The sequence below is a fragment of the Gordonia sp. DT219 genome (genome assembly GCF_049847065.1).
GTDB lineage: Bacteria > Actinomycetota > Actinomycetes > Mycobacteriales > Mycobacteriaceae > Gordonia.
In genome coordinates this window covers 113,245-169,581 of record NZ_JBNCNR010000008.1, presented here as the reverse complement: position 1 = coordinate 169,581, position 56,337 = coordinate 113,245, and the positions used below count along the sequence as shown (strand labels likewise).

Genomic DNA, 56,337 nt, shown 5'->3' with positions numbered 1-56,337 from the left:
CCGCATCGGCGTAATACAGCACGTCGTCGATGAGCGAGCCGTACCGATTGAGCAGGCGGCGCACCCGGTAGGGGTGCAGCCCGAACCGCTTTCCGAGATGTTCGCACTGGTTGATCAGGGCGAAGTATCCATCGGCGCCGAGCAACGGGACCCGTTCGGTGATCGAGCGGGCCACCCGCGTCGGGATGTAGTCATCACATGCGTCCACGGCGTCGGCCGCCATCACCCGGTACGTCGTGTACTTGCCGCCGGCGATCGACACCAATCCGGGCGCCACCCGCGCCACCGCGTGCTCACGCGAGAGCGTCGAGGTCGATTCGTCCTCACCGGCCAGCAAAGGCCGCAATCCTGCGTAGACGCCCTCGATGTCGTCGTGGGTGAGCTTGGTGACCAGCACCTCGTTGACTCGGCCGAGGATGTAATCGATGTCGGCGCGGGTGGCGGCGGGATGGGCGAGGTCGAGATTCCAGTCGGTGTCGGTGGTACCGATGATCCAGTGCGTCTCCCACGGGATCACGAACAAGACCGACTTCGCGGTGCGCAGGATGATCGCCGTCTCGCTGACGATCCGATCCCGCGGCACCACGATGTGCACCCCCTTGGACGCACGGACCCGGAAGTGTCCGCGCTGATGCGAAAGTGCCTGCACCTCATCGGTCCACACACCGGCCGCATTGATGACGCAGTGCGCTCGGACCTCGGCAGTCTGTCCCGTCTCACTGTCGCGGACCCGCACGCCCATCACGCGGTCGGCTTCCCGGAGGAATCCGACCACCTGGGTGGAGGTGCGGACGACCGCACCGTAGTGGGCCGCGGTCCGCGCGACGGTCAGGCTGTGCCGGGCGTCGTCGACGACGGTGTCGTAGTAGCGGATACCACCGATCAGCGAATCGCGCCGCAAGGCGGGCGCCACCCGCAGCGCCCCGGAACGCGTCACATGGCTTTGTCCCGGAACGGACTTGGCACCACCCATCCGGTCATACAAGAAGAGTCCGGCGGCAACATACGGGCGTTCCCATACCCGTCGCGTCAACGGGTACAGAAACGGCAGCGGCTTCACCAGGTGCGGGGCCAACACGCGCAGCGACAACTCGCGTTCGGCCAACGCCTCGCGGACCAGACCGAAATCGAGCTGCTCCAGATAACGCAGACCGCCATGGAACATCTTCGACGACCGGCTCGAGGTTCCAGACGCGATATCGCGGGCCTCGACGAGCGCCACGCGCAGACCACGCGTGGCCGCGTCGAGCGCAGCGCCCACCCCGACAACACCACCGCCGATCACGACGATGTCGAATTGTTCCGCAGAGAGCCGACGCCACGCCTCGCGGCGGTGCAACGGGCCCATATCGGCAGGTCGATCGGGATTGAACTCGGAGTTCATAATTCGTCAGCGTAATTGATCGCCGGGCCATGCACCGCGTGCGACACTGGCCGCGTGGGTAGCGCTCCGGCATATGTGGCAGCCATCGACCAGGGCACGACGTCGACACGCGCGATGGTCTTCGACCGCCGCGGGCGGGTCGTGTCCGTCGAACAACTCGAACATCGGCAGATCTTTCCGCGTGCGGGGTGGGTGGAACACGATCCCGCCGAGATCTGGCGCAACACGCGTCGCGTGGTCGCCGCCGCGCTGGCGTCGGCGGACCTCAACGTCGGCGACATCGCGGCCTGCGGGCTCACCAATCAGCGCGAGACGACGGTGGCCTGGGACCGTTCGACGGGCGAGCCGCTGCACAACGCCATCGTCTGGCAGGACACCCGGACCGCCGCCCTGTGCGAGGAACTCGGCGGGGATACCGGGGTCGACCGGTATCGCGACCGCACCGGGCTGCCGCTGTCCACCTATTTCGCCGGACCCAAGATGCGGTGGCTGATCGACCACGTCGATGCCGTCGCCGAACGGGCACGAAACGGCGAACTCTGCCTCGGCACAATGGATTCGTGGATCGCATGGAACATGACCGGCGGCGCGTCGGGCGGCCGGCACATCACCGACGTCACCAACGCGTCGCGCACGATGCTGATGGATCTCGATTCATTGAGCTGGGATGAGAAGATCTGCGCCGAGATGGGCATCCCGGTCGAGTCGCTGCCGGAGATCCGGAGCTCCTCGGAGGTGTACGGCGCACTGCGCGAACACGGTTCGCTGCCCGGCGTGCAGTTCGCCGGCATCCTCGGCGACCAGCAGGCCGCGACCTTCGGGCAGGCATGTCTGTCGCCGGGCGAGGCCAAGAACACCTACGGCACCGGAAACTTCTTGCTGCTCAACACCGGAACCGAGGCGGTGTTCTCCGATCACGGTCTGCTCACCACCGTGTGCTACCGGATCGGCGACGCCGCACCGCGATACGCGCTCGAAGGTTCCATCGCCGTCACCGGTTCGCTGGTGCAATGGCTGCGGGACAATCTCGGGCTGTTCAACCATGCGTCGGAGGTCGAAGCGCTGGCCGCACAGGCCGACGACAACGGTGGGGTGTACTTCGTACCGGCCTTCTCCGGGCTGTTCGCACCTCGCTGGCGTCCCGACGCCCGGGGCATCGTCACCGGACTGACCCGCTTCGCCGACAAACGACACATCGCCCGAGCAGCCTTGGAGGCCAGCGCATTCCAGACGCGCGAGGTCATCGAGGCGATGCAAGCCGACTCCGGTGTGCGGTTGTCGACCTTGAAGGTCGACGGCGGGATGGTGGTCAACAATCTGCTCATGCAGTTCCAGGCCGACATTCTCGATGTGCCGGTCATCCGGCCGGTCGTTAACGAGACCACGGCGCTCGGCGCGGCCTACGCGGCGGGTATCGCCGTGGGCTATTGGGCCGGCGAGGACGAGATCCGCGACAACTGGGCCGAACAGACCCGGTGGAATCCCGCGATGGATGCCACCGAACGCGAACGGCTCTATCGCGAGTGGAACCGGGCGGTCGAGCACAGCTACGGGCTGGCGTGATCATGCCGTGAACTCGATCAGCACCGCCACCACACCGGCGGTCCCGCCCATCGCCGCAGCCGCCTCGTAAGCGGCCTCGCCGAGCCTGCGGGCCGGCACTGCCGATGGGTCGACGGCAACCGAAAGGCAGTGCAGCGCGCGGGCTCTGACAAACGAGCGACGCTGGGCTTCGAGGTCGGCCGATCGGTGGGCGAAGGCCGCGTCGACCTCGTGGCGAATGATCACCGCAGCCAGCTGCGCGCGCGTGGCAGGCGACACCCGGCCCTGTTCACGCCACTGCGTCAACACCTCCCGTACGACCGTGTCGCCGCCGGCCTCGACCACGTCGACCACGGTCACCGCGAGCATGCGCAGACACTCGTCGACGTCGGCCACCGGCACCAGGGCCACCAGTTCGGCCACCGCACCGCCACCGAGCCGCTCGACACGACTGCGTGTCCCCATCACGTCCACGGCGTCACCGTTCCGGCGGATCCGATTGCGGTGACCCGGTCTGGCCGTCATCGACTGCGGGTACCGGCTCCCGCCCGCTCGCCGGTACCGCCACTGCTCCGAAGCCGGAATCGTCGACGGTCGTCGGCAGTGCCTGCGGCGACCAGTCACCGATCACCGGTGGACCGACCAACGGCAGGTCGCCGACGATCTCGCGTCCGTTCTCACCGTCCTGCAGATAGTGGGCCGGCCGGTGCCGCGTATCACGCGAGTGCGGGCCGGCACCGCCGGGACCGGGCGCGGGCGCCGGACGGGCCCCGCCGGCCGGCGTTCCCGTCGGCGGCCCGCCCGGCACACCGGGCCCGGGAGAGCTCACGATCGTCGCCGACGGGGCGAAAGTCGTTGGCGGAAGCCCGATCACACCCTCCGGCAGATTTGATCCCGGCGATCCCGGCGATCCCGGCGACCCGGTGCCGTCACCGGCCCCACGTCCGCGGCCGCCCGCCGGTGTCGCCGGTACCGTACCGACCGGCGCGCCCAGTCCGCCGCGGTTCAGCCTCGACGGATCACCGCCGCCGGGGCCCGGTGGCCCCGGGTTCGGACCACCAGTGGTCGGAACCTGCGCGCCCGCCGGGACCGCGGCATTCGGTGCCGGCGCAACCGGAACGTCCCCACCACCACCGGGACCGCCGGGCGGCCCCCCGCCCGGTCCGGTGCCGTCGATGTCGGTCAGGGCCGCAGATTGTGGATGGGCACCCGATGGCGCCGCACCGCCCCCACCCGGGCCGCCGCCACCGAAGCCGCCGGGGGACGCGGCGCCGAACGCATCGTCGCCGACGGGATGCGCCGGCTCGGGCAGCGCCGCCGCGGCCGTGACCATCGGAGTGCCATAGGTGCCCGACATGATGCCCCGGACCTGCGACCGCACCTGCGCCGCATCCTCCGGATGATCTTGCAGCCGTTGCTGATACAGGCGGAGCAGCGGCTCCTGGCCATGTGCGGCACCGAGGATTCCGGCGGCCTCCGACAGCGCCCCCGCACCGGTGCGGGCCTCGCCCGCGCTCTGCGACATCTCTGCGCCGAGTCGCTGCGCCGCGTCGACGGCGCCCTGCGCGGCCCGTCCCATCAGGACCCCGTCGGCCGAGAAGCCCGTCTGCAGCGTCCGCGCGATCGCCTCCACCGAGTCGATCGCGGTGAGCACCGCCTGCGCGTCACCGTGCGCGGAACCCTCGTCCATCGATGCGATGATCCCCAGGATCTCGACGATGCTCATCGTCTCCCAGGGGGTGAGACCCCCGCTGCGTGTCCTTCCCGGCCAGGCATTACGCCGGGCGTCGTCGGTCATGGTGCCTCCCCCTCGTCGCGCGCCACCGGCACGCGTGGCAGCGACATTACCCCCGAGGGCAGCGCCGGGCAGGCCGCAATCGCAGCGTTGTGTATGGCCGCGGCGCCGGATCAGTCCAGGTCGTCGTGCCGCACGAGCTGCCGGGCCGCCTCGGTCACCGACCCCGACAGCGACGGGTACACCGAGAACGTCTGTGCCAGATCGGAAACGGTGAGCTTGTTCTGCACCGCGAGTGCGATCGGCAGGATCAGCTCCGACGCGGTCGGCGCCACCACCACCCCGCCGATCACCACACCGGTGGCCGGCCGGCAGAAGATCTTCACGAAGCCGCGGCGCAGCCCGCTCATCTTGGCACGCGGGTTGGTGGCCAACGGCAGCATGACCGTACGGGCCGGGTACTCGCCGGCGTCGATGGCCTTCTGGGACACGCCGACGGTCGCGATCTCCGGGCGCGTGAAGATCGCCGACGCGACCGTCTTGAGTTTGATGGGGCTCACGCCCTCACCCAACGCGTGGTACATCGCGATGCGCCCCTGCATGGCGGCCACCGACGCGAGCGGAAACAGTCCGGTGCAGTCGCCGGCCGCATAGATTCCCGCGACGGAGGTGCGCGAGACCCGGTCGACGGTGATGTAGCCACCGCGGTGGGTATCGACTCCCGCCCGCTCCAGACCCAGATTGTCGGTGTTGGGCACCGACCCCACCGTCATCAGCGCGTGCGATCCGGTCACCGTACGACCGTCGGCGAGGTAGACGGTGACGGTGTCGCCGGTGCGCACCACCCGGTCGGCGCGGGCATGCTTGACCAGTTGCACACCACGTTCGGCCAAGGCTTCCTCGAGGACCAGCGCGGCGTCCTCGTCCTCATGCGGCAGGACGCGGTCACGACTGGACACCAGGGTCACCTGCACACCCAGTTCGGTGTAGGCGTGCACGAATTCGGCACCGGTGACACCGGATCCGATGACCACCAGATGTTCGGGCAGCGAATCGAGATCGTAGAGCTGGCGCCAGGTGAGGATGCGTTCGCCGTCGGGAGCCGCGTCGGGCAGCACCCGCGGTGAGGCGCCGGTCGCGATCAGCACGACATCACTGTCGAAACGCTGGACGGAGCCGTCGGCGAGGGTCACCGAGACCGCATGGGTGGAGACGCCGACCTGCGGCCCCTCGAGCGCTGCGGCACCGGAGACGAGCCGGACGCCCTCGCTGATGAGGCGCGAGCGGATGTCGGCGGACTGGGCGAACGCGAGATCGCGCACGCGTTGATGGATCTGCGAGAGCGTCACGACGGCGTCGTCGGTGCGGAGCTTGATGCCGAGATCGACAGCACGGCGCACCTCGGTGCGGATGCCGGTGGAGGCGATGAACGTCTTGGAGGGCACACAGTCCCACAGCACGCAGGCACCACCGATGCCGTCGGAGTCGATCACGGTGGTATCGGCACCGTAAGCGGCCGCGGCCAGCGCCGCCTCATACCCCGCCGGGCCTCCCCCGATGATCACAATCCTCGTCACTCGCCAACTCCTGTCACGTGGGAGACACACTTACCGATCCGGTGACCAACCGATCCGGTGACCAACCGATCCGTTGACCAACCTAGGCCATCGGTGTCCATTCTTCTCCCGCGTCGACACAGAATTGCGGGCGGACCCGACCCCGGTGCGGCCACCGCGCGCGTCATGCACCGGCGCCCGGCGTAATACGATCATCGTGGCCACAGGCGGAAAGTGTGGTCGGCACAACGATGAGGCCGGGCCCCGCCCGGGCGGGAAAGTGCAGGTCAGAGGCGACTATGCCCATCTACGCGGCGTACGGTTCGAATATGGATCCCGAGCAGATGGCGCAGCGCGCCCCGCACTCGCCGATGGCCGGAGCCGGGTGGTTGCGCGGGTGGCGCCTCACATTCGGTGGCGGCGACATCGGGTGGGAAGGATCACTGGCCACCGTCACCGAGGATCGCGACGATCCGCAGGCGCAGGTCTTCGTCGTCCTCTACGACGTGCCCCCGGAGGACGAGGCGAACCTCGACCGGTGGGAGGGTTCCGAACTCGGCATCCACCGCAAGATCCGCGCACGCGTCGACACCACCGACGGCGGGGTTCTCGCCTGGATGTATGTCCTCGACGCCTTCGAGGGCGGACTCCCGTCAGCGCGCTACCTCGGGGTGATGGCCGACGCGGCCGAGGTCGCCGGTGCCCCGGCCGATTACGTCCAGGATCTGCGTCTGCGCGAGGCGCGCAACGTCGGTCCGGGCCCGGGCGCCACCGACGCCTGAGCCGCGGCCCCGGACAGCTCAGACCGCCGGCGCGGTACCGAACACGACTCCGGCGAGTGCACGAACGCCCACGTCGAGGGCCCGCTCGTCGATGTCGAAACTCGGCTGATGCAGGTCGAGTTGCGGACCGAGGCCGTTCCACACCCCGAGTCGCCCCATCGCGCCGGGCACCTGTTCGAGATACCACGAGAAGTCCTCGCCGCCCGGCGATTGCGGGGTGTCGGCGACGGCGTTGCGCCCCATGGCCGCGACCGACCGGGTGAGTATCTCCACGGCGACCGCATCGTTGATGACCGGCGGCACGCCCCGGAAGTAGGACAGATCGTAGGACACGCGTAGCGGACCGAGGAGCTCTCCGATGATGCTGCGCACCAACGGTTCCATATCCGCCCACGTGCTGTGTTCGCCGGTGCGTACGGTGCCGCGCAGCAGCCCTTCCTGCGGGATGGCGTTCGGCGCGTTCCCGGCATGCGCGGCGCCCCACACCATCACGGTGCCCGACCGGGGATCGATGCGCCGCGACAGGATGCCCGGCAGTCCGGTGATGACGGTACCCATCGCGTACACGAGATCACCGGTGAGATGCGGACGTGAGGTGTGTCCGCCCGGCGAACGCAGCTGCAGTTCGATGTGATCGGCGGCCGAGGTGAGCGCCCCGTCACGCAATCCGACCGAGCCGACGGGCAGCCGTGGGTCACAGTGCAATGCGAATATCCGGCTCACGCCTTCGGTGACCCCTGCGGCGATCGCGTCGAGCGCCCCGCCCGGCATCACCTCCTCGGCGGGCTGGAAGATCAGCCGCACCCCGACCGGCAATACCGGGGCCGACGCGAGCACCGCTGCGGTGCCGAGCAGGATCGCGGTGTGCGCATCATGTCCGCAGGAGTGCGACACCCCGTCGACGGTGGAGCTGAATGCCAATCCGGTGTGCTCGGTGATGGGCAGGGCATCCATGTCCGCGCGCAGCGCCACGCGTTGACCGTTGCCGGGGCCGAGATCGCAGACCACCCCGGTACCCAACGGCAGACGTCTCGGGGTGAGGCCGAGCGCGGTCAGTTCGGCCATCACCAACTCGGTGGTGACCACCTCCTGCCGGGACAACTCCGGGTGGGCGTGGATGTGGCGGCGCCACCCGACGAGTTGATCGCGATGGGCGGCCAGCCATGCGTCGATCACGCCGCCGGACGGGTCACCGCTGCCGACCTGGGTCACCACAGACTCCTTCCGTCCCTTGCCATCTGCTCCACTGTTGCCGTCTGCCCCGCTGCTTTCATCGATGACGCCCTTGCCACTCGTCATACCGATCCGGCTCAGAGCAACGCCGGCGGTGTCGGTACCGCGAGGTCGGCGAGCAGCGCCTGTCGCAGCCCGCGCTTGATCAGGGTCTGGGTCGGCCCGGCGAGCGGGGTGCGCGCGGTGGCGACCTCGACGGCCCGGTTGAGCAGCTCGTCCACCGCGACGGCCTCGTCGACGATCCCGGCCGCGACGGCCTCGTCACCCCCGTAGCGACGGGAGGTGAGCATCGCCTCGGTGGCGGTGCGGTCGGCCAGCCGGGTGCGCAGCAGTGCGGCCATCCCCCGGGTGAACGGCATGTTCAGCGACGCCTCGGGCAGCGACCAATAGCCGCGATCGGTGCGCATCACGATGTGGTCGGCGCACAGCGCGAGCATGGCGCCGGCCCCGAATGCGTGACCGTTGACGGCGGCGACGGTCGGGACCGGAAGTGTCAGCACCTTCGCGTAGAGCGCGTGGACGGCGTCGAGGTAGGCGGGCAGTTCATCGGCGTGCGCGGCGATGTGGTCGGTGTCGAGACCGTTGGTGAAGAACTTGCCGGTTGCGCTGATGACCAGCGCCTTCGCCCCGCCTGCGACCGCGTCGTCGGCGAGTGCGGCGGTCGTCTCGATCCACGACGGGGCGAACCGGTTCTCCGGGTTGGCCTCGTCGAGTTCGACCCCGGGGGCACCGAGAAACAGCTCCGCGACGTCGGCGGCGGTGGGCGTGGCACTCAGAAATGGCATGAGCAGACCTTATCGCCTCCCATGCGGATCGCCTCCGGTGTGTGCGGCCCGTGGCGCCGGGCGCACCGAGATCCGGGGTTCTACTGTTGTGCGCATGGACCCCACCGGAGACCCCGAGGCCGCCGCGGTGGCCGCAGCCGCCACCATCGCTACCGAAACCGATTGCGCCGCACACGATGTCGCAGTGATCCTGGGATCCGGATGGTCCCCGGCCGCGGACGCGTTCGGCACGCCGATCGCGCAACTGGCGATGTCGGCGGTACCCGGGTTCAGCGCGCCGAAGGCCGCCGGGCACGGCGGCACCATCCGGTCGGTACAGATCGGTGACCGCCGGGTGCTGCTGCTGTCGGGCCGGGTCCACGCCTATGAGGGCCACGACTTGTCGCGCGTCGTCCACCCGGTGCGCACCGCCGCCGCGGCGGGCGCACACACGGTGATCCTGACCAATGCCGCCGGCGGACTGCGCGACGGGATGACCGTCGGCCGGCCGGTACTCATCGCCGATCACCTCAATCTGACCGCGCGGTCCCCGCTGACCGGCGCACAGTTCGTCAACCTCGTCGACGCGTATTCGCCACGCCTACGGCAGTTGGCGCGGGAAATCGACCCGTCGCTCACCGAAGGCGTCTACGCGGGTCTGCCCGGACCGCACTATGAGACGCCCGCCGAGATCCGGATGCTGGCCACGATGGGCGCCGACCTCGTCGGGATGTCGACGGTGCACGAGACCATCGCCGCCCGCGCCGCCGGGCTCGACGTGCTCGGCGTATCGCTGGTCACCAATCTGGCCGCCGGGATCACCGGCGAGCCGCTCGATCACGCCGAGGTCCTGGAGGTCGGACGCACCTCCGCGGTCCGCATGGGCGAATTGCTGGCGGGCATCGTCGCAAAGCTCTGAGCCGGCGACGATCATCCTGACCGATCTACCGGCCGGACTGCGGTAGCGTTCGCATCAACCAGCCGCTCGCCGGACCGCGCCGCACCGGCCAACGCTCGCCCGAGGGGGATCGCATGACCTATCCGCCGGGAGACCCGGGTGGGTATCCGTCCGGCGAGGGGCAGCCGACACCACCGCCGCAGGGCTATGGGCCGCCGGGATATCGGCCGCCACGTTCGCCGTGGTCGTCGCCGCTGGTGATCGCGGCCATCGCGATCGGGGTGATCGTGGTCATCGGCGCTGCCCTGGGCGCGTACTGGTTGACGCGTGGTTCGGGTTCGGAGGACTCCTCGACCACGGCCGGTGCGAGCGCGTCCACGCAGACCGTGACGAGCACCATCACCGGCAGCGGCACGGGATCGGCGGGCCCGGCCGGCACGAGCCCGACCACCCAGCCCACCCCCACCACCTCGCGCCCGACGCCCACGGTGTCGGGAACCGACTGGCAGGGTTTTCTTTCCGGCCCGCGGTGTAATGCCGCCGATGATCCGGCGATCGTCATCGGACGCACCTCCCGCTCGCAGATCGTGATCTGCCAGGTCGGCGCCCAGACGGGACGCTGGTACTACAAGGGCGCCGCGCCGCAGGGCACGATCGAGGTCGGGTACCCGCAGAAGGTCGGCAACAGCTACGTCGCACAGAACGGTTCGGTCACCTACACCGTCTCGCCGACGGCGCTGGTGATCACCGACGGCGGCGACCCCCCGACCACCGAACCGATGCTGGAGTACTGGACCTCGAGCTGACCCCGACGCACCGGCGCACGCTCAGGGCACTACAACTAGACGGGTGCCTCCAGTCCTCGACGCCGCCCACATCGATGTCATCCGCAGTTCCCGCGCCCTGTTGCACGACGTCGACCTCGTCGTCGAACCCGGCGAGCACTGGGCGCTGCTGGGCCCCAACGGCGCGGGCAAGTCGACGCTGATGGCCATTCTCGGCGCACGAGCGCATCCCACGAGCGGTGTCGTCGACGTGCTGGGCAAACGCCTCGGCCGGGTCGACATGCGCGAATTGCGCACCCACATCGGTCATGTCGATCCGCGGTGGCGCGTCGACGTACCGATCAGTGCGCACGACGTCGTGCTGACCGGACTGACCAACACCCCTGAACTCGATCGGCGTCACCTCTACAGCGACGACGAGCACAAACGCGCCGATGACCTGCTGGAGATGCTGGGCATGACCGAGCGCCGTGACTCGATGTGGCCGGTGATGAGCCAGGGCGAACGTGGCCGCACCCTGATCGCGCGTGCACTCATGCCGCGGCCGGCGCTGCTGCTGCTCGACGAACCCGCGACCGGCCTGGACCTCGCCGCGCGCGAACAACTGCTCTCGGCGATCGACCGGCTACGGACCGACGTGCCGGGCCTCGCGAGTGTGCTCGTCACCCATCACCTCGAGGATCTCCCGGCGAGCACCACCCATGCGATGCTGCTGCGCGAGGGCGAGGTCGTCGAATCCGGGCCGGTCGAGCAGACGCTGACCTCGGAGAGCATCAGCATGTGCTTCGACCATCCGGTGACGGTGCGGCGCCACGCGGGCCGATGGTCGGCGGTCGCCGCCTAGAGTTCACGGTTCCTGGTCAGAGTTCACGGTCTGCTCAGCGCGGGCCGAACTGCCGGTCCCCGGCATCGCCGAGTCCGGGGACGATGTAGGCCGCCTCGTCGAGCCCCTCGTCGATCGCGGCCACCACCAGACGCACCGGGTGACCCGAGTTCTCCAGGGCACCAACACCTTCGGGCGCCGCCACGACGCACACCGCAGTGATGTCGCTGGCGTTGCGAGCGACGAGCAGTTCGATGGTGTGCAGCATCGAACCGCCAGTGGCCAGCATCGGGTCGAGAACGAACACCGGCTGCCCGCCCAGATCGGTGGGCAGTGATTCCAGGTACGGCACCGGTTCGGCGGTCGTTTCGTCCCGGGCAATCCCCACGAATCCGACGAGCGCCTCCGGGACCATCGCATGCGCCTGCTCGACCATCCCGAGTCCGGCCCGCAGTACCGGCACCAGCAGCGGCGGCGTGGCGAGTCGCGAACCGACGCAGGCGGTCAGCGGTGTCTGCACCCGCACCTGTTGGCTCGGCGCGCCGACGAGCGCCTCGTAGACGAGCATCTGCGTCAGATCCGAGAGCGCCGCCCGAAAGCCGGCGTTGTCGGTGTCCTTGTCGCGCATCGTGGTCAGTCGTGCGGCGGCCAACGGGTGATCGACGACGTGAACGTGCATGAGGAAACCATAGTGGGCGCCGCGCCGATCGGCCCCGTGCGTGCGGCGCCGGCATGAGCGGTCCCGGCACCGATCTGCCGGAATGGAACCGGACGGCATGGAACCGGAGCGCCCCGCGCCGCGTCCAACCCTTCATGACCGAACAACTCTCCGTCATCCCCGCCGCGGTCGCGTCCTTCGCGGCCGACGAGACGCGCACCGCGAGCCGGGTCCGCGCACACGCCACCACCACCGACGTCACACCGCTGGCCCTGACGTTCGGGCTCATCGGTGCCGACTTCCTCACCGCGCTCGGCCGGGTCCTCGATGACCGCCGGGCCCGGCTGTCGGCCGTCGCCGACCGCCATGCGCTCATGGCCGCCCAAGGCACCGATGCTGCCACGTCCTACGCCGGCACCGACGACGCCTCGGCGCGGATGTTGGGGAACGCAGCGATCACCGGGGCGGGGGTGCGGGCCTGATGGTCGCTGCCGATCTGCTGATCGCGCCGTTGCGAATCCTGTTGACGGCCTTGGGTACCGGCGTGCTGCCCAGTGACGATCCGGTGACCGCCATCGGCATGGTGGCACCCGAGCTGGGAGCGGCCCGCGATGAGGCGCTGGCCGCGGCTGCGACGGTCGGCGGCCAATGGCAGGGCCGCGCCGCCGATTCCGCGCTCGCCGCGGCGCGGCGCACCGCCGGGCAGACCACCACGATCACCGATGACGACGAGACCATCGTGGCGCTGACGCAGACCGCGGCGCAGCGGGTCAACGATGCCGCGCATCGGCTCGCCGCGCTCCTCGATTCCTTCGAGCGCACCGCTCGGGCCCTCGGCGCAGATCTCGGCACGCCGGCCGGTCTGGCGGTGTTGGTGCCGGTGGCCATCGACCATCTCGGCCGGGGCGTCGCCGTGGTCGAACGCACGCGCGCCGAGCTGCGGGCCGACACCACGGCCCTGACCGACCTCGTCCGCCACGAGACGCCCGCCCCGGTCACTCGCGGGGCCACCCCGGATGGCCGGCCCGCCGACGGTGGGGTGGCCATCACCCTGCCGGACGGCTCGGTGGCCTACGCCCCCAACGAACGCGCAGCGACCGCGGTCCGGGCGGCGCTGGGCCAACAGGGCGTGCCCTATGTGTGGGGTGGAACCGATCCGAGCGGGTTCGACTGCAGCGGACTGACCCAGTGGGCCTACCGGCAGGCCGGACTCGAACTCCCACGGCTGGCGCAGGAGCAGGACACCGCGGGATCGCCGGTGTCGCAGTCCGACCTGCAGCCCGGGGACCTGGCCGTCTGGGACGGTCACGTCGCCATGTACGTCGGAAACGATCAACTCGTGGAAGCCGGGGATCCAGTTCAGGTCTCGCCGCTGCGGACAACAAATGCGGGTCAAGGTTTTCAAGGCTTCTACCGGCCGCGATGAGCACACGACCGGAGAATTCATCCGCCCGTCGTGGGGCCGGTACGGCGTTCACAGTCACGATCGCTACGCTGTGACGTCATGGCCGGAGACATCGTCCCCATCGAGCTCGGACTCACCGACGGGAACAGCTTCACACTGTGGGCACCCCGCTGGCGTGAGGGTGATGACGAGTGGGAGGCATTCCTCGGGCTCGACGAGGATCTCTACGTCTTCCCCGGTGTCGCCGAGCTGGTCGCCTTCATCCGTACCGACGACGACAACGACCTCGCCGAGCATCCTGCCTGGGAGACCGTCAAAGAACTCCAGGCCGACGAACTCGTCCCCGACGACCGGCGCTCCTACGATCTGGTCGGGGTGCCCGAACTGGCCGCCGAGGATCCCACTCCCGAGGTCATCGCCGAACTCGAGGACGCACTGGAGATCGTGCGGATCCTCGGCGAGGTGTGTGAACTCACGGTCATCACCAAGTTCTTCAACGGCAACCCGATCCTCGGCGCGGTCACCACCGGCACCCGCAACTTCGAGGGCCGCGACGGTACCGACCTCTGGGTACGCATCGGCCGGCTCATCGCCAAGCACTGGGACGACGTGCTCGACGCCGTCGATGGCGTGATCGCCACGCCCGAGGTCGACAAGGACGCACGCAACACCGCAGAGGCCGAACTCGAGGCTGCCGCCTCGGCCGAGGACGAGGACGAACCCGACGAGGACCTCGATCTGCTCGGCGAGGAGAACGCCGACGCCGAGGAAGACCTCGACGACGAGGACGAGGACTCGGACGACGAGGACCTCGACGACGATGAGGACCTCGACTACGAGATCGACGACGACTTCTGGGCCTCGGTGGGCATCGACCCGATCCGGATCGTGACCGGCACCGGCGAGTACCTGTCATTGCGTTGCTATCTCGGCGACGATCCGGTGTTCCTCGGTGCCAATGGCAAGATCTTCGTGTTCGCCTCGGCGCGCACGCTGTCGAAGTTCCTCGCCGACGACAACTCCCACGATCTCGCGAATGTCTCGACCTTCGACGAGGTGCGCGTCGGGGCGACCGACGGTTCGCTGGAGTTCGATGTCATCGACGACAACGTCTATGTGCTGCCCGGACTCGCCGAGGACATTGCCGACGGCCCACGTCGAATCGATCGCAATCAGCTCGAACTCGCGGTGGAGTTGTTCACCGACGCTGCCGATTACGCCGACGACGACGCTGTCACCGAGGCGCTCGGCTCGACCACCCCGCTGGGCTGGTTCGTCGATTACGCGGTCAATCCCGACCCCAAGCGGATGGCGCCGAGCGCGCCGTTCGACAACGAGGCCGAGGCGTGGCGAGCGCTCGAGCACGAATTCGAGGACCGGCTCGTCCAGAAGCGCTGACGCCCTCACACCCGCCCGGGTAGGTGCCGCGCCATATACGTCGCGACCAGCAGCACCACCACCACCACGCAGTAGCCGGCCCGGACCGCAACCGGCGCGTCCAGATGTGTCATCAATGTGGCCGCAACGGCCGCGCCGACTGCGGCAGACAGCTGCACGGTGACGAACAGCGATGGCGTCGCATACGGAATCCGATCGGCGGGCACGGTCCGGTAGACGCTCGAAAACGATGGCGCCGCAATGGCTCCGAATCCGGTGATGCGCAGCAGCCGCAGATCCAATACTCGGAGCCATCGATCCGCAGCGCGCGACCCACACACGCACAGCAGCGCCACGCCCACGACCGCGGCGACGACCGCCCACCCGGGCGCACCCACACCGCCGACGGCCAGCAACAGACTGACGAAACCAGCGGGGAGAACAAGCGCGCCGAGGAGATCGGGACGTCGGGTTGCCGTCGGCGGCACCGAGTCGATCTCCGACGCGCGAGCCCGGCAGGCAGTGCACGCTGGGGCGGAGACGTTTCTGCGTGCCTACGCCCCCGAGAAGAACCGGTCATAGCTCCCCACCGGCAGCCGACTCAACCCTGCATCAGCACCGCGTAGCCGGGCTTGATCACATCGTCGATGAAGGCCAGGCGCTCGTCGAAGTGGATGAACGCCGACTTCATCGCATTGACGGTGAAGCGCTCGAAGTCGGCCCAGCCGTAACCGAATTGCTCGGCGAGCTTCGCGAATTCGCGGCTCATCGTGGTGTCGCTCATCAGCCGGTTGTCGGTGTTGACGGTAACCCGGAAACGCAGTCGCGCCAGGACATTGAACGGATGCTCGGCGAGTGCGGCGACCGCACCGGTCTGCACGTTCGAGCTCGGACACAACTCCAGCGGAATTCGCTTGTCGCGCACAATATTTGCCACCAAACCCAGCTCGGCACCCGGGAATGCGGCGTCGTCGGGCCGCGCACCGGGGGCCAATACGATGTCGTCGATGACACGCACACCGTGGCCGAGCCGGTCGGTGCCGCAGAAGGCGATCGCCTCATGGATCGACGGCAGGCCGAATGCCTCGCCGGCGTGGATGGTGAAGGGCGCACAGTTGGCGCGCATGTATTCGAAGGCGTCGAGATGCCGGCTCGGCGGGTTCCCGGCCTCGGCGCCGGCGATGTCGAATCCCGCGACCCCGCGGTCGCGGTAGCGCACCGCGAGTTCGGCGATCTCCCGGGATCGGGCGGCGTGGCGCATCGCGGTCACCAGGCAGCGCACGGTGATCGGGCGCCCGTTACCGGCGGCGACCTGCTCACCGTGGCGGAATCCACGCAGAACCGCCTCGACCACCTCGTCGAGTCCCAGACCGCCCTCGAGGTGCTGTTCGGGCGCGTACCGCACCTCCGCGTAGACCACTCCGTCGGCGGCGAGATCCTCGACGCATTCGCGGGCGACCCGCTCGAGCGCGCCGACGGTCTGCATGACGCCGACAGTGTGGGCGAAGGTCTCCAGATATCGCTCCAGCGAGCCGCTGTCGGCGGCCTCCCGAAACCAGATCGCCAGGGCCTCTGCCGTGTCGGCGGGCAGGTCGTCATAACCGGTCTCGCGAGCCAGCTCGAGCACCGTCGACGGCCGCAGTCCGCCGTCGAGATGATCGTGCAACAGCACCTTCGGCGCTAGGGCCAAGGCGGCGGGATCGAGTGGGGAACGCGGCTGCATCGACGTCATCCTCCGAACCTAACGCGTTCGATCACCAGCGGACGCGCATCGCCGGACGTCCCCGCTCCCGGCTCACCGTCCCCTATGTCCGCCCCGATCTCGACCGCCCCACTCAGCGCGGCCCGGGCCGGCGCGAAACGTTCAGGGGTCTCGGTGTGCAACGTGAACAGCGTCGCGCCGGCCTCGATGAGGTCACCGGGCACCGCATGCCAGACGACCCCGGCCTGCGCCTGCACCGCCTCCCCCGGCACCGACCGTCCGGCACCCAGGCGCCACGCGGCGTCGCCCACCGCGCGCGCATCCATTCGACGGAGGCGTCCCGACGATTCGGCGACGACGACGTCGGTGTGCGCGGCCCGCGGAAGCGGCGCGTCGGGGTCGCCACCCTGAGCAGTGACCATCGCGCGCCACGAGTCCATGGCGCGTCCGTTACGCAGGTTCTCGGCGGGGTCGACGCCGGTCACCCCGCCCAGCTCGAGCATTTCGCGGGCCAGCGCCACCGTCAGCTCGACGACGTCGTCCGGCCCGTCGCCGGCGAGCACCTCGAGCGACTCCGCGACCTCGACGGCGTTGCCCGCACTGCGCCCCAACGGGGTGTCCATATTCGTCAGCAGCGCGGAGGTCGCCACCCCGGCCCGCTCGCCCAGATCGACCATCGTCGCGGCGAGTTCGCGGGCCGCCCCGAGGTCGGGCAGGAACGCCCCCGAGCCGACCTTGACGTCGAGCACCAGGGCACCGGTGCCCTCGGCGATCTTCTTGCTCATGATCGAGCTGGCGATCAGCGGGATCGACTCGACGGTGCCGGTGATGTCACGCAGCGCGTAGAGCAGCCGGTCGGCCGGCGCCAGGTCGGGACTCGCGGCGCACACGACCGCGCCGACCCGCTCGAGTTGCGCCGTCATCTCGTCCACCGAGAGCTCCGCACGCCACCCCGGAATGGATTCCAACTTGTCCAGGGTGCCGCCGGTGTGCCCGAGGCCACGGCCCGACAGTTGGGGCACCGCAAGGCCGTACGAGGCGACCAGCGGCGCCAGCGGCAGGGTGATCTTGTCGCCGACGCCGCCCGTCGAATGCTTGTCGACGGTGACCAGCGGCCGCCCGTCCCGACGCAGAGCGCGCCAGTCGGCGCGACGACCGCTGTCGACCATCGCCCGGGTCCAGGTGGCGATCTCGCGCCGGCCCATCCCCCGAAGCACGATGGCCATCAACAGTGCCGACATCTGCTCGGGCGCCATCCGGCCGCGGGTGTAGGCGTCGACCGCCCACTCGATCTGGGCGTCGCCGAGCACTCCACCGTCGCGTTTGGTGGCGATCACCGAGATGGGATCGTGCACATCTGCACTCACCGCGCACGCCCGTCGAGTTCGCCTGCGGTCAGATCGTCGGGGCCGAACGCCTCGGGTAGCAATTCCGACAACCGTCGGGGTCCGTCGGCGTGATCGACGAGCAGCTCGGCTCCACCGAACTCGTAGAGCACCTGCCTGCACCGCCCGCAGGGCATCAACACCGCGCCCCGGGAGTCGCACACACTGACCGCACGCAGCCGCGAACCACCCGAGGCGACCAATGCCGACACCAACGAGACCTCGGCGCAGACTCCGAGTCCGTATGAGACATTCTCCACATTGCATCCGACGACGACTCGACCCTCATGGGTGAGGCCGGCGGCGCCCACCGGAAACCGCGAATACGGCACATGGGCGCGGTCGATCATTCCGTTCGCATTGTGGCGCAACATATTCCAGTCGATTTCGATAGACAGGGCAGACTCCTGGTGAGCAGTGCGGGGCCGGGACACGCGCCGGTGCGCGTCGCCGGCAGAACTGGTAAGGCAAACCTAACTCGGAATCAGTTGTGGCCCAAATCTGTTCGGGCAGTTTTCGACCTCCCTCAGCATAGGTTTAGAGTCTGTTGCATGGGTCCATGGTGGAGCCTGCTGCGAGCAGGTGGCCACCGCGTCCATCGACGATGTTGGAGGCCAATCTCGCAATGAGCACCCCGACCGAAACCGCACCCGACCCGGTGCGCAAGCGATCTCTTTATCGAGGCGACCCCGGCATGTGGTCGTGGGTGCTTCACCGGATCACCGGTGTCACCATCTTCTTCTTCCTGTTCGTACATGTTCTCGACACCGCGGTCATCCGGGTCGATCCGAACAAGTACTCGGAGGTCATCGAGACCTACAAGACGCCGATCATCGGGCTGATGGAGATCGCACTCGTGGCCTGCGTGCTCTACCACGCGCTCAACGGCCTGCGCGTCATCCTCATCGACTTCTGGTCGAAGGGCGCCAAGTACCAGCGGCAGATGCTGTGGACGATCCTCTCGCTGTTCGTGATCGTGTTCGCGGCGGCAGCGGTTCGGCTCCTGCAGATTCTGATCGAGAACTCGTTCTAGGAGAGAGCACCGATGACCGCATCCTCCCCCAACCTCGCCAAGACGCTGGGCACCGAATACGACCGGCCCGCCAGCCTCGACAACCCGCGCACCCCGCGTGCTCGCAAGGGCGGCAACTTCGAGAAGTACGCCTGGCTGTTCATGCGCTTCTCCGGCCTGGCCCTCATCATCCTGACCATCGGCCACATGTTCATCATGCTCGCCTGGGACAACGGCGTGCACCGGATCGACGCGTCCTTCGTCGCCGCCCGCTGGAAGGAACCCTTCTGGCAGGTGTGGGACCTGCTGATGCTGTGGTTGGCCCAGCTGCACGGCGGCAACGGGATGCGCACCGTCATCGCCGACTACTCGCGCAAGGACTCGACACGCTTCTGGCTGAACGTCCTGCTCGGCGTGTCGATGATCCTGGTGCTGGTCCTGGGCACCTACGCCCTCTTGACTTTTGACGTCAACAGCGTCTGACCCGGCCCGCGTCGACTAGGAGATCGAATCCACATGCAGGAACACCGCTACGACGTCCTGATCGTCGGTGCCGGCGGCGCCGGGATGCGCGCCGCACTCGAAGCGGCCCCTCGAGCCCGCACCGCGGTCCTGACCAAGCTCTACCCCACCCGCAGCCACACCGGCGCGGCGCAGGGCGGCATGTGCGCCGCGCTGGCCAACGTCGAAGAGGACAACTGGGAGTGGCACACCTTCGACACCGTCAAGGGCGGCGACTACATCGTCGACCAGGATGCGGCGGAGATCATGGCCAAGGAGGCCATCGACGCGGTACTAGACCTGGAGAAGATGGGGCTGCCGTTCAACCGCACGCCCGAGGGTCGCATCGACCAGCGTCGTTTCGGCGGACACACCCGCGATCACGGCAAGGCGCCGGTCCGCCGCGCGTGTTACGCCGCCGACCGCACCGGTCACATGATCCTGCAGACGCTCTACCAGAACTGCGTCAAACACGACGTCGAGTTCTTCAACGAGTTCTATGCCCTCGACCTGTGTCTGAGCGAGAACGAGGACGGCGAGCCCGTCGCCACCGGCGTGGTCGCCTACGAGCTCGCCACCGGCGAGATCCACATCTTCCACGCGAAGTCGGTCGTGTTCGCGACCGGCGGCTCGGGCCGGATGTACAAGACCACCTCCAACGCGCACACCCTCACCGGTGATGGCATGGGCATCGTGTTCCGCAAGGGACTTCCCTTGGAGGACATGGAGTTCCACCAGTTCCACCCGACCGGCCTGGCCGGTCTGGGCATCCTCATCTCCGAGGCGGTCCGCGGTGAGGGCGGCATCCTGCGCAACTCCGAGGGCGAACGCTTCATGGAGCGTTACGCCCCCACCATCAAGGACCTCGCCCCCCGCGACATCGTCGCGCGGTCGATGGTGCTCGAGGTACTCGAAGGCCGCGGCGCCGGCCCCAACAAGGACTACGTCTACATCGACGTGACCCACCTCGGCGAGGACGTGCTCAACGAAAAGCTGCCCGACATCACCGAGTTCGCCCGCACCTATCTCGGTGTGGACCCGGTGAAGGAGTGGGTGCCGGTCTTCCCGACCTGTCACTACGTGATGGGTGGAATCCCCACCAACATCCACGGCCAGGTGCTGCGCAACAGCACCGACGTCGTGCACGGCCTCTACGCCGCAGGCGAATGCGCCTGCGTCTCGGTCCACGGGGCCAACCGCCTCGGCACCAACTCGCTGCTCGACATCAACGTGTTCGGCCGGCGGGCCGGCATCGCCGCCGCCGACTACGCCAATGCCGCGGAGCTGACCCCGCTGCCCGAGGAGCCGACCGCAATGGTCGACGCCTGGCTGGAGACGATCCTGTCCGAACACGGACACGAACGGGTCGCCGACATCCGCACCGAGTTGCAGGCCTCGATGGACGCCAACGCATCGGTGTTCCGCACCGAGCAAACCCTCAAGCAGGCGCTCACCGATGTCCGCGCACTCAAAGAGCGATACGCCCACATCCGCGTGCACGACAAGGGCACGCGATTCAACTCGGACCTGCTCGAGGCCATCGAACTCGGCTTCCTGCTGGAGATGGCCGAGGTCACGGTGGTCGGTGCGCTGAACCGCAAGGAATCGCGCGGTGGCCACGCCCGTGAGGACTATCCCAACCGCGACGACGTCAACTTCATGAAGCACACGATGGCTTACAAGAAGGGTGACAATCTGCTCAGCGATATCGAGCTGGGCTGGAAGCCCGTCATCCAGACCCGCTACGAGCCGATGGAGCGTAAGTACTGATGACAGCGATCATGGAGAATCCGACTCCCTCCTCCGACGACCCGCCATTGCCACCGGTCCCCGACGAGGCGACCATGGTGACGTTGAAGATCTACCGGTTCAATCCGGAGAATCCCGACGCGCAGGGTTTCGAGAGCTTCCGGGTCCCGGCCCTGCCCACCGACCGGCTGCTCAACCTGCTGCTCTACGTCAAGGGCTACCTCGACGGCACCTTGACGTTCCGGCGCAGCTGCGCGCACGGCGTCTGCGGTTCGGATGCCATGCGGGTCAACGGCGTCAACCGGCTGGCGTGCAAGATCCTGATGAAGGACATGCTCCCGGCAAAAAAGGACGGGGACAAGGGCAGCACGGACAAGGGCAGCACGGACAAGGGCAAGGAGATCACCATCACCATCGAGCCCATCAAGGGCCTGCCGGTGGAGAAGGATCTCGTGGTCGACATGGAACCGTTCTTCGACGCCTACCGGGCGATGAAGCCGTTCCTCATGACCACCGGCAACGAGCCGACCCGCGAACGCATCCAGTCGCAGACCGACCGCGCACGTTTCGACGACACCACCAAGTGCATTCTGTGTGCATGTTGCACCACCAGTTGCCCGGTGTACTGGAACGAGGGCAGCTACTTCGGCCCGGCGGCCATCGTGAACGCACACCGGTTCATCTTCGACAGCCGTGATGAGGGCACCGTCGAACGCCTCGACATCCTCAACGACGTCGACGGCGTGTGGCGGTGCCGCACCACCTTCAACTGCACCGATGCCTGCCCCCGCGGCATCAAGGTCACGCAGGCGATCCAAGAGGTCAAGCGCGCACTCATGTTCTCGCGCTAGGCTTTTCACCAAAAACTCATCTCTGCAGCCCCGGCTCGGGCCCGCACCGCACGCGGTGCGGGCCCGAGCTGCTTCATGCGTTGCTCCGCGGATCTCCCCACGGATGGAACCGATTCCGGCCGTGCCGCGTCCAACCCCGTATGAACCTCCACCCCCACCGGCTCGTCATCGCTTCGTTCCTGGCCGTCGGTGTCATGGCGATCGGCATCGGATCACCGAACGTTGCCGCCGACACCCCGCCGAATCCTGCAGTCCCGCTGACCATCACGATCACCTCCGATGAGCAGGTCAACGAACAGCTGCTCTGGTACGACGCGTTTGGACGGCCGCGACATCAGTTCGACGTCGCACTCCCCGACCACGACGCCCATTCCGGACGCTGGACCGGGTCGCTGACCCTGACTCCCCAGAAGGCGACCCGCCAGCACGATGATCGAGGCGTCCATCGGGTCGTCTTCATCTCCGCAGGAGACGTCGCCGGGTGCACGATCACCGCCGGTGCGACGACGGTGGCCGACGACGCCGCCGAGGGCGAGCATGCGATGGCCGTCTGCACGTGGTGACACCGAGGTCCGGATCGGCCGGGCCGCTAGGGTTGCCCGATGACTGTCGACGTTCTCGAGCTGCGCCACATCGAATGCGAATCATCGGGCGCCTACGGTGCCGGACTCGCCGACGTCGCAGACATCCACACCGTCCGGGCGTGGTGTGACGAACTGCCCGCGGATCCACGTGCGTTCGCCGCGATCCTGGTGATGGGCGGCCCGATGAGCGCCAACGATGGCGCCACCCTTCCATGGATCGACGACGAGATCGCCTTCCTCGTCAGAGCCCTGGACGCCGGCATCCCGGTCTGGGGTGTCTGTCTGGGGTCACAGCTGCTCGCACGTGCGCTCGGCGCGGACGTGACCACCGGTGCACAGGGTGAGGTCGGCGTCGCACCGATCAGCGTCACCGACGAGGGCCGCGCCGACCCGGTGTTCTCGGCGGCGCCGGAGACCGGGTTCCCGGCCATGCACTGGCATTACGACACCTTCGCCATCCCCGACGGCGCCGTCCGACTGGCGTCGTCGTCGAGGTATCCGAATCAGGCCTTCCGGCATGGGATGTCGTACGGCGTGCAGTTTCATCTCGAGGTCGACGGTCCGCTGCTGCGTGACTGGCTCGACGCCCCGGGGTACCGCGCCGAGCTCGTCGAGGCGCTCGGCCCGGACGGACCGTCCGCGGTACTGGCCGACACCCGGGCGGCCCAATCGACCACCGTGCCGCTCGCGGGCGCCCTCATCCGTCGATGGTTCACGCTCGTCACCGGGTCCGACCCGTCCGAGTCGCGCTGGTAACCTCCGTGCGGTGACCTGGGGGACCTCACGAGGGACGAGGCGACGGATCGGCGCCATGGCGACCGCCGTGTGCGCGGTGGCCCTGATGCTGACACCCGGGGCCGCAGTCGCGATACCCGCGGCGGCCACGCCGGTCACCGACGGATGCCCGCACCGACTGGTGCCGCCACCGGCCGTCGACACCTCCGAGGTCGTCGCCCCCGGATCGACGACGCCGTCGGCGTTACCGGTGCCCGCGCAGACCGTCGGCGGGGAGAAGCTGGCTGCGTGTGGTGTCATCACCGACCCCGCTGCCGGTCCGGTACCCGATCGCCTGACGTCGGCGGCCTGGCTGGTCGCCGACATGGACACCGGCGCCGTCATCGCCGCCAAGGATCCGCACGGCCGGTACCGGCCGGCGTCGACGATCAAGACCCTGCTCGCACTCACCGTCCTCGACAACGGACTCCCGCTCGATCGGGCCGTCGTACCCACCGCCGAGGACTGGGGGCAGGAAGGCGACGCCTGCGGCATGGGCCCCGGCGGCCGGTACACCCTCCGCGACATGCTGACCGGGCTGCTGGTGGTCTCCGGCAACGACTGCGCCCATGTCCTGGCCCGTGAGCTGGGGGGCGTGCCCGCCACACTTGCCAAGATGAACGCCACCGCCGCACAGCTACACGCGCTCGACACCCGCGCGACGACGCCGTCCGGTCTGGACGCCGCGGGCATGTCGACGTCGCCGTACGATCTGGCCCTGATCTTCCGTGCCGCGATGGGCAATCCGACGTTCCGCGAGATCATCGCCAAGCCCACCTACCACTTCCCCGGCTACCCGCCCCGCCGCGACGTCCCCGGTGATCCCGACCATCCCGGCTATGACATGCAAACCTCCGATCAGCTTCTGCTGAACGGCTACCCGGGAATGCTCGGCGGTAAGACCGGTTACACCGACGACGCCTTGAAGACCTTCGTCGGGGCGGCCCGCCAGGGGAACCGGACCGTGCTGATCGTGCAGATGTATGGGTTGTCGACGTCCGACGACAACTATTGGACCCAGGCACAATCGTTGCTGGAGTACGGGTTCCACGCACCGAGCGCGATCCGGGTCGGCGACCTGGTGAGCGGACGGCCCACGTCGCAATCGACAACCGAGTCGAGGCCAACCGATCCCGCGTCGGGTCCGGCCACCGTGCCCGGGTCACCTCGTGCGGCAAGCACTTCCGACCACGGATCGACCATGTCGAAACGGATCCTCATCGGCCTTGTCGCCGCACTGATCGTCGTCATCCTGCTGGCGGTGGCGACCCGCTTTCTCGGCCGCCGACGCAGCTAGCCCGAGCAGCGTGCGCGGGCCTCAGTCGCCCCGAATGCGCCGCAGGACCATCCCCAGCGCGGCGCCGAGGGCTGCGGCTCCGGCCATGGCGCCGACCCGCGGCAACGGGTTGACCTCGACGCTCGGGCGAAGCACCACCGGTCGGCGATCGGCCGGCTCGACCTCGTCGGCCACCTGAAACCGCGCGTTGACCGGATCGGTGGCACACCATGCGGTGGCGTACAGGATGATCCGGGAGGCGAGGTAGGCGAACACCATGACACCGAGGATCGGCCCGAAGGCGATACCGGCGGGGCTGCTCAGCACCGAACGCAGGTAGATCCCGCCGACGGACTTGACGATCTCGAAGGCGATCGCGGTGATCAGCCCGGCCTTCAACGTGTTCCGGAAAGGCAACGGCACCAGAGGAAGTCGCGAGAGAATGAAGGTGAACAGCGCCCAGCTCGCGACCACCGAGACCAGCACGGCCACGATACGCAACACCACCGGCGCCCACGCGGTCTGCTCGACACCGGCCCAGCGCAGGATGGTGGCCACGACCCCACCGCCGCCGGCCAGGGTCGTCAGCGCGATCGTCACGGCGAAAGCGAGGCCCAGCAGGGCGAAGGTGAGCAGGTCGGTCGCCTTGGACACCAACGCATTCCGGCTGACGCGACCCCCGAACATCTCCGTCATGCCGGCGCGCACACCCGAGATCCAGCCGATTCCGGTGAACGCGGCACCCAGCAAACCGACCACACCGACGGCGGTGCGCGAGTTGATGGCCGAGTCGATCAACGTCTCGGCCTGGGTACCGAGTTCACCCGGCAGCTCCTTGACGACCGACTCCTTGATCTGATCGATCCAGCCGGGCTGCCTGGCGAGGACGAAGGCGGCGATGGCGAAGACGACCATCACGATCGGCACCAGCGCGAGGATCCCGTTGAAGCTGATGCTGGCGGCATACAGGTTGCCCCGACGCTGGGTATAGCGCTCCTGGGTGCGCAGTAGATGATCGAGCCACGTCCATCGCTGCCGCAGGGCGGCGAACCACTCCTGCGCTCGCGCGACGAGACCCTTGATCCACGCGATCAGTGAACCCATGTCGCGTCACCTTCCGGTCGGGCGAAGCGCACCGCTTCGCGTCGGTCGCCCACCGGCCGGCATCATCCCGGGGCGGAGCCTCAGGAACCCACCGTAGGTGCCAGGAACCCGACTTTGTCGTATACCGACTTCAGCGTGGCGGATGCGATCTCCCGGGCCCGGACCGCGCCCGCGGCCAGGATGGCGTCGAGTTCGGTTGGGTCATCGAGGTATTCGGCGACGCGACCCCGAAGAGGTGTGACGAATTCGGCCAGGACCTCAGCGGTGTCGACCTTGAGATCGCCGTATCCCTTGCCTTCGTACTTCGCGACGAGATCGTCCACACCGACCCCGGAGAGGGCGGACTGGATCGTCAGGAGATTGCTCACACCCGGCTTCTCGACGGGATCGAAGCCGATCTGCGAGCCGGTGTCGGTGACCGCCGACCGAATCTTCTTGGCCGAACGCGTGGGCTCGTCGAGAAGACCGATCAGCCCCTTGTCGGTCTCCGCGGACTTGCTCATCTTCGCCGTCGGATTCTGCAGATCGTAGATCTTGGCGAACTCCTTGACGATGTGCGGCTGCGGAACCCGCAGCACCGCACCGAAGCGCTTGTTGAACCGCTGCGCGAGGTCGCGGGTGAGTTCGAGATGCTGGCGCTGGTCCTCCCCGACCGGCACGAGATCGACGTCGAACGCCAGGATGTCGGCGGCCATCAGGATCGGGTAGGTGAACAGACCCACCCCGGCCGCGTCGGCACCCTGCTTGGCGCTCTTGTCCTTGAACTGCGTCATCCGGTTGGCCTCGCCGAAACCGGTGATGCACTGCAGAATCCAGGTCAGCTGGGCGATCTCGGGAATGTGCGACTGCACATAGACCGTGGCTCGTGCAGGGTCGACGCCGACCGCCAGCAACTGTGCGACCGACACCCGGGTGCGTTGCGCCAAGGTCGCCGGATCGAAGTCCGCGGTGAGCGCATGCATGTCGGGGATGAAGTAGAACGCGTCGAAGTCTTCCTGCAGCGCCACCCACTGGCGAACGGCACCGAGATAGTTGCCGAGATGGAAGGAATCGCTGGTCGGCTGGATCCCCGACAGCACACGCTTGCGCGGCGCGGATACGGGTGCCCCGGAAACGTCACTCATGACGTCGATTCTCGCAGACCGCGCCAATGTATTCTGCCGCGGAGTTCTCCACCGGCCGTGCCGCGATCACTCTGGCCGGCGTTCACTCATAGACGACGGTGACCGGCGCATGATCCGACCACCGGCGGTCGTAGGTGTCGGCGCGATCGACGAAGCCCTTGACCGCGCGCCGCGCCGCCGGCCGGTTGGCGAGCTGATAGTCGATGCGCCACCCGGAATCGTTGTCGAAGGCCTTACCGCGCCACGACCACCAGCTGTACGGGCCGGCCACGCCGGGGTGCATGTCGCGCACCACGTCGGTCCAGCCGGAATCCAGTCGGGCACCGACCCATTCGCGTTCGTGGGCAAGAAATCCCGGGTTGCGCAGGTTGCCCTTCCAGTTCTTGATGTCGGCCTCGGAGTGGGCGATGTTCCAGTCGCCGCCGACCACCACGCAGCGGCGCCGACGCGCCGCGGTGGTCAGGTACTCACCGAACTCGCCGAGGAAGCGCTTCTTCTCCTCGAACTTGGCACTGTCCTTCTCCGTCGACGACGCCGTCGGCTCGGCTGCTCCCTTGGGCAGGTACAGGCTGGCCACGGTCAACCCACCGAGGTCGGGATCGTCGAAGTCGGCTTCGAGGTAGCGTCCCGTCGGATCGAATTCGGCGCTCCCGAACCCCGCCCGCACGGCCGTGGGATCGGCCTTGCTCAGAATGCCGACCCCGGCGTGGCCCTTGACGACCGATTCGCTCATCGACAACCGCCAGCCCGCATCGAGGGCCGGCTGCAGGGCGGCCCGTGTCTGCTCCTCGTCGGCGCGGATCTCCTGCAGCACGACGATGTCGGCGCCGGAGGTATCGAGCCAGGCCAGGAACCCGGGATTGACGTCCGAGCGCTGCTTGGTGGCCGCCCGGATGCCATTGACATTGACGGTGGTGATCGTGGTCGTCACGGGTCAACAGACTACGCACCGGCCACGACAGGGCACGCACGCGGAGGAAGCCGGGACGGTGAAGGTTAGGCAAGCTTGCCTTCGAGTCGAATTTATGTAACCCTCACCTAACAGCTAGATGAGGTGAATCCATGTTCGTTTGTATCTGCCGGGGCGTGACCGAGCACGAGGTCCATGAGCACTGTGCCGACGGCGCGCGGACCGTCGACGCGATCGGCGATCGCTGCGGCGCAGGCGAAGGCTGTGGAACCTGTCTCGAACGGCTGCAGGAGATACTGAGCGAAAAGTCCGCGGTCACCACCGCCGCCTGACCTGCTCGCACCCCATGCGATCGGGCCGCGTGGGGGTTTTGTCGTGCTACGGTTCGTGGACATTTTTCTTCCGGACCGAACGGAGTTGCGGCATGCGCGGAGATGACGAGGTCATCGCCCTACTCAACGAGCAGCTCACCAGTGAGCTGACCGCGATCAACCAGTACTTCCTGCACTCGAAGATGCAGGCCGACTGGGGTCTCACCGAATTGGCGTCCAAGACCCGTGCCGAGTCCATCGAGGAGATGCAGCACGCGGAGATCCTCACCGATCGCATCCTGTTCCTCGAAGGACTCCCGAACTACCAGAAGCTCCTCCCGCTGCGCATCGGTCAGACGCTGCGCGAGCAGTTCGAATCCGACCTGGCCATCGAAATCGAGGTCGTCAACCGACTCAAGCCGGGAATTGCCTTGTGCCGCGACAAGAATGATGTCACCTCGGCAAAGATCTTCGAGGCGATCCTCAAGGACGAGGAACACCACATCGACTACCTCGAGACGCAGTTGGAGTTGCTCGACCGGCTCGGCGAGCAGCTCTATATGTCCAAGACGGTCGCCACTCCGCCCGACGTCGGCTGACCGGCCGGTCGTCGTGTCCGTCGCTGCGTCCACAGGGCGACGATGAGGACGGCGACGCCCGCCATCGCGAGCACCGCACCGAGCGCCGACGGCGCCCGATAGCCGTAACCCGCCGCGATCACCACGCCGCCGAGCCATGCGCCGGCGGCGTTGGCGATGTTGAGGGCCGAATGGTTCAGCGCGGCAGCCAGCGTCTGGGCGTCGTCGGCGACGTCCATGAGCCGGGTCTGCAGGGCCGGGATCATCGACGTGCCGCCGACCCCGATGAGGAACGTCAGCGCGAGCGCGATCCAGATGAACTGCACGAACAGCGCGAAGAGCAGCAGCACCGCCGCGAGGCAGAGCAGTCCCACCAGGATCGATACCGACACGCTGCGGTCGGCAGCCATGCCGCCGACGATGTTGCCGACGACCATCCCGAGCCCGAAAAGCATGAGGGCCACCGGCACCAAGCCGACCGGCAGTCCGGCCAGCGATGTCAGCGTCGTGTTCAGGTAGGTGTAGAAGGCGAACATTCCGCCGAAGCCGACGGTGCCGATGAGCAGGGTGAACCAGACCTGCGGCCGGCGCAGCGCACCGAGTTCGGTCATCGGGTTGGTCGCAGGCATGTCCTGCAATGTGGGAAGGCTGCGCGCGAGTGCGGCGATGGTGAGCGCACCGACGACCACGACGACAAGAAATGCGCTGCGCCAACCGAAATGCTCACCCAGCCACGCCGCCATCGGGACGCCCGCGACGTTGGCGACGGCGAGCCCGAGCATCACCTGCCCGACCGCCTTCGCGCGGCGTCGTGGTCCGGCAAGGTGGGCGGCGACCAATGCCGCCACCCCGAAGTAGGCGCCATGCGGTAGGCCGGCGATGAAGCGGGCCGCGATCAGCAGACCGAAGGTGGGTGCGAGGACCGTGGCCGCGTTGCCGACGGTGAACGCGACCATCAGTCCGATCAGCAGGGTGCGGCGCGACATCCGGGCGGTGAGGGCCGCGATGAGCGGTGCGCCGACGACAACGCCGAGCGCATACGCGGAGATGACCGAACCGGCGGTGGGTTCGGTGACATCGAGTGCGCCGGCGATGTTGGGGAGCAGACCCATCGAGACGAACTCGGTGGTGCCGATCCCGAAGCCACCGAGCGCCATCGCGAGGATCGCCCAGCGGACCGTCCGCACACGCGCAGAACCGTTGTCCGGCAACGACTCCCCGGCTTCACGCGCAGCGACGTCGGTCGTCGGGTGCGCAGTGGCCGGCTCGTCGGCGGGAACTGCCGCCTCGGGATTCGCTGGTGTGGACACAGGAGTCGCAACCACCACGGCGCACGCGAGCATTCCCGGGGCGGTCGGTGAGTTCGTTCACAGGCCCCGTCGACCGCGCGAAACGATCGTCACGGCACGGTCGGTACGGCACGCTCGGTGGAGGATGCCGTGCCGGTGGCGGTGGTGGGAGCCGCGGCGGTGGGAGCCGCCGCGGTGGGAGCGGCCGTGGTGGGAGCGGCCGTGGTGGGAGCCGCGGTGGTGGGAGCCGCGGTGGTGGGAGCCGCGGTGGTAGTGGGAGCCGCGGTGGTGGTGGGAGCGGCTGTGGTGGTCGCCGGCGGTGCGGTGTCGGGGCTTTCGGCCCGTGTCACCACCGGGACACCGGCCCCTGTCACCGCCGTCGTTGCGCTCGGCACTGTCTGCACCCCGTCGACGACCCGCTCGGCCCAGTACGTGGCGAAGTTCCTCGGCAACAAGACGATGCTCTTGGCGCTGGCCGCCAACGCGGTGACTCCGTGGTCGAACAGGTCGGCGTCGGAGTTGAGCACACCGTTGGCGATGTCCTGGAGGACGAACAGATCCGGCAGGTATGCGCCGTAGCCGAGTTGGGGTAACGGCGGTAGCCATCCCATGGCCCAGCGGATGGGTGGTTGAAAGTCGGCGAGGGTGATGCCGATGATGTCGGGCAGGCGCAGGCGGTAACGCATGAGGTCCGGAACGGTCCCGGTGTAGCCGACTGCGGTCAGTGCGTTCGCCACGATGATCGCCATCGACGAGGGCGAGGCGATCGTGCATGTCCGCACCGCGCCGTCGGTGGTGCAGGTCATCGTCTCCGCTGCACCGTTGACGGTCCACGTCTGACCGGTGCCGGGGAATTGGTACATGTGGAATGGGTACTGGCCGTGCTTGATCCAGTAGCCGAAGAAGGCGTCGACGTCGCCGATCGGGTCATGGAGCGGATCGGGCAGGTCGCAGATCGGGTCGCCCTCGATGCAGTAGGTGGTGACGGGTACGCCGCCGTAGTCGGTGCCATCGCGTGGCCCCGACATCGTCATCCCCGGAATGGCCCCGACCAGTGTCAGTTCGATTCCCTGTCCCCAGAGAGTCGCCGACATCCGCGGGTCCGCGTAGAGCTCGCCCGAGACGGTCGTCGCGCCGCCGGCGTCGGTGGTGGAGATGACGTACGTCGACCCGTCGGCAAGCGTCACCGGCCGATGCCGGCCGATGTCGGTCAGCGCGTCGCCTGCGACTCGGGCGCCCTGCGAGTAGCCGGCGATGACGACCTTCTTGTCGGTGCCGCATTCCTGCTGATAGGTGGCCACGGCTTGTTCGAGGTTCTGCGCACCCTGCGTCTGGCTCGCGTTGTATCCCACCGATCCCAGCGGCCAGATGGTCGCGGCGTACGGCACCGCCTCGACGGTGTAGGGGTTGCCGAGGTTGGGGTTGTTCTCGTCGGGACGGTTGTCCGGGCCGAGGCCGGTGTAGCGCTGTCGCACACCGACGAGGTACGAGCCGTCGGAGTTCCATGTCCCGCCGACGATGAACACCCGGCCCGGGCCGCTGCAGTCGTATGTCGTGTCCGCCGCCGCCACCCCATGGCCCCAGAACATCGTGGCGGTGAGCGCGAGGCCCATTGAGGCGGCTCCCCACACGAGACAGACGCCACGGATCGAGGTGCGGAGTCCCATCGCTGCCACGTCCTTCGGTGAGGGCTGATCTGCGCAGCTTAGGCAGGCGGAGCAGGTCGGCACCGGGCAATCACCCAGGGCGCCCCCACATTCCCCCGCTCGATGGACACCGCGGGCGAATCCGGGACCGGAGAACACCGATAACGATCTGCGCAATTCACCAACCAGCCTGAGCAGGAGGGTTCTCAGCGAACGACGACCGTGTTATATCCTTGTCGCCAGGTCATGAGCATCAGCGTCAAGCCCCGGCTTGCTGATCGGCAACCCTCCAACCGCGGTGGGGTGCTCCGGGTGATGACCGGGTTGGGGATCGCTGTATGGGTCCCCGGCAAGCGCGGGTCCGAAGGTCGGACCCCAACAGGGTCTCCATACCCTGCCGACCGTAGAAAGTGATCTATTTTTCATGTCTGACGCAGCCAACGACGGCCCCGATTCCCCGGATCCCACCGACGCCCCGGATCCCACCGAGAACTGGAGCTTCGAGACCAAGCAGGTCCATGTGGGGCAGTCCCCCGACGCCGCGACGAACGCACGCGCACTGCCCATCTACCAGACCACGTCGTTCACCTTCAACGACACCCAGCACGCCGCCGATCTCTTCGGTCTCGCCGAACCGGGCAACATCTACACCCGGATCATGAACCCGACGCAGGATGCCGTCGAACAGCGCATCGCCGCGCTCGAGGGCGGTGTCGCGGCCCTGCTGGTCGCCTCCGGTCAGGCGGCCACCACGTATTCGATCCTCAACATCGTCGAGAACGGCGGACACGTGGTGTCGAGCCCGCGTCTGTACGGCGGCACCTACAACCTGTTCCACTACACCCTGCCCAAACTCGGCATCGAGGTGTCCTTCGTCGAAGATCCCGAGGATCCCGAGTCGTGGCAGGCCGCGATCGGCGACAACACCCGCGCGTTCTACGGCGAGTCGATCTCCAACCCGAACAACGAGATCCTCGACATCCCGGGTATCGCCGAGGTCGCCCACCGCAACGGACTGCCGCTGATCGTCGACAACACCGTGGCCACGCCGTATCTGCTGAACCCACTGGCCCTCGGCGCCGACGTCGTCGTGCACTCGGCGACCAAGTACATCGGCGGCCACGGGACCGCGATCGGCGGGGTCATCGTCGACGGCGGCACCTTCGACTGGCGTGGACAGCGTGACGGCAAGGACCTGTTCCCGGGATTCACCACGCCCGATCCGAGCTACCACGGCGCGGTATTCGCCGATCTCGGCGCCCCGGCGTATGCGCTGAAGGCGCGCGTGCAGTGGCTGCGTGACACCGGTGCGTCGATCTCGCCGTTCAATGCCTTCCTGCTCGCGCAGGGCCTCGAGACGCTGAGCCTGCGCGTCGAGCGGCATGTCGCCAACGCCGCGCGCGTCGCCGAATACCTCAGCGATCACGCACAGGTCGAGTCGGTCACCTACGCCGGACTGAAGTCCTCGCCGTGGTACCAGCGCGGCCAGGAGCTCGCACCAAAGGGTCAGGGCGCCATCATCGGATTCGAGATCACCGGTGGCGTCGACGCGGGCAAGCGGTTCGTGGAGGCGTTGACCTTGCACAGCCACGTCGCCAACATCGGTGATGTGCGTTCGCTGGTGATCCACCCGGCGTCCACCACCCACAGCCAGCTGACCCCCGAAGAGCAGCTCGCCGCAGGCGTCACCCCCGGTTTGGTCCGGCTCGCCGTCGGGATCGAGGGCATCGACGACATCATCGCCGACCTCGACCAGGGCTTCGCGGCGGCCGAGTAGACCCAGCCGAGTACACCGAGACAGCCGAGTAGACCGAGGACAGGAGCACAACATCCCGTGTCGGTGAGCATCGACCCCCAGGCGTCCGCAGCGCATCAGCCCGAATGGGAGCAGGTTCCCGACGGGCAGATGGTGCGAATGCGCCTGGGATCGTTGGCGCTCGAGTGCGGCGAACGGATCGACGACGTCACCCTGGCGTTTCAGCGCTGGGGGACGTTGTCGCCCGCACGGGACAATGTGATCCTCGCCCTGCACGCACTGACCGGTGACTCGTATGTCACCGGCCCGCCCACCGACGAACACCCCGCGCCGGGCTGGTGGGACGGTCTGATCGGACCGGGCGGCGCGATCGACACCGACGAGTGGTGTGTCATCTGCGCCAACGTCCTCGGCGGCTGCCGGGGATCGACGGGACCGGCGTCGCCCGATCCGGATGGGCGACCGTGGGGTTCCCGATTCCCCGCCATCACGGTGCTCGATCAGGTGCGCGCCGAGGCGGCGCTGCTCGACGCCCTCGGCATCGAGAGCATCGGCGCGGTCCTCGGCGGTTCGATGGGTGGCGCCCGCGCCCTCGAGTGGGCGATCGAATATCCCGACCGGGTACGCAGCGCGCTTGTTCTCGCCGTCGGGGCACGTGCCACCGCCGACCAGATCGGCACGCAAACCACCCAGATCGCCGCCATCACCGCCGACCCCGAGTGGCAGGGCGGTGACTACCACGGCAGCGGCCGGTCCCCGATCGTCGGACTCGGAATCGCCCGGCGCATCGCGCACCTGACCTACCGATTCGAGGGCGAACTCGACGAGCGTTTTGCCAATTACCCTCAGGGCCACGAGGATCCGCTACACGGCGGGCGGTACGCGGTGCAAAGCTATCTCGAACACCAGGCCGACAAGATCATCGGGCGGTTCGATCCGGGCAGCTATGTGGTGCTCACCGACGTGCTGAACAATCACGACGTGGGACGCAATCGCGGCGGTATCGCCGCCGCGCTCGACTCGTGCACGGTTCCCACCGTGGTCGCGGGCATCGACTCGGATCGGTTGTATCCGTTGCGGTTACAGGCCGAGATCGCCGAAGGGCTCGGCAACTGCGTGGACGGCCTGCAGGTGCTTCGGTCCGACAAGGGCCATGACGGGTTCCTCACGGAGTTCGACGCGATCGCCGATCTCCTCAAACGCACCGTGGACCTCGCGCGCCGCTGACCCGTCCGCGAGCACAGGTCCGGGCGGGCCACCGGGCGCGGGGATCAGCCGGCCGGCGTCGTGGTGGTCGTCACCGCTGGGGCCTGCTCGGTCGCACTCTGCGGTGGAACTTCCGTTTGCCGCGAACTCGGCTGTGACGGAATGACATTCGGAGTGTCCCCAGTCGGGGTCGTCGATGGCGACGTCGGCGTCGTCGGGACGCTCGGGATCAGTTCCGGCGGAATCAGTCCGGGCGGGATGGGCAGGGTCGGGAACGGCGACAGGCTCGGCCCGGACGGCACCTCGCCCGACGGTGTGGTCGGCGGCGTCGTGGTGTTGGGCACGAGCGTCAACGTGCTCGTCGGGGTGGTCAACGGCAATTCCGTTGTCGCCCAGCCCGGGAATTGCTCATGCCCGGTCAGAGGGGTGGTCGGCTGCGGGGCCGACGACCGCGGGCCCCGCGTCGGCGCGCGGGTCGACGTGGACGTTCCGAAGGAGTCACTTGTCGTCGCGAGCGCCTGGGCGTCGGCAGTGTGCATCGTCGACGGCGGAGCCGCGGGACCGGTGGTCAACGTGGCACCGACGGCCACCGCGGCCATCGCAACGGCGCCGATGATCCCGGCCACGACGGCCACCGGCACTGCCGACAAGCTCCGCACCCGGCGTCCACCGATCAGGGTGAGCCGTGCGGCGCCGGAATTGCGCGCGAGCATGGCTGCGCCGGTCGCCGCTGCCAGCTCCGGCGTCGCCGGCGTGAGCACCTCGAGATCGGCATGGTCGGCGATCTGACGCGCGATCGACAGGTTGGCCACACCGCCGACCAACACCACCGCGTCCGGGGTGAGACCGTGCGATCGAGCATCGTCGACAAACCGCGCCAACGCCTCGCCCGCTCCCTCGACCAGCGGCGCAGCAGCCTTCTCGACGGCGGCAGCGGTCAGCGAAACCCCGGCGAGGGCGGTCGACGGCGCCGATTCGGCGACTTCTTCCTTGGCGGTACGGCAAGCACTGACCAGCGCGGCCCGCTGTCGCCTTGTCCGGGTGCCACGGTCTGCCTCGTCCGATTCGGCGGCAACGTGGTCGGCGAGCGTCTCGTCGATCTGCCGACCGCTGAACACCGTCGACCGTTCGATGGTGCCGATCCGGCCGGCCGATGGGTCGAGGGTGTAGAACGAGATGCCGGTATCGCCGCAATCGGCGACCACGACCGAGGAGAACCGGTCGATCTGTCCGGTCCGGGTGAGGAACTCGGCAACCGCTTCTTCGTCGGAGCTCAATTGGATCTGACGACGCGTGCCGGAGCCGCCCGAACCCAGGCGCCGACGCTGGGTCGCGGTACGGGCGGCGACACCGATCGGACCGACGCGCAGATCCGCTGCACGCGCGGCGTCGAGCATCAGATCGATGCCTGCGTTCACGCGCCCGACCGGATCGAGTCCGTCGGTGGGGTCGACGTCGAACACGCGCGATTCAAGTGCAGTGCGGCCGGTCTCGTCGCTGGTCAGCAGTACGTAGTGGATCATCCCGTCGCCCACGGAAACACCCAGCGACGTCTCGTCGCCGGATGTGCCCTGATCGTTGATCTCGAACGTCGAACTGATGACAACCCCACTCATGTTGCTGGCGTCCGCACTCATCGGCGGAGTCCACGCGACACACAACTGCCCCGAATGTCACGCTGAGGTCACCAGTGTAATCAATCCGTGGCCAAGGGGTGTAATCAATCCGTGCCCAACGGGTCGATCGACGTTGCCAGCCAGAGGATGAGCGCCCCGACCGACGCCATCGCCGCCACGTCGAAGAACCTGCCTCTGACCTGCAACAGGCCCGCTCGCGAGGTCGGGATCAGGGCCCGCAGGACCGCACCGAACAACAGGGTCGAACCGAAGACGAAGGCCCCGCGTCGCCACCGGTCGTAGAGCACCAGGACGGCAGCGGCGACGGCTCCGAGCAGAACCAGCAGGTAGGGAACCTGCACCAGATAGGCGCGAACCCGCCGGGCACGGCGCAACTGCTCCACCCGCTCGGGAGCGCCCTCGGTCATCGACCCGGGCTCTCGGCCGCCTGCGCCTCGGCTCGCTCCACCACATTGGCCAGCAGGAAGGCCCGGGTGAGCGGCCCCACACCGCCGGGATTGGGTGAGACATGCCCCGCGACCTCCCAGACGTCGGGGGCGACGTCGCCACGCAGGCCGTCCGCTGTTCGACTGACACCGACGTCGATGACCGCGGCTCCGGGCTTCACCATCTCCGCGGTCACCAGATGCGGTACGCCGGCCGCGGCGATGACGATGTCGGCGCGGGCGACCTCGGCGGCGAGGTCGCGCGTGCCCGTGTGGCAGAGGGTCACCGTTGCGTTCTCGCTGCGCCGGGTCAGCAACAAGCCGATCGGACGGCCGATGGTGACGCCGCGCCCGATGACCGTCACGCGTGCGCCGGCGATCGGGATGTCATAGCGCCGCAACAGGTGGACGACCCCGCGCGGGGTGCAGGGCAGCGTCGACTCCTCGCCCAGGACGAGCCGGCCGAGGTTGATCGGGTGCAGACCGTCGGCGTCCTTGGCCGGATCGACGCGTTCGAGCGCGGCGTTCTCGTCGAGGTGGCCCGGCAGCGGGAGCTGCACGATGTAGCCGGTGCAGGCCGGGTCGGCGTTGAGTTCGTCGATCGTGGCGTCGAGCTCCTGTGCCGTCACGTCGGCGGGCAGATCCCGGCGGATCGAGGCGATGCCGATGCGTGCGCAGTCGGCGTGCTTGCCCTTGACGTAGGACTGCGAACCGGGGTCGTCACCGACCAGGATGGTGCCGAGCCCCGGGGTGATACCGGCGGTCCGTAGTTTCTCCACTCGCGCCGCGAGATCGGTGAAGATCTCGTCGCGGGTGGTCTTGCCGTCGAGTCGTATCGCGCTCACGACGACCATTGTTCCATCCTCGCTGTTCCGTTCCGGCTCGGCTGGCCCATTGCGGAGCTGCGTCGCCGCGGTAATCTCCCGGCCATGCCGGTATCCGCAGCGAATCCGATCACCACCGCCGACGTGATCGCGGCCCGCGATCGGATCTCGGGCCGGCTGCGCCGGACCCCGGTGCTGCGCGCAGCCCTGGACACCCCGGCCGGCCCGGTGCCGGTGGTGTTCAAACTCGAATTCACCCAGATCAGTGGCTGTTTCAAGACGCGCGGAAGTCTCAACGCGGTCCTCGGCGCCGCCGACCGCGGAGAGCTCACCGATGCCGGTGTGCTCGTCGCATCCGGCGGTAACGCCGCCCTCGGTGCCGCATGGGCGGCCCGGATCGTGGGCACCTCCAGCACCGTGGTGGTGCCCGAGAACGCCCCGCCGGTGAAGGTGTCGGCGCTGCGCGCCCTGGGCGCGACGGTGCACCTCGTCGGCACGCGCTATCAGGATGCGGCCGATGCTGCTGCACAGATGGCCGCCGACACCGGTGCGCTGCTACTACATGCCTACGACCTGCCGGCCGTGGTGGCCGGTGCGGGCACCATCGGCCTGGAACTGATCGAGGATGTCGAAGGCGCCCTCACCACCGTTGTCTGCGTCGGCGGAGGCGGGTTGCTCGGCGGCCTCGCCGCGACACTGCGCCCCGGTGACCGGCTCGTGGGTGCCGAACCCGTCGGCGCGTCGTGCCTGCATCAGGCGCAGATCGCCGGCCGGCCGGTCGCGGTGGACCTCGACAGTGTCGCCGCCGACTCGTTGGGCGCCACCCGCATCGGCGACATCTGCTGGGCGACCATCACCGGTCGCGCCGTCGATTCTGCCGCCATCGAATCGGTTGTCGTCGACGACGCCGACATCATTGCCGCCCGCGCGCTGATATGGGATCGCTTCCGCATCGTCATCGAGCACGGCACGGCCACCGCCGTCGCCGCGGTGACCACCGGAGCGGTACGGGCACAACCGGATTCGACGCTGTGCATCGTGCTGTGCGGGGCCAATACGCGGCTCGACGATCTGTGACGAGTCGACGGGTGCACAATGGCTGCCATGTTCCGGATCATGTTCTACCAGCCGTGTATCCCGCCCAACACCGGCAACGCGATCCGGCTGGCCGCCAACACCGGCTGTGAACTGCACCTGATCGAACCACTCGGCTTCTCCATGTCCGACGCGCAGGTGAAGCGGGCCGGACTGGACTATCACGAGATGGCCACGGTGACAGTGCATCCCAATCTGGTGACCGCCTGGACGACGCTCAAGCCGGAGCGGGTGTTCGCCTTCACCGCCCACGCCGAGCGCTACCACACCGATGTGGAGTATGCGCCGGGCGACGTCTTGTTGTTCGGTCCCGAGCCCACCGGCCTGCCCGACGAGGTACTCGCCGAACCGGAGATCACCGACCGTATCCGGATTCCGATGCTGGCGGGCCGGCGCTCACACAACCTCGCGAACGCGGCGAGCATCGCCGTGTACGAGGCGTGGCGACAGCAGGGCTTCGAGGGTGCGGTCTGAGGGTCTGCGTCGGCTCAGGTTCAGGAGACGCGGAACCGTTTCGTCCGCGACGTCGCTCCCCCGATCAGGTTGACCCTCGACTTCGGGACACCCAGATGAGTGGCGAGGAGTTCGGCCACCGCCTTGTTCGCCCGGCCCTCGGTGGCCGGCTCCCGGACGAAGATCGTGACGGAACCGTCCGGCCCGGTCTGCACGAGCGGCCCCTTTCGACTGTTCGGTTTGACCGTCACCACCACCTGTTGTGGCATTCCCATCCCCTCATCGGTCACGTCCCGCCGCAGCGGAGGCATCAGCGACGATTGTGCCGTATGGCCCCGCCTGCCCCTCGGTCATGTCACGCCTCGTCGCGGCTCACTGCCAGTCACGTGATCGGGTGCCCACCCGAAGGTCCATGCGCTGCAATCGATCTGCGACAACGGTGACCGCCCCCTCGGCGTTCTGTACCCGCCCGCGGACCAGCAGCGCCGTCGCCGACTGTGCCAGTTCCCGGTACTTCGACCACAGTCCGACCGAGCAGACGACGTTGACCATCCCGGTCTCGTCCTCGAGGTTGATGAACGTCACCCCGGATGCGGTGGCCGGTCGCTGCCGATGCGTCACCGCCCCGCCGATAAGCACCCGCGACCCGTCGGGCACCGCGAGCAGCCCGACGGCCGGGATGACGCCGAGAGCTTCGAGCCGCGGACGCAGGTACTGGGTGGGGTATGCCGTCGGGGTGATCCCCGTCGCCCACGCATCAGTGGCGGACAGTTCGACGTCGGACAGGCCGGGCAGGGTCGGAGTCGCCGCCGCCGACTCGAGGTCGAGGTGATCGGCGCGCGCACTCGACGCCGCACCGGCCTCCCACAGTGCCTGCCTGCGGCTCAATCCGAAGCGGTCGAAGGCACCTGCGCCGGCCAGTCCTTCCAGTTGGCGCGCCGACAGTTCCGCCCGCCGGGACAGGTCGGTGATGCTCGTGAAGTCCCCGCCGGTATCGCGGGCGGCGACGATGCGCTCGGCGATGTCGTCTCCGATCCCGCGCACCGCGGCCAGTCCCAGGCGTACCTCGAGTCCCGCGTTCTCCAGATTCGCCTCGGCCGACGATCGGTTGATGTCGGGCCGGTGTACGCGCACCCCGTGCCGGCGGGCGTCGGCGACCAGTGACTGCGGCGAGTAGAACCCCATCGGCTGCGCGCGCAGCAGTGCCGCGCAGAATGCCGCCGGATGGTGCAGCTTGAACCACGACGAGTAGAACACCAGCGACGCGAAGCTCTGCGAATGGCTTTCGGGGAAGCCGAAATTGGCGAATGCCGCCATCTTCTCGTAGATGTGGTCGGCGTCGGAGCCGGCGATGCCGTGGGTGGTGCGCATTCCCTCGTAGAAGCGCCGGCGCAACCGTTCCATCTTCTCCGGCGACCGTTTGGAGCCCATGGCGCGGCGCAGCTGATCGGCCTCGGCGGCGTCGAATCCGGCGACGTCGACCGCCAATTGCATGAGCTGCTCCTGGAACAAGGGCACCCCCAGCGTCCGATCGAGGGCTCCCCGCATCGACGGATGTTCGACGGTGGCGGGTTCGGTTCCGTTGCGCCGCCGGATGTAGGGGTGAACCGATCCGCCCTGGATCGGACCGGGGCGGATGAGCGCCACCTCGACGACGAGGTCGTAGAAGCAGCGCGGTTTGAGCCGGGGCAACGTGGCCATCTGGGCGCGCGACTCCACTTGGAACACGCCGACCGAATCTGCGCGGCAGAGCATGTCGTAGACGGCCGCCTCGGTGAGATCGAGCCGGGCCAGGTCGACGTGGATGTCCTTGTGTTCGGCGACCAGGTCGATCGCGTAGTGCAACGCCGAGAGCATCCCCAACCCCAGCAGATCGAATTTCACGAGTCCTATTGCGGCGCAGTCATCTTTGTCCCACTGCAGCACACTGCGGTTCTCCATCCGCGCCCACTCGGTGGGGCAGACATCGGCGATGGGCCGATCGCAGATCACCATTCCGCCCGAGTGGATTCCCAGATGTCTTGGCATTCCCTCGATCTCACCGGCGAGCTGCCGGACGTCGTCGGGCGCCCGGTCGGGCATCTTGCTCCACGCATCCTGCTGGCCGGTGGCATATCCGAGTGCCCGCGCCATGTCGCGGATCGACGATTTGGGGCGGTAGGTGATCACGTTGGCCACCTGCGCGCTGTAGCCGCGGCCGTAGCGGCGGTAGACGTATTGGATGGCCTCTTCCCGGCGGTCGGATTCGATGTCGACGTCGATGTCGGGCGGACCGTCGCGCGCGGGCGAGAGGAACCGCTCGAACAGCAGCTCGTTGGCCACCGGGTCGACGTTGGTGATACCCAGGGCGTAGCAGACCGCCGAGTTGGCCGCGCTCCCCCGGCCCTGGCACAGGATGTCGTTGCGTTTGCAGAAGTCGACGATGTCGGCGACCACGAGGAAATAGCCCGGAAAGGTGAGGGTTTCGATGATCGCCAGTTCGTGTTCGATCTGCCGGTAGGCCTGCGGATGCTGCGTCGGGGTGCCATAACGGCGCAGCGCCCGGGTCATGGTGAGATGCCGCAGCCAGGTGGCCTCGGTGTACCCGTCGGGCACCTCGAACGGCGGCAATTGCGGTGCGATCAAACCCAATTCGAAGGCACAGTCGCCGGCGATGTGTACCGCGTTGTCGATGGCCTCCGGATGCGCCGACAGCAGGCGCCGCATCTCGTCGCCGCTGCGCAGATGTGCACCGCCGACACCTGGCATCCAGCCGGCGATGGTCTCGATGTCGGTGCGGGCACGAACGGCCGCCATCGCCATCGCGAGGCGCCGCCGCGGCGGGCCGGCGAAATGCGCACCGGTGGTGGCGACCGTCGGCAGCCCGAATCGCGCGGCCATACCGGCCAGCGCGGCGTTGCGTTCGTCGTCGTCGGGCAGACCCTGGGCGGTGAGTTCGACGGCGACCCCGTCCCGGCCATACCGTTCGACGAGATCCCCGAGTGCCTTCTCCGCCGCGGGCGATCCGGCCCGGTCGAGGGCTCGGCGCACCGCCCCTTTGCGGCATCCGGTGAGGATCAGCCAGTGCCCGTCGTGATCGGCGAGGCGGTCGGGGTCGTACCGCAGCAGCCCCTTCTCGCCTCCGGACATGTGTGCGTCGGCGATCACCCGGGACAGCCGGCGATATCCCTCGCTGTCGCGGGCCAGCACCAGCAGATGATCTCCGGGCGGGTCGTTGACCCCGGTCCGGGCGACGTCAGGCTGCAAGGACAACTCGGCCCCGAAGACCGTCGGCATTCCGAATTCCCTTGCGGCCTCGGCAAATCGGACCACCCCGTAGAAGCCGTCGTGGTCGGTGATCGACAGCGCCTTCAAGTCCAGCCGCTGCGCCTCGGCGACCATCTCCTCGGGCATCGACGCCCCGTCGAGAAAGCTGTAGGAGCTGTGGGCGTGCAGTTCGGCGTAGGGCACGTGAGACGGTTCCGGCTCGATGTCGGGTGCCACGTACGGGCCCCGTTTGCGCGACCACGCCGGCGAGTCGCCGCCGTCCCCGGGACCGAAGAACTCGCCGGGCCGCCCGTCCTTGCGCGAGCGGCCCGACAGCACCCGCTCCATCTCCGACCAGGTCGGTGGTCCCTGATTCCAGCCCACTGACCAAGTATAGAACGCACGTTCGATACCGGGCGAGTGGTGGGCGGTGAATCGCGATCCGACGATGCCTCGCTGCGAGGGTTGTCTCGGTTGACCGCAGGACTGCCGAGTGTCAGACTCGGAGTACGGGTTGTCTGGGTTGACCAAGGAGTGTGTTGTGTCTGATCTCATGGATCGCAAGCAGGAATTGCTCGACGAGTTGAGTCATCTGCTGGACGAGCGCTTCTCCGCGGCGGAAGAAGCCGGGGTCGATGCGTCCCTGTACGCCGACACCAACCGGCTCGCGTCGGCGATGGTCGCAGCACTGCCGGCACTCGGCGTACACGATCAGCTCGTTGGCCCGTTCTACGACACCGCCGGACTCACCGGCTGGCTCGGCGTGAGCAAGCAAGCGATCGCCAAACGCGTCAAGCACCGAACACTCATCGCCTGCCAGCTCGAATCCGGTACATGGGTGTACCCGACGTGGCAGTTCACCGAACAAGGAGCGGTCGACCGCCGAATGGTGCAGGTGTGGCAAATCCTGCGCGAACACGCCAACGCGTGGACCGCGGCCCTGTGGATGTGCGCCCCCAACCCGGATCTCGACGGCGACACCGTGATCCACCACCTCGCCACCGACAGCACGGAACGCCTCGCTGCAGTTGTCGACGCCGCACGCGCCGACGCGGCACGCTGGGCAGTATGACCGGCCGCGACGCTGTTGCGCTCCGGGGCCCAGATGGCCATGACCTGTCGACCTTCCCCACTACGAGCTTTGCCGCTGGCGTCGGCTTGTACCGGGCGCATCGCACCGCGCTGGGCGCCTGGTATTTCTCGGCCGGCGGTGCAGGCCGGTTCGATCTGGACCCGCCCCGCGGAACCTGCTACCTCGCCACAGACACCGAGACCGCCGTTCGCGAAACCCTCGGCTCGACACTGCACACACTCGGCGGCGCAGACGTCGACTTCGCCGCGCAACGCTCGGTTTCCCGACTACGTCTGCCGACCGCGTGTCTCCTGGCCGACCTTTGTGACCGGCACGCTGCTGACTTCGGTATCACCCGTGAGATTCACACCATCACCCCGTACACCGTCACCCGGGCGTGGGCCGAAGCGTTCGACGCTGTCAGCGATGGCCTGCTCTACCAATCCCGATTCACCACCGTCGCCCAGGCGAACGCGCTGGCGGTGTTCGACGACGCCGGGCCGAAAAGCTGGCCCGCCGACACCACCCCGATACCTTTCTTGACCGCTGCCCGCGCTGCGGGCATCACCATCCTGCCGCCGCCGCGTCGAGTCACGATCGTCCCGCCACCCACCTGACCCGGACCAATTTTCTATTGCTGGACAACGTAGTTCAGACCTTCGGTGACACCGGCCAGTCATCGGGGTAACGCTCGGCCACCTCGTCACGCATCCGGCGCAGACTCTTGCGGCCCCGGGCGGTGAGCCGGTCGCCGAACACCATCCCGTTGATGTGATCGGTCTCGTGCTGCAGGCATCGGCCGAGAAGGCCACCGGCGGTGACGGTCAGCGGCTCCCCGTACTGGTCCTGTCCCCGGCAGGTGGCGACCGACGGACGCGACAACGTCGCGTACGCGCCCGCAAACGACAGGCAGCCCTCGTCGTAGTCGACGAGCCGCCGGTCACGTCCCTCGGGAAGTTCGAGCTGCGGATTGCACACGACACCGGTGCGCCGCGCGCCGGTGTCGTCACCGCAGTCGTAGATGAAGACGGCGAGATCCACTCCGATCTGGGCCGCTGCCAAACCCGCACCGGATGCGGCGGTGTTGGTGGCGAACATGTCGGCGAGCAAGGTCTGCAACTCCGGTCCGAAATCGGTGACCGGGCGGGCAGTACGGTGCAACACCGGATCACCCCAGCCGACGATCGGACGAACGGTCCCGAGTCGCAGCAGTTCGGCAATGGGCATGATCATCGGCCTCCAATGCCACATGCTTCTGTACCCCGAGGTCGAGCGTGCCGCAACTTCCCATCCGACGCAATGCTCTCCGCATGATATGGCAGACGCCCGGGAGTCCGGGTGAACCCACTCGGCAGTCGATGGTTCGCGGTGGGCGTCGTGGCGACACCGGCTGCCGGCCTTTTGGCATTGGTGTTCACCTCATCGATGATCGAATCGAGATCGTCGCGAACGTGATGGCACAGTCGCCCAACCGCAGTGACCTGCGCCGACGCATTTTGTCAGACCCCGAATGTATGTTCCTTTCATGACCTCGCGCATGCCCGCCGCACCCTCGGCCGACGTCCCTTGCGACGTCGTCGAGTCGTGGTATGCGTCGGAGACCGATGCCGACGAGGTGCCGCAGACGGTGACCGCACAGTTGCGCTCCGATGAGAAGCTGTTGCGAACCGATCTGGTGGAGATCATGGCGCATTCCGCAGCGACGGTCGCAGCCGGCCAGTTCCGCATGGCACAGGCGGCGTCGTTGATCCACGACGAACACGAGGAGGACTACGGCTGTGAGCTTGCCGAGGCTCTCGGCGAGCAGCAGTCCACCCCGGAGGATTTCGCGAGGAACGCCGAGATCGCCGCGTCGGGTGGAGATCCACGGGCCGAGTACGGGCTCGACGGACTCGAGCGTGCGGTGGTCGAGGTCGGCGCCGTGTTATCGATCCCGCCGACACAGGCGCGTGCCCTGATCATGACCGGGCATGCCATGCGGTACCGCTTGCCACATACCGCGGCGATGCTCGCCGCCGGACGTATCGATCTGCGCCGCTTCGAGATTGCGGTACGCCGCACCGAGCTCTGCAGTTCCGATGCGTTGCCCGACATCGACCTTCGGCTGTCCGAGGCGATCTACCGCCGCGATCACATGTCGACGTCACGGTTCACCGCGATGGTGGACGCGATCGTCGCGAAGACCGACAAAGAGGCGATGAAGCGCCGGCGCGAGCGCGCCCAGGACGATCGCGGCGTCACCATCCGACCCGACCGCTTCGCGCCCGGGCAGGCGAAACTGACCGCGAACCTGCCCACGGCCGACGGCGCGACCGTCAACGCCCGACTCGACGCGATGGCCGCAGCCGTACACAAGGCAGACCCGCGCACCCTCCGACAGCGCCGAGCCGACGCGTTGGTGGCGCTCGGCAATGGCGCCGACCACCTCGAGTGCCGATGTGACGATTGCATCGCCGCTCGGTGCGCCGACCTGGCAGAAGCCGACGTACCCGAGGTCGATCCGGCTGATGCCGATATGCTCGACGCCGACGTACCCGAGTCCGTTGCGCCCGACGCTGATCCACCCGAGTCCGATCTGCCCGAGTCCGATCTGCCCGAGTCCGATCTGCCCGAGTCCGATCTGCCCGCCGCCACGGACAGCGCAGCAACCGGGACGGATGAAACGTCCGAGCCATGTCGCTGCACGTGTGCCGACCACGCGCCGGCCCCCGCAGCTCCCCCGACCACCGACCCGGCACCCGCTGTCCCGGCTCCATCGGCGGTGATCCACGTCGTCGCCAACCAATCCACTCTCGACGGCACCGATGACGAACCCGGCTACATCGACAAGTTCGGGGTCGTCGACGCCGACACCATCCGTGAGATCGCGGCCGCGGAATTCACCCGAAAGGTGGGGCTGAGCCCCGAGCGTGCCGCCGAAGGACTGGCCGGGCTGAAATACCGGCCCGGGAAGAAGTTGCAGGCCTTCATCCGCACCGGCGAGCTGTCGTGTTGTTTCCCCGGCTGCAACAACCCGGCATGGTCGGCCGATCTCGACCACACCACTCCCTATGATCATCGCCATCCCGACCACGGTGGAACCACCACTGTGCACAACATCAAACCGTTGTGCCGACTCCACCACCGGGCGAAGACCTTCAACGCCTGGCGTGACTACCAGGACACCCTCGGCCGCGCCATTTTCCAGTCACCATCCGGGCATTGGTTCGTGGGCAACGCGTTTCGTGGCACCGATCTGTTCGGCGGCCTGCGCACAGTGCCACCCAAACCACCCGACCATCGAGCCCGTGCCACCATCGACACCCTGTACGAGCGACTCCGTACCGGGGAGATCCGTGCTCGGGACCGGGAATACCTTCGTAATCCGCCACCGTTCTGACCGCGGCGGGAGCAAGGGGGGCGGTGTCATACCCTCGAAGCAACGGTAGCCGAGAGGCGTTGGTGGACAGGGGCTGTGGTGGGACGCAGGATGTTGACGGTGGAGGATCGGACTGAGATCGCTACCGGGATCAAGGCGGGTTGGTCGGTGACCGCGATCGCGGCGCATGTCGGCCGCTGCAAGTCGGTGATCTCACGAGAGGTCCGCCGTAACTCTACCGCGGCGGGGTATCGGGTGGTGGCCGCAGAAAAGCGGGCCACTGCCGCGAGGACACGTCCGCAGTCGCGTGCGATCGATGCGATCCGGTGTTGGCCGCACGGGTGCGAGCGGATCTGAAGGCTTCTCGTACACCACGCCAGATCGCGGGGCGGTTGCGGCTGGAGGCATCTGAAGACAATGTGGAACTCATGGACGGTTCCCTCGATGCCCAGGGCCGCACGGTCTCACACGAAGCTATCTACCGGTGGATCTATGCGCACCCCGGAAAGGAGCTCGCTAAACAGGGAATCATGTTGCGCAGCAGACAGGTTCAACGCAAACCTCGCAAGAAGGTCGGTGAGCGCAACGCGCGGATCGTGGGCATGATCTCCATCGATGACCGTCCGACCGAAGCTACCGACCGACGCGTGCCCGGCTGGTGGGAGGGGGACCTCATTGTGGGTGCCCGCAACAAGTCCGCCGCGGTCACCCTGGTCGAACGCAGCACCCGCTACACGCTGATCCTGGGGCTGCCCGACGGGAAGAAGGCCGTCGGTGTAGCCGATGCGTTGATCGACCATCTCCACGCGTTGCCGGCGTTCATGCGGCAGGGGTTGACCTGGGATCAGGGCACCGAGATGGCTGAACATGCCTCGGTCACCGTAGCCGCTGACCTGCCGATCTACTTCGCTCACCCACATTCGCCGTGGGAGCGTCCCTCCAACGAGAACACCAACGGACTGATCCGCGAGTACCTACCCAAAGGCACCGACATCACCAGCAATCAGGCCTACCTCGATGCCATCGCCCGCGAGCTCAACGAACGCCCACGACAAACCCTCGACTTCTACACCCCCCGCGAGAAGTTCGAAGCCCTCCTACGAGACAACGTTGCTTGCACGGGTTGACACCGCCGGGTCTTGCCTGCGGCAGTCGGTGGATGACAGTGTGAGATGCGTCTTCGTCGAGCTGGAATTTGGAGAACCCTGTGACCACATATTTCGTGACCGGTGGCAGCGGCTTCATCGGACGCCGCGTCATCAGAGAGCTACTCGCAATCGACGCGGACGCACAGATCCACGCACTCGTCCGGGAGGGCTCGCTGTCGCGGATCACCGAGGTTCTGCGCGACACGGCCGGTGGTGACCGGGTCCACCCGGTGATCGGCGACCTCACCTCCGACGGGCTCGGGGTCACCGACACCGACCTCGAGATCGACCACGTCATCCACCTCGCCGCGATCTACGACATGGCCGCCGACGCCGCGAGTCAGCACGCCGCCAATGTCGAGGGCACCGCGCGGGTCGCCGATTTCGCCGTCGCGCATGACGCGATGTGTCACCACGTGTCATCGATCGCGGTGGCCGGCGATCACCGGGGCGAGTTCACCGAATCCGACTTCGACCTCGACCAGGGATTTCCGACCCCGTATCACCGCACAAAATTCGAGGCCGAGAAGGTGATCCGCGAACGAGAAGGGCTGCGCTGGCGCATCTATCGCCCCTCGGTGGTCGTCGGCGACTCACGCACCGGCGAGATGGACAAGGTCGACGGGCCCTACTACTTCTTTCCCTACCTGCGACTTCTCGGCAAGCTGCCGGCGGCACTGCGCCTTCCGTTCCCCGACCTCGGCCGGATCAATCTCATCCCGGTCGACTACGTCGTCGACGCCCTGGTGTCCCTGGTCGGTACCGATCCCGGCGTCAGCGGTCAGGTCCACCACCTGGGCGCGCGACATTCACTCTCCATCACCGAGATGTACAACGATCTCGCCCCCACTCTGGCAGCACCCAAGGGCATCAACGTCATCCCGCATCAACTCGTCGGGCGCGCCGTGTCCCTGGCGGGTTCTGCGCCGCTGCGAATCGGGCGCGACCTGCTCGCACAGCAGGCCGGCATCCCACCCGCACTGCTCGACGGCATGGACCTGCCGGTGGATTTCCGATCCGATCTCACCATCGGACACTTGGCCCGATTCGGTGTCCGGCCGCCGGAATTCGACGAGTACGCACCACTGCTCTGGCGGTACTGGGAACGCGAACTCGACCCGGCGCGGCATCGACGGAACGACCCGCGCGGCCCTCTCGTCGGCAAGGTGGTCCTGATCACCGGCGGCTCGTCGGGCATCGGCAAGGCCACCGCCCGCATGTGCGTGGCGCGTGGTGCCACCGTCCTGATCGTCGCGCGACATGCCGACGAACTCGATACCGCAGCAAGCGAATTGGCGGCCACGACACCTAAGACCGGTGTGCCGCTCGGCCAGGTGTTCCCGTACATCTGCGACATCAGCGACGAGGAGTCGGTGCGGGCGATGGTCAAGACCATCATCGTCGACCACGATCACGTCGACATCCTCGTCAACAACGCCGGGCGCTCCATCCGCCGCGCCACCATCAACGCCGTCGACCGGTCCCACGACTACCACCGCGTGATGGCCGTCAACTACTTCGGTGCAGTCAATCTGGTGTTGGCATTGTTGCCGCACATGGTCGAACGAGGCACGGGTCACGTGGTCAACGTGACCTCGATCGCGGTGCAGGCACGTGGTCCCCGCTTCGGCGCATACGCCGCGTCGAAGGCCGCTCTCGAGGCGTTCAGCGATGCGGCCGCCGCCGAGACCCTCTCCGATCACGTCACGTTCTCCAATGTGCGCCTCCCCCTCGTGCGCACCCGGATGATCGCCCCCACCGAGGACTACCAGAACTCGGCGGGCGTCTGGAACGTCGACAAGGCCGCGTCCCGGGTCCTCGACGCGATTCTTCATCAGCCACACCGGGTTTCGACGCCACTGGGCGACCTCGCCGATCTCGGACACCGGTTCGCACCGCGCATCACCACCCGCATCATGCATCAGGAATATCTCCTCGGCCGGGAATCGGCGGCGGCACTCGATTCGGCCGAGAAAGAGTCCGGTGACTGATACCCCGGTGACCGACACCCCATACCTGACGATCGATCTGCCGCGAGTCGACGCCAACCTCTCGTCAATGGCGCGCCACTGCGCCGAACTCGGTGTCACGCTGCGTCCACATGCCAAGACGCACAAGTGCATCGAGCTCGCACGCCGCCAGATCGACAGCGGGGCAGCCGGTCTGACCGTGGCGACGATCGGCGAGGCAGAGGTGTTCGCAGCGGCTGCCGAACGGACCGGATGCCGTGACCTGTTCATCGCCTATCCGCTCTGGGTGACCGAACACAAGGGTGCCCGGATGCGCGCCCTCGCGCAGACGGTATCGCTGCGCGTGGGAATCGACTCGGTGGCCGGTGCGCGGCGCCTCGCCGCCGAGGTGGTGCGCCCGGGCGTGATCGTCGAGGCGATCATCGAGGTGGACTCCGGACACCACCGCACCGGAGTGCCACCCGAGGATGCCGGGACGGTGGCGGCGGCCGCGGCCACCGCAGGACTCGACGTGGTGGGCGTGTTCACCTTCCCCGGCCACGGTTACGGCCCGGCGGCCGCACGCGCCGAGGCCGCCACCGCCGAGGCAGACGCGCTGCACAAAGCATCGGAATCGCTGCGCGCCAACGGAATCGGACCACGGGTGATCAGCGGCGGATCGACGCCGACGGTCGGCTTTGCCCGGCCGGGCCTGCTCACCGAGCTGCGGCCCGGCGTCTACCTGTTCAACGACGCCCAGCAGGTCGAACTCGGCAGTGCCGGATTCGACGACGTCGCGCTGACCGCCGTCACCGCCGTGGTGCACCGTGCCGGACGGCAGGTCGTGGTCGACGCCGGCAGCAAGATCCTCGGCGCCGACCGCCCCGCCTGGGCCTCCGGCTTCGGCCGGGTGATCGACACTCCGCAGGCGCGGATCACCGCACTGTCCGAACATCACGCCACCCTCGAATATCCGGCCGACGCCACACCCGCAGCGGTGCCTGATGTCGGTGCGACCGTCCGGGTGATCCCCAACCACGTGTGTTCCGCGGTGAATCTCGTCGACGAGCTCGTCGTACACACTGCCACGGGTGAACCGCTGTCCTGGCCGGTGGCGGCACGCGGCGCCAACAGCTGAGCGCTAGCCAACAGCTGAGCACTATTCATTCGTACACACCCTCCACCACCCAGCCGCCGGACCGGTAGCACAGCAGCAGCGCCCGGGAGTCGTCGAGCAGCACCTGCGCGCGCGCACTGATCGCATCCGGCCCGGTCTCCAGGCCGACCGGCCACGGCCCGGCCCACCACCGCACCTCCCAGCCCTGCCGGGAGGGTTCGGGCATCCGGACCGTCGTCGGTTCCGCGGTGAACGCGCCCCGTGGGGTGACCCGCACCGGATCACCGGCAGGATCGATCACCTCGACCGGGGCGTCGGACGTCATCGCCGGCGCCGGCTGCGGCAGCCGGCCCGGCCAGGGTGCGTCCGGATCCCGTTCGGGCACCGGATCTTCACCGAGGGTGATCATCGAGATCTGCTCGGCCGGACCCCGCCCCCCGCTGAGCACCGGGATACGCACGGCGTCGCCGCCGAGCAGACCCTGCACCCGCTCCATGCTGCGTCGCGCACGCTCGGACAATTCCGTGTCCCCGGGCAGCCCGGCACCCGACAGCGCATGCTGCAGCTTCCCCGCATCGACCACCTCGACCGGGTCGAGCCGCAACGTCGCGATCGGCGAATCCGGCCGCGTATCCCCGGAGCCGCGAGTGCGGCCGCTGGTCATCCAGCCCTCCAGCTGCCAGCGGATACGATCGGCGGTCGTCGCCGGGGTGAGCGGCTGAGCACACCGCCACGTCCGCGAATGCCGCTGTCCCCGTTCGGTGATCGCCTCCACCGTCAACTTGGTGCAGGCCACCGACGCATCGACGAGGCGACGGTGCAGCAGCTCGGCGATCCGGCGGCCGGCGAAGGCGGCGGCATCGATCCGGTCGATCGTCGGGTCGCAGAGATACTCGATCGCAAGATCTTCCGGCAGTGTCTGCGTCGAAGGCGGGCGACCCGGCTGGCCGGTGGCCTGCCGGTGCGCGGTGATCGCGTCGGCGTCGAAGCGGGTGGCGACATCGGCCGCCCCCAGCGCGGCGAAGGCACCGATGGTGTTCACCCCGAGTCGGCGCAGCAGCGCGACCAACTCGGTGCGTTCCGGCCCACACATCGAGGGCTCGACGGCGAGGTCGGCGATCGGGCGGGCGGCGAGATGTTCGCGGTCGCCGCCGGATGGGACGCACTGCCCGCTGCGGGCGGCCAGCACCGCGGTGAACAACTCGTCGGCGATGCCGACCTGCGACTCCACCCCGCACGCCGAGACCCGGTCGATGAGTTCCTCGGCCAAGATCTCCTCACCGCCGAACACGCGGGCCGCACCGGTGAGCCGCAGGACCACCAACCCGGGCCGCAGCACCTCCATCGCCGGCACCAGGTCGGTCACCGTGGCGGCCACCGGCTCGAACAGCCGGCCGTCGCGGTGCTCGTCGGCAGCGACCACCGTCATCTCCGGACACACCGACTGCGCCTGACGCTTCCGCATGCCCCGCCGGACCCCCGCGGTCCGGGCCGGAGCCGAGCAGGCGATCACGCGGTTGGCGTGCAGCACCGCCACCGGATGCCTGGGCGGCAGGTCGGCGTGTGCTGCGGCGGCCGTCGCGGGCCAGTCCGGACACCACAGCGCCAGCACCCGCGCAGGCCGTGACCCGGCGGCCATCAGTTCGCCACCGCACCGGGTGCGTCCACGGCGTCGACGCGCGTCTCGGTCACCCGCCGGATCTGTACCGCGTCGTCTCCGAATCCGCCTGCCATGACGTCGATCCGGGCGGAGCGCCGGCGGCGGTCGCGTCCTTCGGCGACGACCTGCAGCCGCATGCCACCCACCCGCCCGTAGCCGCGATCCGCGGTGGCGAGATCGTCGGCGCGGGGACCGTGTCGATAGCCGACCACCCGCGCGTCCATCCGGGTATGTGCTCCCGGCCAGTCTCCGTCGACCACCAGCAACGACGATCCCTGCTGCCGCGCGCGGCCGCCGACCACCCGGCTCCGGGCGGGCGGCACCGTCACGCCCCGCAGCCCCAGCACCACCAGATCCATGCCGTCGAGCAGGACCGCGGCCACCTCCACCGGGTCGACACCCGGGTCGGGGACCACGGCGATCCGGCGCAGATCGGCGCCCATCTCCACCGCGGCGAGCAGATTGAGCCGGGGCATCCCGACGATGCCGACCTGGCTGCCCGAGCGCGTGATCGTGGCGATCATCGCCATCAGCAGCGATCTCGCACCCCGGTAGCCGAGGACCGTGCCGCGAGCGATTCCATTGTGCGGCAACACGTCCGACATGACCTCGGGTAGCGGGAACACGTCGACAGACACCGGCTGGACCGAGCGCCGGTCCGGCAATCCCGACATCACCGCCATCTTCTGCCGGAGGGCGTCGAGAGTAACGGGATCCGCATGTCCCGACTCGCCACGCCCACCGCGATTCAACGGCACCACACTCATGACACACCCCTCCTGGCCAGCGCATACTGTGCTCGGCGAGCCGGGAAGTTGCCACGCCATCGCGTCCATCCGATCCCGGAATCGCACCGGATATCGAATGTGTTTTCGATGTTCTGATCGTACGACGCGACTCCGACAGTTCGCAACAGCGCTGGTCAGCGGAACCCTTCAGAACAGTGTGAGCGCCTGCGCGAGTTCGGGTTCAGGCTCGGGTTCGACGGCCGTCACCACCCGCGAGGCCGACGATCCGGCGAGTCCGTGGCCGGCGACCAGCGGTCGCATCCGTTCCCGCAACCACGACGAATACTCCGGGGTGACGTAGGCACCCCGGCCATAGAGCCCGCGGTACCGGCGGACCAGCGCCGGATGATGCTCGGCGAGCCAGGTCATGAACCAGGGCTTCGTCGCCCCGCGCAGATGCATCGGGATGACGGTCACCCCCGACGCCCCGGCCTGCGCCAGCGACTCGAGCAGAGCGTCGAGGTGCGCCACCGAGTCCGTCAGGTACGGGATCACCGGGGCGATCATCACGTGCGGGGCGAACCCGGCGTCGGCGATGTCGCCGATCAGCGCCAACCGCGCCGCCGGCGACGGCGTTCCCGGCTCGATCTGTTTCTGCAACTCGGCGTCGTGGAAAGCCAGCGACACGCTCAGCGAGACCGTCACCTGTCCGGCCGCCTGACGCAGCAGCGGCAGATCCCGCCGCAGCAGCGTTCCCTTGGTGAGGATGGAGAACGGGGTCGCGGCTTCGGTCAACGCCGAGATCACCCCGGGCATCAGCCGGTAGCGCCCCTCGGCGCGCTGATAAGGATCGGTGTTGGTACCCAATGCCACCGGCTCCCGGCGCCAGGACCGGCGCCGCAGTTCCTTGCGCAACACCGCGGCCACATTGAGTTTGACCACCACCTGCGAGTCGAAGTCGCGACCGGCGTCGAGATCGAGGTACTCGTGGGTGGGCCGGGCGAAGCAGTACCGGCACGCATGCGTGCAGCCGCGGAAGGTGTTGACCGTGTAGGTGAACGGCAAGCCGGACTCGACGGGTACCCGATTGAGCGCACTCTTGGCGAGGACCTCGTGGAAGGTGATGCCCTCGAACTCGGGCGTCTGCACCGATCGCACCAGTCCCGCCCGGCCCAGTCCGGGCAGGGCACCATCGTCGGCTTCGACAGCCTGTTCGGACCAACGCATACCGGGAGTCGAACACACGTACTACGACATGTCAAGACGCGGCGAGTGCCACACCCATTCGCCCGTCCTGCCCAAGCGGCGGCCCCGGCTATCATCGCTGCATGACCGCCGACGCCGAAAGCCATCGGACACCGGGTCCCAACTTTCTGGTGGCCGGACGCTATCGGCTCATCTCCCGGATCGGCGGCGGCGGCATGGGTACCGTTTGGCTGGCCCGCGACCAACTTCTCGACCGCGAGGTGGCCGTCAAACAGGTCCTTTCCACCGAGGGACTCTCGGAGGACTCGGCGGAGACCGTTCGGCAGCGTGCCATGCGAGAGGGACGGATCGCGGCACGGCTGAGTCACCGCAACGCGATCGCCATGCACGACGTGGCCCTCGACGGCGGTGAACCCTGGCTGGTGATGGAGTACCTCCCGTCGCGCAGCATCGCCCAGATACTGCATGCCACCGGCACTGTCGACGTCACCGAAGCCGCAAAGATCGGCGCACAGGTGGCCGACGCCATGGTCGAGGCGCACGCCTCGGGAATCATCCACCGCGACATCAAACCCGGCAACATCCTCATCGCCGGCGGCGGACGTCAGGCCGGCCTCGTCAAGATCACCGACTTCGGCATCTCCCGCGCCAAGGACGATGTCACGATCACCCAGACCGGCCTGATCACCGGCACCCCAGCGTATTTCGCACCCGAGGTTGCCCGCGGCGATCCGCCTGCCGAGCCCTCCGACGTGTACTCGCTCGGCGCGACCATCTACACGATGGTCGAGGGCCAGCCACCCTTCGGTGTCGACGACAACTCGCTGGTGATGTTGCATCGGGTGGCGCGGGCGCAGATCAATCCGATGACCAAGGCCGGCGCCCTCGAGCCGGTGTTGCTGCGCATGCTCGAACCGAGCCCCAAACGCCGCATCACCATGACGCAGGCACGCGACGAACTCGCCCGGGTCGTCGCCGGTGAGCACGGCTCCACCGAGCAGGTTCTCACCAGCCTGGTCTCCCGGTCCGACCTCGGCCTGAATCCACGTCGCCGACCGGCCACGCCCACCGGCCAGCCCGCGAACCCGGGCACCGGCGGCCGCGGGCCACACACGAAACCCCCTGGGCCACAATATGACCCGACCCGAGTCGCGACTCCGGCCCCATACGACCCCTCGACACCGTCTTCGGCTGCACCGTATTCGTCTGCACCGTATTCGTCTGCACCCTATTCACCGGCGCCGTACCCGCAGCACTACTCGTCGCCGTCCTACAGCAGCGCCATGCCGCCGCTGGGCCCGGCGTCACAACGCCAGCAGACCTCGCCGGCGCTGCTCGCCGTGGTCGTCCTGCTGTTCTTCCTGGTGCTCGCCGGGGTCATCGTGCTGGTGATCGCGCTCCTCAGCTGACGTACTCCCCAGAAGACCTGCAGCCCAGCGGAGGTGCAGCTCAGCCGATGTGCCGGGTCGCCGCCCAGCGGGTGAGCGCATTCCGGTTGGACTGCTGCGTCTTTCGCAGCACATTCGACGCGTGCGTCTCGACCGTCTTGATCGAGATGAACAATTCCTCGGCGATCTCCCGATAGGTGTAGCCGCGCGCGAGCAGCCGCAACACCTCCAACTCGCGGCGCGTCAGCGAGTCGAGCTCGGGATCCAGTTGCGGCTCCGGTGCCGACGACTTCCCGGTGAACGAGTCGAGCACGAAACCCGCCAGCCGCGG

Annotated in this window: 53 protein-coding genes, 1 pseudogene and 1 riboswitch (2 of these 55 cut by a window edge); of the genes and pseudogenes, 28 read left to right on the top strand and 26 right to left on the bottom strand. The window is 68.1% G+C overall.

What is annotated here, in order from left to right; genetic code table 11:
- Nucleotides 1-1,384, bottom strand: the 5' portion of a protein-coding gene (locus tag ACPXB3_RS12495) for a glycerol-3-phosphate dehydrogenase/oxidase (RefSeq protein WP_425705007.1). Its footprint begins 362 nt before the window's first position; the window shows 1,384 of its 1,746 coding nt (coding positions 1-1,384); it begins with the start codon at nt 1,382-1,384; its stop codon lies beyond the left edge, outside the window.
- A 75-nt stretch (nt 1,385-1,459) separates the two neighbouring features.
- Here ACPXB3_RS12495 and glpK point away from each other — a divergent pair, with 75 nt between their 5' ends.
- A complete protein-coding gene (gene glpK, locus ACPXB3_RS12490; RefSeq protein ID WP_425705154.1) occupies nt 1,460-2,947 on the top strand; it encodes a glycerol kinase GlpK in 1,488 nt (495 codons plus the stop codon).
- Here glpK and ACPXB3_RS12485 read toward each other — a convergent pair whose 3' ends face one another.
- The 3 genes from ACPXB3_RS12485 to ACPXB3_RS12475 form a co-directional block, all read right to left on the bottom strand.
- The gene (locus ACPXB3_RS12485; RefSeq protein WP_425705155.1) at nt 2,948-3,391 is read right to left on the bottom strand and encodes a hypothetical protein; all 444 of its coding nucleotides are present in this window, start codon (nt 3,389-3,391) and stop codon (nt 2,948-2,950) included.
- Nucleotides 3,392-3,404: 13 nt separating this feature from the next.
- Nucleotides 3,405-4,724 (bottom strand): hypothetical protein, encoded by a 1,320-nt coding sequence (locus tag ACPXB3_RS12480; RefSeq protein WP_425705008.1) that lies wholly within the window; start codon nt 4,722-4,724, stop codon nt 3,405-3,407.
- A 110-nt stretch (nt 4,725-4,834) separates the two neighbouring features.
- Entirely contained in the window at nt 4,835-6,238 is a 1,404-nt protein-coding gene (locus ACPXB3_RS12475; protein ID WP_425705009.1) for an NAD(P)H-quinone dehydrogenase, read from the bottom strand.
- A 278-nt stretch (nt 6,239-6,516) separates the two neighbouring features.
- Here ACPXB3_RS12475 and ACPXB3_RS12470 point away from each other — a divergent pair, with 278 nt between their 5' ends.
- Entirely contained in the window at nt 6,517-6,999 is a 483-nt protein-coding gene (locus ACPXB3_RS12470; RefSeq protein ID WP_425727768.1) for a gamma-glutamylcyclotransferase, read from the top strand.
- Between the two features lie 18 nt (nt 7,000-7,017).
- On the opposite strand, the gene ACPXB3_RS12465 is transcribed toward ACPXB3_RS12470, so the two are convergent.
- Nucleotides 7,018-8,211 carry an amidohydrolase gene (locus ACPXB3_RS12465; RefSeq protein ID WP_425705011.1) on the bottom strand — a complete coding sequence of 398 codons (1,194 nt, stop codon included), beginning with the start codon at nt 8,209-8,211 and terminating at the stop codon, nt 7,018-7,020.
- Nucleotides 8,212-8,309: 98 nt separating this feature from the next.
- Nucleotides 8,310-9,017: an enoyl-CoA hydratase/isomerase family protein gene (locus ACPXB3_RS12460; RefSeq protein ID WP_425727767.1), complete on the bottom strand. Its 708-nt coding sequence runs from the start codon at nt 9,015-9,017 to the stop codon at nt 8,310-8,312.
- A gap of 94 nt (nt 9,018-9,111) precedes the next feature.
- On the opposite strand from ACPXB3_RS12460, the gene ACPXB3_RS12455 reads away from it, so the two are divergent.
- The 3 genes from ACPXB3_RS12455 to ACPXB3_RS12445 all read left to right on the top strand — a co-directional run bounded on the left by ACPXB3_RS12455 (nt 9,112) and on the right by ACPXB3_RS12445 (nt 11,523).
- On the top strand, nt 9,112-9,915 hold the full coding sequence (locus tag ACPXB3_RS12455; protein WP_425705013.1) for a purine-nucleoside phosphorylase: 804 nt from the start codon (nt 9,112-9,114) through the stop codon (nt 9,913-9,915).
- 113 nt (nt 9,916-10,028) lie between these two features.
- Nucleotides 10,029-10,700 carry a hypothetical protein gene (locus ACPXB3_RS12450; protein ID WP_425727766.1) on the top strand — a complete coding sequence of 224 codons (672 nt, stop codon included), beginning with the start codon at nt 10,029-10,031 and terminating at the stop codon, nt 10,698-10,700.
- A gap of 43 nt (nt 10,701-10,743) precedes the next feature.
- On the top strand, nt 10,744-11,523 hold the full coding sequence (locus ACPXB3_RS12445) for an ABC transporter ATP-binding protein (RefSeq protein ID WP_425705015.1): 780 nt from the start codon (nt 10,744-10,746) through the stop codon (nt 11,521-11,523).
- A gap of 34 nt (nt 11,524-11,557) precedes the next feature.
- On the opposite strand, the gene upp is transcribed toward ACPXB3_RS12445, so the two are convergent.
- Nucleotides 11,558-12,181 (bottom strand): uracil phosphoribosyltransferase, encoded by a 624-nt coding sequence (gene upp / locus ACPXB3_RS12440; protein WP_425705016.1) that lies wholly within the window; start codon nt 12,179-12,181, stop codon nt 11,558-11,560.
- A 53-nt stretch (nt 12,182-12,234) separates the two neighbouring features.
- On the opposite strand from upp, the gene ACPXB3_RS12435 reads away from it, so the two are divergent.
- From ACPXB3_RS12435 to ACPXB3_RS12425, 3 genes are all read left to right on the top strand, one after another.
- Nucleotides 12,235-12,642, top strand: coding sequence for a type VII secretion target (locus ACPXB3_RS12435; RefSeq protein WP_425705017.1), 408 nt, complete (start codon nt 12,235-12,237; stop codon nt 12,640-12,642).
- Nucleotides 12,642-13,586, top strand: coding sequence for a C40 family peptidase (locus ACPXB3_RS12430; RefSeq protein ID WP_425727765.1), 945 nt, complete (start codon nt 12,642-12,644; stop codon nt 13,584-13,586). The genes ACPXB3_RS12435 and ACPXB3_RS12430 overlap by 1 nt, the downstream gene beginning before the upstream one ends.
- Nucleotides 13,587-13,664: 78 nt before the next feature.
- Nucleotides 13,665-14,963 (top strand): primosomal protein, encoded by a 1,299-nt coding sequence (locus ACPXB3_RS12425; protein ID WP_425705019.1) that lies wholly within the window; start codon nt 13,665-13,667, stop codon nt 14,961-14,963.
- Nucleotides 14,964-14,968: 5 nt separating this feature from the next.
- Here ACPXB3_RS12425 and ACPXB3_RS12420 read toward each other — a convergent pair whose 3' ends face one another.
- The 4 genes from ACPXB3_RS12420 to ACPXB3_RS12405 form a co-directional block, all read right to left on the bottom strand.
- A complete protein-coding gene (locus tag ACPXB3_RS12420; protein WP_425705020.1) occupies nt 14,969-15,430 on the bottom strand; it encodes a hypothetical protein in 462 nt (153 codons plus the stop codon).
- Nucleotides 15,431-15,543: 113 nt separating this feature from the next.
- A complete protein-coding gene (locus tag ACPXB3_RS12415) occupies nt 15,544-16,674 on the bottom strand; it encodes an adenosine deaminase (protein WP_425705021.1) in 1,131 nt (376 codons plus the stop codon).
- Nucleotides 16,671-18,011, bottom strand: a complete 1,341-nt coding sequence (locus tag ACPXB3_RS12410; protein ID WP_425727764.1) for a thymidine phosphorylase — start codon at nt 18,009-18,011, stop codon at nt 16,671-16,673. Before ACPXB3_RS12410 ends, ACPXB3_RS12415 begins: the two co-directional genes overlap by 4 nt.
- Nucleotides 18,008-18,427, bottom strand: coding sequence for a cytidine deaminase (locus ACPXB3_RS12405; RefSeq protein ID WP_425727773.1), 420 nt, complete (start codon nt 18,425-18,427; stop codon nt 18,008-18,010). The genes ACPXB3_RS12410 and ACPXB3_RS12405 overlap by 4 nt, the downstream gene beginning before the upstream one ends.
- A 227-nt stretch (nt 18,428-18,654) precedes the next feature.
- On the opposite strand from ACPXB3_RS12405, the gene sdhC reads away from it, so the two are divergent.
- From sdhC to ACPXB3_RS12370, 7 genes are all read left to right on the top strand, one after another.
- Nucleotides 18,655-19,062: a succinate dehydrogenase, cytochrome b556 subunit gene (sdhC, locus tag ACPXB3_RS12400; RefSeq protein ID WP_425705023.1), complete on the top strand. Its 408-nt coding sequence runs from the start codon at nt 18,655-18,657 to the stop codon at nt 19,060-19,062.
- A 12-nt stretch (nt 19,063-19,074) separates the two neighbouring features.
- Complete coding sequence (locus ACPXB3_RS12395; protein WP_425705024.1) at nt 19,075-19,524, top strand: succinate dehydrogenase hydrophobic membrane anchor subunit; 450 nt, start codon at nt 19,075-19,077, stop codon at nt 19,522-19,524.
- A gap of 33 nt (nt 19,525-19,557) precedes the next feature.
- Nucleotides 19,558-21,312, top strand: a complete 1,755-nt coding sequence (sdhA, locus tag ACPXB3_RS12390; RefSeq protein ID WP_425705025.1) for a succinate dehydrogenase flavoprotein subunit — start codon at nt 19,558-19,560, stop codon at nt 21,310-21,312.
- A complete protein-coding gene (locus tag ACPXB3_RS12385; RefSeq protein ID WP_425727763.1) occupies nt 21,312-22,142 on the top strand; it encodes a succinate dehydrogenase iron-sulfur subunit in 831 nt (276 codons plus the stop codon). Before sdhA ends, ACPXB3_RS12385 begins: the two co-directional genes overlap by 1 nt.
- A gap of 140 nt (nt 22,143-22,282) precedes the next feature.
- Entirely contained in the window at nt 22,283-22,705 is a 423-nt protein-coding gene (locus ACPXB3_RS12380) for a hypothetical protein (protein ID WP_425705027.1), read from the top strand.
- A gap of 39 nt (nt 22,706-22,744) precedes the next feature.
- Entirely contained in the window at nt 22,745-23,482 is a 738-nt protein-coding gene (locus tag ACPXB3_RS12375) for a type 1 glutamine amidotransferase (RefSeq protein ID WP_425705028.1), read from the top strand.
- A 55-nt stretch (nt 23,483-23,537) separates the two neighbouring features.
- Complete coding sequence (locus ACPXB3_RS12370; protein ID WP_425727762.1) at nt 23,538-24,797, top strand: D-alanyl-D-alanine carboxypeptidase family protein; 1,260 nt, start codon at nt 23,538-23,540, stop codon at nt 24,795-24,797.
- A 21-nt stretch (nt 24,798-24,818) separates the two neighbouring features.
- On the opposite strand, the gene ACPXB3_RS12365 is transcribed toward ACPXB3_RS12370, so the two are convergent.
- The 3 genes from ACPXB3_RS12365 to ACPXB3_RS12355 form a co-directional block, all read right to left on the bottom strand.
- A complete protein-coding gene (locus tag ACPXB3_RS12365) occupies nt 24,819-25,880 on the bottom strand; it encodes a YhjD/YihY/BrkB family envelope integrity protein (RefSeq protein WP_425727761.1) in 1,062 nt (353 codons plus the stop codon).
- Nucleotides 25,881-25,960: 80 nt separating this feature from the next.
- Nucleotides 25,961-27,004: a tryptophan--tRNA ligase gene (gene trpS / locus ACPXB3_RS12360; protein ID WP_425727760.1), complete on the bottom strand. Its 1,044-nt coding sequence runs from the start codon at nt 27,002-27,004 to the stop codon at nt 25,961-25,963.
- Between the two features lie 82 nt (nt 27,005-27,086).
- A complete protein-coding gene (locus ACPXB3_RS12355) occupies nt 27,087-27,935 on the bottom strand; it encodes an exodeoxyribonuclease III (protein ID WP_425705032.1) in 849 nt (282 codons plus the stop codon).
- 131 nt (nt 27,936-28,066) lie between these two features.
- Between ACPXB3_RS12355 and ACPXB3_RS12350 the strand changes: the two genes are divergently transcribed.
- Nucleotides 28,067-28,246, top strand: a complete 180-nt coding sequence (locus ACPXB3_RS12350; protein ID WP_425705033.1) for a (2Fe-2S)-binding protein — start codon at nt 28,067-28,069, stop codon at nt 28,244-28,246.
- Between the two features lie 92 nt (nt 28,247-28,338).
- Nucleotides 28,339-28,824: a bacterioferritin gene (bfr, locus tag ACPXB3_RS12345; protein ID WP_425705034.1), complete on the top strand. Its 486-nt coding sequence runs from the start codon at nt 28,339-28,341 to the stop codon at nt 28,822-28,824.
- On the opposite strand, the gene ACPXB3_RS12340 is transcribed toward bfr, so the two are convergent.
- Complete coding sequence (locus tag ACPXB3_RS12340) at nt 28,782-30,146, bottom strand: MFS transporter (protein ID WP_425727759.1); 1,365 nt, start codon at nt 30,144-30,146, stop codon at nt 28,782-28,784. The genes bfr and ACPXB3_RS12340 overlap by 43 nt on opposite strands.
- 56 nt (nt 30,147-30,202) lie before the next feature.
- Entirely contained in the window at nt 30,203-31,759 is a 1,557-nt protein-coding gene (locus ACPXB3_RS12335) for a PE-PPE domain-containing protein (protein ID WP_425727758.1), read from the bottom strand.
- A 221-nt stretch (nt 31,760-31,980) separates the two neighbouring features.
- Nucleotides 31,981-32,100, top strand: a riboswitch (SAM riboswitch).
- A 62-nt stretch (nt 32,101-32,162) separates the two neighbouring features.
- Between ACPXB3_RS12335 and ACPXB3_RS12330 the strand changes: the two genes are divergently transcribed.
- Nucleotides 32,163-33,515, top strand: a complete 1,353-nt coding sequence (locus ACPXB3_RS12330) for a bifunctional o-acetylhomoserine/o-acetylserine sulfhydrylase (RefSeq protein WP_425705037.1) — start codon at nt 32,163-32,165, stop codon at nt 33,513-33,515.
- Between the two features lie 57 nt (nt 33,516-33,572).
- The gene (gene metX / locus ACPXB3_RS12325) at nt 33,573-34,721 is read left to right on the top strand and encodes a homoserine O-acetyltransferase MetX (RefSeq protein WP_425705038.1); all 1,149 of its coding nucleotides are present in this window, start codon (nt 33,573-33,575) and stop codon (nt 34,719-34,721) included.
- A 44-nt stretch (nt 34,722-34,765) separates the two neighbouring features.
- Here metX and ACPXB3_RS12320 read toward each other — a convergent pair whose 3' ends face one another.
- The 3 genes from ACPXB3_RS12320 to ACPXB3_RS12310 form a co-directional block, all read right to left on the bottom strand.
- On the bottom strand, nt 34,766-36,337 hold the full coding sequence (locus ACPXB3_RS12320; RefSeq protein ID WP_425727757.1) for an Hsp70 family protein: 1,572 nt from the start codon (nt 36,335-36,337) through the stop codon (nt 34,766-34,768).
- 83 nt (nt 36,338-36,420) lie between these two features.
- Nucleotides 36,421-36,744, bottom strand: coding sequence for a DUF3017 domain-containing protein (locus ACPXB3_RS12315; RefSeq protein WP_425705040.1), 324 nt, complete (start codon nt 36,742-36,744; stop codon nt 36,421-36,423).
- Nucleotides 36,741-37,607: a bifunctional methylenetetrahydrofolate dehydrogenase/methenyltetrahydrofolate cyclohydrolase gene (locus tag ACPXB3_RS12310; protein ID WP_425705041.1), complete on the bottom strand. Its 867-nt coding sequence runs from the start codon at nt 37,605-37,607 to the stop codon at nt 36,741-36,743. Before ACPXB3_RS12310 ends, ACPXB3_RS12315 begins: the two co-directional genes overlap by 4 nt.
- An 84-nt stretch (nt 37,608-37,691) precedes the next feature.
- Here ACPXB3_RS12310 and ACPXB3_RS12305 point away from each other — a divergent pair, with 84 nt between their 5' ends.
- Together ACPXB3_RS12305 and ACPXB3_RS12300 are read left to right on the top strand one after the other, a co-directional pair.
- Entirely contained in the window at nt 37,692-38,663 is a 972-nt protein-coding gene (locus ACPXB3_RS12305) for a serine/threonine dehydratase (protein WP_425727756.1), read from the top strand.
- 27 nt (nt 38,664-38,690) lie between these two features.
- Nucleotides 38,691-39,155 (top strand): tRNA (cytidine(34)-2'-O)-methyltransferase, encoded by a 465-nt coding sequence (locus ACPXB3_RS12300; RefSeq protein ID WP_425705157.1) that lies wholly within the window; start codon nt 38,691-38,693, stop codon nt 39,153-39,155.
- A 20-nt stretch (nt 39,156-39,175) separates the two neighbouring features.
- On the opposite strand, the gene ACPXB3_RS12295 is transcribed toward ACPXB3_RS12300, so the two are convergent.
- Complete coding sequence (locus ACPXB3_RS12295) at nt 39,176-39,403, bottom strand: DUF167 domain-containing protein (protein WP_425705158.1); 228 nt, start codon at nt 39,401-39,403, stop codon at nt 39,176-39,178.
- A 103-nt stretch (nt 39,404-39,506) separates the two neighbouring features.
- On the bottom strand, nt 39,507-42,764 hold the full coding sequence (locus ACPXB3_RS12290) for an error-prone DNA polymerase (protein WP_425727755.1): 3,258 nt from the start codon (nt 42,762-42,764) through the stop codon (nt 39,507-39,509).
- 157 nt (nt 42,765-42,921) lie between these two features.
- Here ACPXB3_RS12290 and ACPXB3_RS12285 point away from each other — a divergent pair, with 157 nt between their 5' ends.
- Nucleotides 42,922-43,452: a hypothetical protein gene (locus ACPXB3_RS12285; protein ID WP_425705044.1), complete on the top strand. Its 531-nt coding sequence runs from the start codon at nt 42,922-42,924 to the stop codon at nt 43,450-43,452.
- Complete coding sequence (locus ACPXB3_RS12280; RefSeq protein ID WP_425727754.1) at nt 43,449-44,069, top strand: RES family NAD+ phosphorylase; 621 nt, start codon at nt 43,449-43,451, stop codon at nt 44,067-44,069. Before ACPXB3_RS12285 ends, ACPXB3_RS12280 begins: the two co-directional genes overlap by 4 nt.
- Before the next feature lie 34 nt (nt 44,070-44,103).
- On the opposite strand, the gene def is transcribed toward ACPXB3_RS12280, so the two are convergent.
- Entirely contained in the window at nt 44,104-44,679 is a 576-nt protein-coding gene (def, locus tag ACPXB3_RS12275) for a peptide deformylase (RefSeq protein WP_425727772.1), read from the bottom strand.
- A gap of 298 nt (nt 44,680-44,977) precedes the next feature.
- Here def and ACPXB3_RS12270 point away from each other — a divergent pair, with 298 nt between their 5' ends.
- The 4 genes and pseudogenes from ACPXB3_RS12270 to ACPXB3_RS12255 all read left to right on the top strand — a co-directional run bounded on the left by ACPXB3_RS12270 (nt 44,978) and on the right by ACPXB3_RS12255 (nt 51,045).
- Complete coding sequence (locus tag ACPXB3_RS12270) at nt 44,978-46,831, top strand: DUF222 domain-containing protein (RefSeq protein ID WP_425727753.1); 1,854 nt, start codon at nt 44,978-44,980, stop codon at nt 46,829-46,831.
- A gap of 90 nt (nt 46,832-46,921) precedes the next feature.
- Nucleotides 46,922-47,937 (top strand): annotated as a pseudogene (locus ACPXB3_RS12265) (IS30 family transposase).
- Between the two features lie 80 nt (nt 47,938-48,017).
- Entirely contained in the window at nt 48,018-49,949 is a 1,932-nt protein-coding gene (locus ACPXB3_RS12260) for an SDR family oxidoreductase (protein WP_425727752.1), read from the top strand.
- A 7-nt stretch (nt 49,950-49,956) separates the two neighbouring features.
- Nucleotides 49,957-51,045, top strand: coding sequence for an alanine racemase (locus ACPXB3_RS12255; RefSeq protein ID WP_425705160.1), 1,089 nt, complete (start codon nt 49,957-49,959; stop codon nt 51,043-51,045).
- 25 nt (nt 51,046-51,070) lie between these two features.
- On the opposite strand, the gene ACPXB3_RS12250 is transcribed toward ACPXB3_RS12255, so the two are convergent.
- The 3 genes from ACPXB3_RS12250 to ACPXB3_RS12240 all read right to left on the bottom strand — a co-directional run bounded on the left by ACPXB3_RS12250 (nt 51,071) and on the right by ACPXB3_RS12240 (nt 54,639).
- Nucleotides 51,071-52,663 (bottom strand): DNA polymerase Y family protein, encoded by a 1,593-nt coding sequence (locus ACPXB3_RS12250; RefSeq protein ID WP_425705048.1) that lies wholly within the window; start codon nt 52,661-52,663, stop codon nt 51,071-51,073.
- Nucleotides 52,663-53,451 (bottom strand): hypothetical protein, encoded by a 789-nt coding sequence (locus tag ACPXB3_RS12245; RefSeq protein ID WP_425705049.1) that lies wholly within the window; start codon nt 53,449-53,451, stop codon nt 52,663-52,665. The genes ACPXB3_RS12250 and ACPXB3_RS12245 overlap by 1 nt, the downstream gene beginning before the upstream one ends.
- 168 nt (nt 53,452-53,619) lie before the next feature.
- Nucleotides 53,620-54,639, bottom strand: coding sequence for an Rv2578c family radical SAM protein (locus ACPXB3_RS12240; RefSeq protein ID WP_425727751.1), 1,020 nt, complete (start codon nt 54,637-54,639; stop codon nt 53,620-53,622).
- 101 nt (nt 54,640-54,740) lie between these two features.
- Here ACPXB3_RS12240 and ACPXB3_RS12235 point away from each other — a divergent pair, with 101 nt between their 5' ends.
- On the top strand, nt 54,741-56,027 hold the full coding sequence (locus tag ACPXB3_RS12235; RefSeq protein ID WP_425727750.1) for a protein kinase domain-containing protein: 1,287 nt from the start codon (nt 54,741-54,743) through the stop codon (nt 56,025-56,027).
- A 40-nt stretch (nt 56,028-56,067) separates the two neighbouring features.
- Here the strand turns inward: ACPXB3_RS12235 and ACPXB3_RS12230 are convergent, their stop codons facing one another.
- Nucleotides 56,068-56,337 carry the 3' end of a response regulator gene (locus ACPXB3_RS12230; RefSeq protein WP_425705052.1) on the bottom strand. It continues 420 nt past the right edge of the window, so only the last 270 of its 690 coding nucleotides appear in the window; its start codon lies off the right edge, out of view; the stop codon is at nt 56,068-56,070.

Excerpts from the sequence above, each read along its gene's own strand:
- ACPXB3_RS12485 (WP_425705155.1), bottom strand. The coding sequence starts at position 3,391 with ATGGGGACACGCAGTCGTGTCGAGCGGCTCGGTGGCGGTGCGGTGGCC.
- ACPXB3_RS12480 (WP_425705008.1), bottom strand. The coding sequence starts at position 4,724 with ATGACCGACGACGCCCGGCGTAATGCCTGGCCGGGAAGGACACGCAGC.
- ACPXB3_RS12470 (WP_425727768.1), top strand. The coding sequence starts at position 6,517 with ATGCCCATCTACGCGGCGTACGGTTCGAATATGGATCCCGAGCAGATG.
- ACPXB3_RS12460 (WP_425727767.1), bottom strand. The coding sequence starts at position 9,017 with ATGCCATTTCTGAGTGCCACGCCCACCGCCGCCGACGTCGCGGAGCTG.
- ACPXB3_RS12455 (WP_425705013.1), top strand. The coding sequence starts at position 9,112 with ATGGACCCCACCGGAGACCCCGAGGCCGCCGCGGTGGCCGCAGCCGCC.
- ACPXB3_RS12450 (WP_425727766.1), top strand. The coding sequence starts at position 10,029 with ATGACCTATCCGCCGGGAGACCCGGGTGGGTATCCGTCCGGCGAGGGG.
- upp (WP_425705016.1), bottom strand. The coding sequence starts at position 12,181 with ATGCACGTTCACGTCGTCGATCACCCGTTGGCCGCCGCACGACTGACC.
- ACPXB3_RS12435 (WP_425705017.1), top strand. The coding sequence starts at position 12,235 with ATGAGCGGTCCCGGCACCGATCTGCCGGAATGGAACCGGACGGCATGG.
- ACPXB3_RS12430 (WP_425727765.1), top strand. The coding sequence starts at position 12,642 with ATGGTCGCTGCCGATCTGCTGATCGCGCCGTTGCGAATCCTGTTGACG.
- ACPXB3_RS12425 (WP_425705019.1), top strand. The coding sequence starts at position 13,665 with ATGGCCGGAGACATCGTCCCCATCGAGCTCGGACTCACCGACGGGAAC.
- ACPXB3_RS12415 (WP_425705021.1), bottom strand. The coding sequence starts at position 16,674 with ATGACGTCGATGCAGCCGCGTTCCCCACTCGATCCCGCCGCCTTGGCC.
- sdhC (WP_425705023.1), top strand. The coding sequence starts at position 18,655 with ATGAGCACCCCGACCGAAACCGCACCCGACCCGGTGCGCAAGCGATCT.
- ACPXB3_RS12395 (WP_425705024.1), top strand. The coding sequence starts at position 19,075 with ATGACCGCATCCTCCCCCAACCTCGCCAAGACGCTGGGCACCGAATAC.
- sdhA (WP_425705025.1), top strand. The coding sequence starts at position 19,558 with ATGCAGGAACACCGCTACGACGTCCTGATCGTCGGTGCCGGCGGCGCC.
- ACPXB3_RS12385 (WP_425727763.1), top strand. The coding sequence starts at position 21,312 with ATGACAGCGATCATGGAGAATCCGACTCCCTCCTCCGACGACCCGCCA.
- ACPXB3_RS12380 (WP_425705027.1), top strand. The coding sequence starts at position 22,283 with ATGAACCTCCACCCCCACCGGCTCGTCATCGCTTCGTTCCTGGCCGTC.
- ACPXB3_RS12375 (WP_425705028.1), top strand. The coding sequence starts at position 22,745 with ATGACTGTCGACGTTCTCGAGCTGCGCCACATCGAATGCGAATCATCG.
- ACPXB3_RS12370 (WP_425727762.1), top strand. The coding sequence starts at position 23,538 with ATGGCGACCGCCGTGTGCGCGGTGGCCCTGATGCTGACACCCGGGGCC.
- ACPXB3_RS12365 (WP_425727761.1), bottom strand. The coding sequence starts at position 25,880 with ATGGGTTCACTGATCGCGTGGATCAAGGGTCTCGTCGCGCGAGCGCAG.
- trpS (WP_425727760.1), bottom strand. The coding sequence starts at position 27,004 with ATGAGTGACGTTTCCGGGGCACCCGTATCCGCGCCGCGCAAGCGTGTG.
- ACPXB3_RS12350 (WP_425705033.1), top strand. The coding sequence starts at position 28,067 with ATGTTCGTTTGTATCTGCCGGGGCGTGACCGAGCACGAGGTCCATGAG.
- bfr (WP_425705034.1), top strand. The coding sequence starts at position 28,339 with ATGCGCGGAGATGACGAGGTCATCGCCCTACTCAACGAGCAGCTCACC.
- ACPXB3_RS12340 (WP_425727759.1), bottom strand. The coding sequence starts at position 30,146 with ATGCTCGCGTGCGCCGTGGTGGTTGCGACTCCTGTGTCCACACCAGCG.
- ACPXB3_RS12335 (WP_425727758.1), bottom strand. The coding sequence starts at position 31,759 with ATGGGACTCCGCACCTCGATCCGTGGCGTCTGTCTCGTGTGGGGAGCC.
- ACPXB3_RS12330 (WP_425705037.1), top strand. The coding sequence starts at position 32,163 with ATGTCTGACGCAGCCAACGACGGCCCCGATTCCCCGGATCCCACCGAC.
- ACPXB3_RS12320 (WP_425727757.1), bottom strand. The coding sequence starts at position 36,337 with ATGAGTGCGGACGCCAGCAACATGAGTGGGGTTGTCATCAGTTCGACG.
- ACPXB3_RS12315 (WP_425705040.1), bottom strand. The coding sequence starts at position 36,744 with ATGACCGAGGGCGCTCCCGAGCGGGTGGAGCAGTTGCGCCGTGCCCGG.
- ACPXB3_RS12305 (WP_425727756.1), top strand. The coding sequence starts at position 37,692 with ATGCCGGTATCCGCAGCGAATCCGATCACCACCGCCGACGTGATCGCG.
- ACPXB3_RS12300 (WP_425705157.1), top strand. The coding sequence starts at position 38,691 with ATGTTCCGGATCATGTTCTACCAGCCGTGTATCCCGCCCAACACCGGC.
- ACPXB3_RS12295 (WP_425705158.1), bottom strand. The coding sequence starts at position 39,403 with ATGCCACAACAGGTGGTGGTGACGGTCAAACCGAACAGTCGAAAGGGG.
- ACPXB3_RS12280 (WP_425727754.1), top strand. The coding sequence starts at position 43,449 with ATGACCGGCCGCGACGCTGTTGCGCTCCGGGGCCCAGATGGCCATGAC.
- def (WP_425727772.1), bottom strand. The coding sequence starts at position 44,679 with ATGCCCATTGCCGAACTGCTGCGACTCGGGACCGTTCGTCCGATCGTC.
- ACPXB3_RS12270 (WP_425727753.1), top strand. The coding sequence starts at position 44,978 with ATGACCTCGCGCATGCCCGCCGCACCCTCGGCCGACGTCCCTTGCGAC.
- ACPXB3_RS12250 (WP_425705048.1), bottom strand. The coding sequence starts at position 52,663 with ATGGCCGCCGGGTCACGGCCTGCGCGGGTGCTGGCGCTGTGGTGTCCG.
- ACPXB3_RS12245 (WP_425705049.1), bottom strand. The coding sequence starts at position 53,451 with ATGAGTGTGGTGCCGTTGAATCGCGGTGGGCGTGGCGAGTCGGGACAT.
- ACPXB3_RS12240 (WP_425727751.1), bottom strand. The coding sequence starts at position 54,639 with ATGCGTTGGTCCGAACAGGCTGTCGAAGCCGACGATGGTGCCCTGCCC.
- ACPXB3_RS12235 (WP_425727750.1), top strand. The coding sequence starts at position 54,741 with ATGACCGCCGACGCCGAAAGCCATCGGACACCGGGTCCCAACTTTCTG.